Source organism: Arundinibacter roseus (genome assembly GCF_004348825.1).
Lineage (GTDB): Bacteria > Bacteroidota > Bacteroidia > Cytophagales > Spirosomataceae > Arundinibacter > Arundinibacter roseus.
Genome location: NZ_SMJU01000005.1, coordinates 115,343 through 173,013 on the forward strand (window position 1 = coordinate 115,343; position 57,671 = coordinate 173,013).

53 protein-coding genes (2 of these 53 running past the window's edge) are annotated in these 57,671 nt (G+C 46.4%); 31 read left to right on the forward strand and 22 right to left on the reverse strand.

The genetic code is table 11. The features are described 5' to 3' along the window. The 4 genes from EZE20_RS08850 to EZE20_RS08865 form a co-directional block, all read left to right on the forward strand. Positions 1-1,159 carry the 3' portion of a xanthine dehydrogenase family protein molybdopterin-binding subunit gene (locus EZE20_RS08850; protein ID WP_132116666.1) on the forward strand. The gene continues 1,223 nt to the left of window position 1, outside the view, so the window shows 1,159 of its 2,382 coding nt (coding positions 1,224-2,382); its start codon lies beyond the left edge, outside the window; it ends in the stop codon at positions 1,157-1,159. Positions 1,160-1,202: 43 nt separating this feature from the next. Continuing rightward, a complete protein-coding gene (locus tag EZE20_RS08855; RefSeq protein ID WP_132116668.1) occupies positions 1,203-2,030 on the forward strand; it encodes an FAD binding domain-containing protein in 828 nt (275 codons plus the stop codon). A gap of 93 nt (positions 2,031-2,123) precedes the next feature. Next, the gene (locus EZE20_RS08860) at positions 2,124-3,032 is read left to right on the forward strand and encodes an AAA family ATPase (protein ID WP_132116670.1); all 909 of its coding nucleotides are present in this window, start codon (positions 2,124-2,126) and stop codon (positions 3,030-3,032) included. 29 nt (positions 3,033-3,061) lie between these two features. Continuing rightward, entirely contained in the window at positions 3,062-4,183 is a 1,122-nt protein-coding gene (locus EZE20_RS08865; protein WP_132116672.1) for a vWA domain-containing protein, read from the forward strand. Between the two features lie 38 nt (positions 4,184-4,221). On the opposite strand, the gene EZE20_RS08870 is transcribed toward EZE20_RS08865, so the two are convergent. The 3 genes from EZE20_RS08870 to EZE20_RS08880 form a co-directional block, all read right to left on the reverse strand. Next, positions 4,222-5,856 carry a M1 family metallopeptidase gene (locus EZE20_RS08870; protein WP_132116674.1) on the reverse strand — a complete coding sequence of 545 codons (1,635 nt, stop codon included), beginning with the start codon at positions 5,854-5,856 and terminating at the stop codon, positions 4,222-4,224. Positions 5,857-5,919: 63 nt separating this feature from the next. Further along, complete coding sequence (locus EZE20_RS08875; protein WP_228713649.1) at positions 5,920-6,906, reverse strand: Kelch repeat-containing protein; 987 nt, start codon at positions 6,904-6,906, stop codon at positions 5,920-5,922. A gap of 144 nt (positions 6,907-7,050) precedes the next feature. Continuing rightward, positions 7,051-7,992 (reverse strand): class I SAM-dependent methyltransferase, encoded by a 942-nt coding sequence (locus EZE20_RS08880; protein WP_132116676.1) that lies wholly within the window; start codon positions 7,990-7,992, stop codon positions 7,051-7,053. Between the two features lie 172 nt (positions 7,993-8,164). Between EZE20_RS08880 and EZE20_RS08885 the strand changes: the two genes are divergently transcribed. Then, on the forward strand, positions 8,165-9,028 hold the full coding sequence (locus EZE20_RS08885; protein WP_132116678.1) for a 3-keto-disaccharide hydrolase: 864 nt from the start codon (positions 8,165-8,167) through the stop codon (positions 9,026-9,028). 11 nt (positions 9,029-9,039) lie between these two features. Here EZE20_RS08885 and EZE20_RS08890 read toward each other — a convergent pair whose 3' ends face one another. Then, entirely contained in the window at positions 9,040-9,951 is a 912-nt protein-coding gene (locus EZE20_RS08890; protein ID WP_132116680.1) for an NAD-dependent epimerase/dehydratase family protein, read from the reverse strand. 49 nt (positions 9,952-10,000) lie between these two features. Further along, on the reverse strand, positions 10,001-10,684 hold the full coding sequence (locus EZE20_RS08895; protein ID WP_132116682.1) for a DUF3267 domain-containing protein: 684 nt from the start codon (positions 10,682-10,684) through the stop codon (positions 10,001-10,003). A 215-nt stretch (positions 10,685-10,899) separates the two neighbouring features. On the opposite strand from EZE20_RS08895, the gene EZE20_RS08900 reads away from it, so the two are divergent. Then, positions 10,900-12,366, forward strand: coding sequence for a capsule assembly Wzi family protein (locus tag EZE20_RS08900; RefSeq protein ID WP_165933444.1), 1,467 nt, complete (start codon positions 10,900-10,902; stop codon positions 12,364-12,366). Between the two features lie 19 nt (positions 12,367-12,385). Here the strand turns inward: EZE20_RS08900 and murA are convergent, their stop codons facing one another. Together murA and EZE20_RS08910 are read right to left on the reverse strand one after the other, a co-directional pair. Next, positions 12,386-13,693, reverse strand: coding sequence for a UDP-N-acetylglucosamine 1-carboxyvinyltransferase (gene murA, locus EZE20_RS08905; RefSeq protein WP_132116686.1), 1,308 nt, complete (start codon positions 13,691-13,693; stop codon positions 12,386-12,388). Between the two features lie 30 nt (positions 13,694-13,723). After that, complete coding sequence (locus tag EZE20_RS08910; protein ID WP_132116688.1) at positions 13,724-14,449, reverse strand: DUF4290 domain-containing protein; 726 nt, start codon at positions 14,447-14,449, stop codon at positions 13,724-13,726. A 186-nt stretch (positions 14,450-14,635) separates the two neighbouring features. Between EZE20_RS08910 and EZE20_RS08915 the strand changes: the two genes are divergently transcribed. Next, positions 14,636-15,958: an MATE family efflux transporter gene (locus tag EZE20_RS08915; RefSeq protein WP_228713651.1), complete on the forward strand. Its 1,323-nt coding sequence runs from the start codon at positions 14,636-14,638 to the stop codon at positions 15,956-15,958. 51 nt (positions 15,959-16,009) lie between these two features. Here the strand turns inward: EZE20_RS08915 and EZE20_RS08920 are convergent, their stop codons facing one another. The 3 genes from EZE20_RS08920 to EZE20_RS08930 all read right to left on the reverse strand — a co-directional run bounded on the left by EZE20_RS08920 (position 16,010) and on the right by EZE20_RS08930 (position 19,720). Then, a complete protein-coding gene (locus EZE20_RS08920; protein WP_132116692.1) occupies positions 16,010-16,741 on the reverse strand; it encodes a CPBP family glutamic-type intramembrane protease in 732 nt (243 codons plus the stop codon). A gap of 139 nt (positions 16,742-16,880) precedes the next feature. Beyond that, on the reverse strand, positions 16,881-18,995 hold the full coding sequence (locus EZE20_RS08925) for a carboxy terminal-processing peptidase (RefSeq protein WP_132116694.1): 2,115 nt from the start codon (positions 18,993-18,995) through the stop codon (positions 16,881-16,883). An 8-nt stretch (positions 18,996-19,003) separates the two neighbouring features. Next, the gene (locus EZE20_RS08930) at positions 19,004-19,720 is read right to left on the reverse strand and encodes an FKBP-type peptidyl-prolyl cis-trans isomerase (protein ID WP_228713653.1); all 717 of its coding nucleotides are present in this window, start codon (positions 19,718-19,720) and stop codon (positions 19,004-19,006) included. Positions 19,721-20,018: 298 nt separating this feature from the next. Between EZE20_RS08930 and atpA the strand changes: the two genes are divergently transcribed. From atpA to EZE20_RS08950, 5 genes are all read left to right on the forward strand, one after another. Beyond that, on the forward strand, positions 20,019-21,596 hold the full coding sequence (gene atpA / locus EZE20_RS08935; protein WP_132116698.1) for a F0F1 ATP synthase subunit alpha: 1,578 nt from the start codon (positions 20,019-20,021) through the stop codon (positions 21,594-21,596). Between the two features lie 73 nt (positions 21,597-21,669). Beyond that, positions 21,670-22,548, forward strand: coding sequence for an ATP synthase F1 subunit gamma (atpG, locus tag EZE20_RS08940; RefSeq protein WP_132116700.1), 879 nt, complete (start codon positions 21,670-21,672; stop codon positions 22,546-22,548). 204 nt (positions 22,549-22,752) lie between these two features. After that, a complete protein-coding gene (locus EZE20_RS08945; RefSeq protein WP_132116702.1) occupies positions 22,753-23,487 on the forward strand; it encodes an outer membrane lipoprotein-sorting protein in 735 nt (244 codons plus the stop codon). A 195-nt stretch (positions 23,488-23,682) separates the two neighbouring features. After that, positions 23,683-23,844, forward strand: coding sequence for a hypothetical protein (locus tag EZE20_RS24010; protein ID WP_165933445.1), 162 nt, complete (start codon positions 23,683-23,685; stop codon positions 23,842-23,844). A gap of 142 nt (positions 23,845-23,986) precedes the next feature. Further along, positions 23,987-24,529: a YceI family protein gene (locus tag EZE20_RS08950; RefSeq protein ID WP_132116704.1), complete on the forward strand. Its 543-nt coding sequence runs from the start codon at positions 23,987-23,989 to the stop codon at positions 24,527-24,529. A gap of 77 nt (positions 24,530-24,606) precedes the next feature. Here the strand turns inward: EZE20_RS08950 and EZE20_RS08955 are convergent, their stop codons facing one another. Together EZE20_RS08955 and EZE20_RS08960 are read right to left on the reverse strand one after the other, a co-directional pair. After that, positions 24,607-25,335, reverse strand: coding sequence for a glycosyltransferase family 2 protein (locus EZE20_RS08955; protein WP_132116706.1), 729 nt, complete (start codon positions 25,333-25,335; stop codon positions 24,607-24,609). A 31-nt stretch (positions 25,336-25,366) separates the two neighbouring features. Beyond that, positions 25,367-26,518: a glycosyltransferase family 39 protein gene (locus EZE20_RS08960; RefSeq protein WP_132116708.1), complete on the reverse strand. Its 1,152-nt coding sequence runs from the start codon at positions 26,516-26,518 to the stop codon at positions 25,367-25,369. A 396-nt stretch (positions 26,519-26,914) separates the two neighbouring features. Here EZE20_RS08960 and EZE20_RS08965 point away from each other — a divergent pair, with 396 nt between their 5' ends. Further along, positions 26,915-27,910 (forward strand): mevalonate kinase family protein, encoded by a 996-nt coding sequence (locus EZE20_RS08965; RefSeq protein ID WP_132116710.1) that lies wholly within the window; start codon positions 26,915-26,917, stop codon positions 27,908-27,910. Between the two features lie 114 nt (positions 27,911-28,024). Next, positions 28,025-28,888 carry a UTP--glucose-1-phosphate uridylyltransferase GalU gene (gene galU / locus EZE20_RS08970; protein ID WP_132116712.1) on the forward strand — a complete coding sequence of 288 codons (864 nt, stop codon included), beginning with the start codon at positions 28,025-28,027 and terminating at the stop codon, positions 28,886-28,888. Between the two features lie 88 nt (positions 28,889-28,976). Here galU and EZE20_RS08975 read toward each other — a convergent pair whose 3' ends face one another. Next, positions 28,977-30,116: a DUF819 family protein gene (locus tag EZE20_RS08975; RefSeq protein WP_132116714.1), complete on the reverse strand. Its 1,140-nt coding sequence runs from the start codon at positions 30,114-30,116 to the stop codon at positions 28,977-28,979. Positions 30,117-30,329: 213 nt separating this feature from the next. Between EZE20_RS08975 and EZE20_RS08980 the strand changes: the two genes are divergently transcribed. From EZE20_RS08980 to EZE20_RS08995, 4 genes are all read left to right on the forward strand, one after another. Continuing rightward, positions 30,330-31,817 carry a S10 family peptidase gene (locus EZE20_RS08980; RefSeq protein WP_132116716.1) on the forward strand — a complete coding sequence of 496 codons (1,488 nt, stop codon included), beginning with the start codon at positions 30,330-30,332 and terminating at the stop codon, positions 31,815-31,817. A gap of 69 nt (positions 31,818-31,886) precedes the next feature. Then, positions 31,887-33,428: a S10 family peptidase gene (locus EZE20_RS08985; protein WP_132116718.1), complete on the forward strand. Its 1,542-nt coding sequence runs from the start codon at positions 31,887-31,889 to the stop codon at positions 33,426-33,428. Positions 33,429-33,734: 306 nt separating this feature from the next. Further along, entirely contained in the window at positions 33,735-35,774 is a 2,040-nt protein-coding gene (locus tag EZE20_RS08990; RefSeq protein ID WP_132116720.1) for a glycoside hydrolase family 3 protein, read from the forward strand. 157 nt (positions 35,775-35,931) lie between these two features. Next, positions 35,932-36,786: a polysaccharide deacetylase family protein gene (locus EZE20_RS08995; RefSeq protein ID WP_132116722.1), complete on the forward strand. Its 855-nt coding sequence runs from the start codon at positions 35,932-35,934 to the stop codon at positions 36,784-36,786. A gap of 241 nt (positions 36,787-37,027) precedes the next feature. On the opposite strand, the gene EZE20_RS09000 is transcribed toward EZE20_RS08995, so the two are convergent. Next, a complete protein-coding gene (locus tag EZE20_RS09000; RefSeq protein WP_132116724.1) occupies positions 37,028-37,495 on the reverse strand; it encodes a hypothetical protein in 468 nt (155 codons plus the stop codon). A 316-nt stretch (positions 37,496-37,811) separates the two neighbouring features. Between EZE20_RS09000 and EZE20_RS09005 the strand changes: the two genes are divergently transcribed. From EZE20_RS09005 to EZE20_RS09065, 13 genes are all read left to right on the forward strand, one after another. Then, a complete protein-coding gene (locus EZE20_RS09005; RefSeq protein WP_132116726.1) occupies positions 37,812-38,201 on the forward strand; it encodes a rhodanese-like domain-containing protein in 390 nt (129 codons plus the stop codon). Between the two features lie 18 nt (positions 38,202-38,219). Next, a complete protein-coding gene (locus EZE20_RS09010) occupies positions 38,220-39,107 on the forward strand; it encodes a sterol desaturase family protein (RefSeq protein ID WP_132116728.1) in 888 nt (295 codons plus the stop codon). Then, positions 39,088-39,309, forward strand: coding sequence for a hypothetical protein (locus EZE20_RS09015; RefSeq protein WP_132116730.1), 222 nt, complete (start codon positions 39,088-39,090; stop codon positions 39,307-39,309). Before EZE20_RS09010 ends, EZE20_RS09015 begins: the two co-directional genes overlap by 20 nt. Before the next feature lie 134 nt (positions 39,310-39,443). Continuing rightward, entirely contained in the window at positions 39,444-39,866 is a 423-nt protein-coding gene (locus tag EZE20_RS09020) for a DsrE family protein (protein ID WP_132116732.1), read from the forward strand. 15 nt (positions 39,867-39,881) lie between these two features. Continuing rightward, positions 39,882-41,549 (forward strand): bifunctional metallophosphatase/5'-nucleotidase, encoded by a 1,668-nt coding sequence (locus EZE20_RS09025; RefSeq protein ID WP_132116733.1) that lies wholly within the window; start codon positions 39,882-39,884, stop codon positions 41,547-41,549. Positions 41,550-41,671: 122 nt separating this feature from the next. After that, on the forward strand, positions 41,672-43,069 hold the full coding sequence (locus EZE20_RS09030) for an OprD family outer membrane porin (protein ID WP_132116735.1): 1,398 nt from the start codon (positions 41,672-41,674) through the stop codon (positions 43,067-43,069). A gap of 17 nt (positions 43,070-43,086) precedes the next feature. After that, positions 43,087-43,662: a YeeE/YedE family protein gene (locus EZE20_RS09035; protein ID WP_132116737.1), complete on the forward strand. Its 576-nt coding sequence runs from the start codon at positions 43,087-43,089 to the stop codon at positions 43,660-43,662. A gap of 33 nt (positions 43,663-43,695) precedes the next feature. After that, positions 43,696-44,211: a YeeE/YedE family protein gene (locus EZE20_RS09040; RefSeq protein ID WP_132116739.1), complete on the forward strand. Its 516-nt coding sequence runs from the start codon at positions 43,696-43,698 to the stop codon at positions 44,209-44,211. A gap of 235 nt (positions 44,212-44,446) precedes the next feature. Then, entirely contained in the window at positions 44,447-44,863 is a 417-nt protein-coding gene (locus tag EZE20_RS09045; protein WP_132116741.1) for a hypothetical protein, read from the forward strand. A gap of 81 nt (positions 44,864-44,944) precedes the next feature. Continuing rightward, on the forward strand, positions 44,945-45,343 hold the full coding sequence (locus EZE20_RS09050; RefSeq protein ID WP_132116743.1) for a hypothetical protein: 399 nt from the start codon (positions 44,945-44,947) through the stop codon (positions 45,341-45,343). A 280-nt stretch (positions 45,344-45,623) separates the two neighbouring features. Then, positions 45,624-46,052, forward strand: a complete 429-nt coding sequence (locus EZE20_RS09055) for a hypothetical protein (protein WP_132116745.1) — start codon at positions 45,624-45,626, stop codon at positions 46,050-46,052. Between the two features lie 132 nt (positions 46,053-46,184). After that, the gene (locus EZE20_RS09060; RefSeq protein WP_132116747.1) at positions 46,185-46,703 is read left to right on the forward strand and encodes a hypothetical protein; all 519 of its coding nucleotides are present in this window, start codon (positions 46,185-46,187) and stop codon (positions 46,701-46,703) included. Positions 46,704-47,065: 362 nt separating this feature from the next. Further along, positions 47,066-48,271, forward strand: coding sequence for an NAD(P)/FAD-dependent oxidoreductase (locus EZE20_RS09065; protein WP_132116749.1), 1,206 nt, complete (start codon positions 47,066-47,068; stop codon positions 48,269-48,271). A gap of 193 nt (positions 48,272-48,464) precedes the next feature. Here EZE20_RS09065 and EZE20_RS09070 read toward each other — a convergent pair whose 3' ends face one another. The 8 genes from EZE20_RS09070 to EZE20_RS09105 all read right to left on the reverse strand — a co-directional run. Then, complete coding sequence (locus EZE20_RS09070; RefSeq protein ID WP_132116751.1) at positions 48,465-48,986, reverse strand: hypothetical protein; 522 nt, start codon at positions 48,984-48,986, stop codon at positions 48,465-48,467. Between the two features lie 198 nt (positions 48,987-49,184). Next, positions 49,185-50,060, reverse strand: a complete 876-nt coding sequence (locus EZE20_RS09075) for a winged helix-turn-helix domain-containing protein (protein WP_132116753.1) — start codon at positions 50,058-50,060, stop codon at positions 49,185-49,187. A gap of 35 nt (positions 50,061-50,095) precedes the next feature. Then, complete coding sequence (locus tag EZE20_RS09080; protein WP_132116755.1) at positions 50,096-50,560, reverse strand: hypothetical protein; 465 nt, start codon at positions 50,558-50,560, stop codon at positions 50,096-50,098. Next, positions 50,557-50,967, reverse strand: coding sequence for a hypothetical protein (locus EZE20_RS09085; RefSeq protein WP_132116757.1), 411 nt, complete (start codon positions 50,965-50,967; stop codon positions 50,557-50,559). Before EZE20_RS09085 ends, EZE20_RS09080 begins: the two co-directional genes overlap by 4 nt. 150 nt (positions 50,968-51,117) lie before the next feature. Then, the gene (locus EZE20_RS09090) at positions 51,118-53,514 is read right to left on the reverse strand and encodes an ABC transporter permease (protein WP_132116759.1); all 2,397 of its coding nucleotides are present in this window, start codon (positions 53,512-53,514) and stop codon (positions 51,118-51,120) included. 125 nt (positions 53,515-53,639) lie between these two features. Further along, positions 53,640-53,930, reverse strand: coding sequence for a hypothetical protein (locus EZE20_RS09095; RefSeq protein WP_132116761.1), 291 nt, complete (start codon positions 53,928-53,930; stop codon positions 53,640-53,642). 94 nt (positions 53,931-54,024) lie between these two features. Beyond that, complete coding sequence (locus EZE20_RS09100) at positions 54,025-56,439, reverse strand: ABC transporter permease (RefSeq protein WP_132116763.1); 2,415 nt, start codon at positions 56,437-56,439, stop codon at positions 54,025-54,027. Between the two features lie 30 nt (positions 56,440-56,469). After that, on the reverse strand, positions 56,470-57,671 hold the 3' portion of the coding sequence (locus EZE20_RS09105) for an ABC transporter permease (protein ID WP_132116765.1). The gene runs 1,195 nt beyond the window's last position; 1,202 of the gene's 2,397 nt are visible here — the last part of the coding sequence; its start codon lies beyond the right edge, outside the window; it ends in the stop codon at positions 56,470-56,472.

The following is a 57,671-nucleotide window of genomic DNA, read 5'->3' on the forward strand; positions in this document are numbered from 1 at the left end:
TATTCCGGCATTTAATGGCGTAAGCGAGCCCGGCTACCAAACACAAGTGGCGCTGCAATACGACTCCGGGAACTATCAGGGAGTGCTGGATCGTGGTGTAGAAATGCTGGGCTACGAAAATTTCCGGCAGATGCAACGCGAAGCTGCCCAAAATGGCAAACTCCTGGGTGTCGGATTTTCGACCTACGTAGAAGCTTGCGGCATTGCTCCTTCCGCCGTTGTGGGCGCATTGGGTGCGCGCGCCGGACTTTATGAATCGGCGCAGGTACGCGTGCAGCCTACGGGCAAAGTAAGCGTGTACTCGGGCTCCCACTCGCACGGACAGGGTCACGAAACCACCTTTGCGCAGGTCGTGGCTGACAAGCTCGGAATTCCGATGGAAGATGTAGACATCATTCACGGCGACTCTGACGCAGTGGCCTTCGGTATGGGAACCTACGGCTCACGTAGCCTTGCGGTGGGTGGCTCGGCGATTGTCAAAAGTATTGAGAAAGTATTGGAAAAAGGTGCGAAAATTGCCGCACACAAGCTCGAATGCGCCGAAGGCGACCTCGAATATGCCGAAGGAAAATGGACAGTGAAAGGAACCGACCAATCGGTTAGTTTTGGCGACGTTGCCCTTACGGCTTACGTACCACACGTCTACCCGCAGGGCCTCGAACCCGGCCTGGATTTTTCGAGTTTCTACGATCCGGCCAATTTTACCTATCCATTTGGCTGTCATATTGCCGTTGTAGAAGTGGATACAGAAACCGGGAAAGTAACTCTCAAACGATTTATTGCCGTAGACGACGTTGGAAATGTGGTTAACCCCATGATTGTAGACGGCCAAATCCACGGAGGACTGGCGCAGGGAATCGGGCAGGCGCTGCTGGAAGGCGCTATTTACGATGAAAATGGACAGTTGATTAACGGTTCGTACATGGATTATGCCATGCCTCGTGCCGACGATTTGCCGATGTTTGAACTCGACCGTCAGGAAACTCCCTGCCCGCACAATCCGCTGGGTGTAAAGGGAGCCGGTGAGGCGGGCTGCATTGGTTCTACGCCTGCCGTGGTAAATGCGGTGATTGATGCACTTTGGAGTGGCGGACATCCTGTGAAGGATATTCGCATGCCACTCACCCCGGAACGCGTGTGGCGTGCTATGCAATCGTGAGGCAGATTTCTATTTTCTTTCATCCTAAACACAAAATCTACGTATGATTTCTTACGAATTTGACTATACAAGGCCCGATACGGTAGAAGCAGCACTCGACCTGCTGGACGACGACAGCAAGATTCTGGCCGGTGGGCATAGCCTGATTCCGGCGCTCAAACTGCGACTTTCGGCACCCGGAAAACTAATTGACATCGCCCGCATTCCGTCCCTGAAAGGAATAAAAATGGACGGGAATGAGCTGGTCATTGGTGCTGCCGCTACGCATAGCGACATTCTGGAATCGGATCTGATTAAGCAGCATTTACCGATGTTTGCCGAAGGTGCCGCTCTCATTGGCGACCCCATGATCCGGCACAAAGGAACTCTCGGGGGCAGCCTTGCCCACGCTGACCCCTCTGCCGACTGGCCCGCTATGGTACTTGCCGCTGAGGGAACCGTGGTGGTGCAGAGTAAAACGGGAACACGGTCCATTAGCTCGGATGATTTCTTTACCGGTTTTTATTCCACTGCCCTGGAAAGCGGAGAGATTATCACCGAAATCCGTTTTCCGATTCCGGCAGAAGGCACCAAAATGACGTACCAGAAATTTGTACAACCGGCTTCCCGTTTTGCGATTGTAGGGTGTGCTGCTTTGCGTCATCCTGACGGCACGGCGCGGGTTGCCTTTACGGGCGTAGCCGATGCGCCCTTTCGTGATACAGCCGTAGAAAATGCCGTGGGCGATTGGTCGGAAGAGGCCCTGGAAGCAGCCGTTGCATTAACTGCTCAGGGTATGGAGTTTAATGTAGACCACTATGCCTCCGAAACCTACCGGCATCATTTGGCGCGGGTCTATTGCAGAAAAGCTTTGAAAGCCCTTCTTTATTAATAATGTCTCGTGTTTTTTGAATGAAAGAATGACTACCCGTTTGTTTTCTGATAGTCTTCTTTCATTCAAAAACATGTTTCCTGAAACAATTGCATGCAAAATCCTGAATTAGAACGTATCGCCGAGCTTTTATTGACGCAGGGCTACATCACCGAGCCGTCCGTCACGATGGCTGTGTATTTATCGATGCAGCTTCAAAAACCATTGCTGATTGAAGGTCCGGCAGGAGTAGGCAAAACCGAAATTGCCAAAGTAATGGCACGGGCTATGGATACGGATCTGATTCGGCTGCAATGCTACGAAGGGCTTGATGCATCGCATGCTTTGTATGAATGGAATTATCAGCGGCAGTTGCTCCATCTAAAAATGCTGGAAGTGCTGTCCAAAACGTCCGATCAATCGCTCCCGGCAGAAGATGAATTGTTTAGTGAAAAATTCCTCCTGAAACGCCCACTGCTTCAAGCGATTACCCATCACAAATCTCCCGTTTTGCTGATTGACGAGGTAGATCGGGCGGATGAAGAATTTGAAAGCTATTTGCTGGAAGTACTATCAGACTGGCAAATTACAATTCCAGAAATCGGTACGATTCGAGCCACCCACATTCCGCAGGTGATCGTGACCGGAAACCGTGTGCGGGAGCTATCGGACGCGCTCCGCCGCCGCTGCCTGTACCTTTGGATTGATTATCCTGATTTTGAAAAAGAATTGGCGATTGTTAAAGGGAAAGTCCCTCAACTCAATGAAAAAATTGCCGAACAAATCTGCCGTTTTATGCAGGAATTGCGTCAACTGCGACTCGAAAAAACACCCGGTATTGCCGAAACGATCGACTGGGCTACGGCATTGGCAGCGCTGCATTTTGATTATTTGCCCAAAAAACTAATTGAACAAACGCTGGGCGTTATTCTGAAAGACTGGAAAGATACCCGAACTGCTCAACTTTCTCTGACAGAATTATACGCAAAAATGGGGGTTATTTCCAAGTTGGATGCTCTGTAAAAATCGATAACTTACTATCATTCCACACGATGATCTCACGCCACACGTCCCTTGTTGACAACATCGTGGCTTTCTGCCGCTATTTACGGGCCAATGGTTTTGCAATTGGTCCCGAAGAACAGGCTACGGCCCTGCGTGCAGCCGCGCTGCTTTCTCCCAACAACCGCGCTACTTTTGCCCTGGCTTTGCAGGTAAGTCTCACCCGCACGGTGCAGGAAGTTGAACAGTTTGGACAGCATTTTGAGGCTTACTGGCAGGAATTGGAACATGCCGTAGATAGTAAAATAAAGGAAGATGCGACTAAAAAATCCAAACAAAATGGTAGCTCGCAACCTTCCTTTGACACCTTAAAATCGTGGTTGAGCGGCAATAAAAATACGCAGGAAATCGAAACGGCGACCTACTCTACTGCCGAAACGCTGAGCCAACAGGATTTTTCACTTATCCCGTCGGATCAGCTGAAAGAGCTGGAACAACTCCTCCGCGAAATTGCCCAAACCCTGAGCCGACGACTAAGCCGCCGGCAGGAGCGGGCGTTTCATCGCCGTACGTTTGACCTCCGTCGTACGCTTCGTCACAACCTGCGCCGCGGGGGAGAAATGATGGAGCTTCACTACAAACGCCCTCGCCGCAACCGCACCAAACTGGTGATTTTGGCTGATGTCAGCAAATCCATGGATTTGTACAGCGCTTTTCTGATTCAGTTTATGTATGCTTTTCAGCGGGTATTCCGGCGCATGGAAACCTTCGTTTTTAGTACCGACCTGCACCGGATTACCTCGGATTTAAATCAGCAAAATTATCAGGAAGCCTTACAAAAACTATCTGCCAAACCCTCAGGCTGGTCGGGTGGTACGCGCATCGGGGCGAGCTTTCAAACGTTTGTGGCGGACTACGGTCGTCTGCTCACGAAAGACACCCTTGTGGTGATTCTCAGCGACGGCTGGGACACCGATCAGGGCGAAACTCTGGCCGATGCCATGCAGCAAATTCACCAAAAATCCCGCAAGGTAATTTGGTTAAATCCTTTGGCCGGACGCCCCGGCTATGAGCCGCGCACTGCTGCCATGCAGGCTGCACTACCCGCTATTGACGTATTTGCCTCGGCTCACAATGCCGCAAGCCTGCGCGCGCTGGGAAAGTGGCTGTAAGGGAAACCATAAAAATTTCACCAGAAAATCACAGCACTTTACCTGGAAACTATCCCGGCATCCACATAAAAATTTCGATCAACTTCCAGGGCCGTTGAACCTTTGGTTTTCAGTGCTTTCCAGGCCGTTTCGGGATAAATTATCTGTGGCTTTTTACCAGCCAAGGTAATTTTAACGGGCATATCAAAACCTTCCACGACATTAGCCCAGCGGTAGCGCAGGGTTTTTCCACTCATTGAATATTCCAGTCGGGGAATGCGCACATCGCGCAGGTATTGGTCAAATACCTTTGTGAAATTACGCCCGGCCTGCTGACTGATGTAGTTTTCAATTTCAGAACCCATCACAGTCTTGTGGTAGTACGTTTTGTTCATTCCCCGCAAAATAGACCGCCACTTTTCATCATCGTTCACGATTTGCCGAATGGTGTGCAGCATATTTCCGCCTTTGTAGTACATATCACCTGAGCCTTCCTGATTGACGCCATACACACCCACAATCGGGCTTTTGTTCTGAATCAGTTTACGGGTACCAATCACATAATCTGCTCCGGCTTCTTTGCCAAAATGATACTCGGTATAGAGATTTTCGGAATAGTTGGTAAAACTTTCGTGTACCCACATATCGGCTACATCTTTGTAAGTAATGTTATTGGCAAACCATTCATGCCCGCTTTCATGAATGATTATAAAGTCCCACTTTAAACCCCAGCCGGTATTGGATAAATCGCGCCCGAGATAGCCGTTTTTAAACCCATTGCCGTAGGTAACCGAACTTTGGTGTTCCATGCCGAGGTAAGGAACCTGCACGAGCTTGTAGCCATCTTCGTAAAAAGGATACGGCCCAAACCAGTGTTCAAATGCTTTGAGCATCAGCGGCACCTGCTTAAATTGTTCTTTGGCTTTTTCCAGATCGGCCGGCAGCACGTAGTAGCTCAGGTCAAGTTTGCCTTTTTCACCGTCAAAAGTTTCTTTCCAGCTTACGTAGTCGGCCACGTTCATATTGACCCCATAATTATTGATCGGATTGGCTACAAACCAATGAAACGTACGGCTTCCGTCAGCATGTTCTGTTACGTTACGCAACTGCCCGTTCGATACATTCATGAGGGGTTTTGGTACCCGGATGTTGATCTGCATGCTATCGGGCTCTTCGTACATGTGATCCTTGCAGGGCCACCACACGCTGCTGCCCAATCCCTGACACGATGTTGCAATGAACGGATTGCCTTTGCCGTCTTTTTCCCACTGCACGCCTCCTTCCCAGGGCGGGCGGGTTGCTACTTTGGGTTTTCCGGAATAAAATACCTGCACGAATTCCTGTTTTCCTTTTTCCTGAATTTTTGTCAGCGTGATAAAATACGCATTGCCATCCCGCTGAAATTGAAGCTCCTGTCCGTTTTGAACGACTTTGTCAATCGAGAGCGGTGGCTGCAAATCTATTTGCATTATCTGATGAGGTTTCAACACCGTGTAGTACACCGTGTTGCTTCCCCGCAGGCTACTATCCGCCGGATTTGCGCTGATGTCGAGCTTATACGATGAAAGCCGCCACCAATCCCGCCCCGGCCCTACGCTCCCGCGCAAGGTGTCTTGATGGGTAAAACCTAAATTCTGGCCAAAAGCGACGGCTGAAAAAAGCACAAAAAAAAGACTGAGGAAATACTTTGTCATGAAATTGTCAGGAAGATAAAAATAGCAAAAACGAATCGAATGAATTTTTATTTATTGGGAAAACTACTTTTCCAATACCTCCATAGAGGTTAATTCCGGTCCGCCGCCGCGGTTGGCCGAACCTGCCACTACGTACACTTTACCATTGACTACCACGGCTCCGGTGCCATGCCGACCCTGAAACAGCGATGGGAGTTTTTCCCAGGTTCCGGTTTTGGTATTAAAGCCTTCAACCTCGCTGTGCGCAGGCACTTGTTTGTCGCTTTCACCCCCAATAATGAGTACTTTCTGCCCATAAGCCACGGCCATATTTCCAGCGCGAAGCGTGGGTAAATTATTGGCAGCTTCAAGCGTTGTCCAGGAATTGGTTTTAAAATCATAGACATCAACTTCCGGAATAGTGAGGTTGAGCACCTGCTTGATTCGGGCCGTAGAAAGTCGACCGCCGGCTACATAGAGCTTACTGCCAACCATAGCCACCGACACGTGGTCGCGGGGGCGGGGGGCGTCGGGCAGAGTACGCCAGGTATTGGTTTTGGGGTCGTACTCATCAAACCAGGCCACGTGTCCATCCCAATGCCCATCCTGAATTCCGCAAATAATATAGATTTTATCATTGTACACAAAAGCCCCGGAAGCTCCCCGCAACCGATCTTTGGGAATGGCAGGACCTTCACGCCATTCGTCGCGCTCGGGGTTGTAAATGTACATCACTGGAATTGGGGTTTCGTGCGGATAACTGCCCGTAAATGCCCCAACCACATAGACTTCATCCCGAAACGTAATTGCCTGAAAATGGCTCATTTCCAGCGGCGCCATCGCTTTGGTTGTCCAGGTATCTTTTTTGGGATCGTAGCTATCAATTGGCTTAACACCGCGGCCACCGAGCAAATAAAGCTTGCCTTTGACGGCTGTCAGGGCACTTTCGTGCCGTGCCGTAGGCAGGCTCATGGGCTCAGCCGCCTTCCAGATTTGTGCATTGGCAACAGTAGCAAACGCTCCGGCAAACATCACGTAAGTCAGACACGTTTTGATTAAATATGGCTTCATAGTTCTGCGGTTTTGGGTCATGTATACGAAGTAAACCAAAAAGGAAAGATTTATCTACAATATACCGAATCTTGATCAAAGTCGAGACAATTCTACGGTCTTTGAGTTAGGTTAGTTGTCTCTTCTGTACAAATCGGTAAATAGCTAAACCGGAAACGGTTTTACTGCCGACACCACGTACATCATAGCCCCACCGCCGGAATGGTATTTTCGGGCATTGATAAAGCGTTCAGTTTTTTCACTCAGATGTGCATATTTCCGGACGTAGTACTCGTAAAAATCCAGAGATTCCTGACCCAGCGCTTTGAAATAGTCATATTCGCTAAACTCCTCAGAATTCCAGCGATCGCCCGATTTCCATTGCTGACGAGTCGCTACCTGCTCGGCAGTATCGTACGGCGGATACATGGCAATTGCTTTATCCGAAAGCCGTACGTCAATGGATTCCAGACCGGCCTGCGCCAGCAGCCCCGGCACGAGGTCGCCCAGAGAGTTGTCGCCTTGCCCCAGTTCCTTTTTTCCGCGTTCAAAAAGCAGAGCATATTTTACATGTTCCAGCACGTCATCAACGGGATCGTTGCTAGAAATCGAACTTCGGGTAAGGCTTTGCACAAGATTATTTGGCTCAGCGCACAAAATAATTCCACCCGGACGCAGCACCCGAACCATTTCCGCAATTACCTCCGTAGGCTGCGGCACGTGAATGAGCAGAGTTTGGCACGTAACCAGATCAAACCAATTGTCGGGATAAGGCAGCGTATCGGCGTTGGCTTTTTTTAACTCAAAATCAACCCCTTTTTCTTCAAAGTACGCTCGAAGAGCCGGACTCCCTTTTGCCCACTTGCGGTCGCTGTCTACCCCGCAAACCTGTATGGGAGTATCTTCTGTGGGAGTCAGATAATTGACCAGGAGTTTACTCCAATGGCACTGTCCGCAGCCTACATCAAGCATGCTGTGGCATTGATGCAGGTCGAGCCGCCGGGCCAGCAGGTTCAGGAAACTCTCATTCCACCAAAAATCTCTATAATCGCCAAAAAAATCCTCTGAATGTCCTTTCTTCCTGGTTGCTGCACGGGTTTCCTTCACTAGTTATTCTTTGTTTTTTAGGTTAAAAAATGACATTTGTCGCCGAATGTTTGTAGTTCAAAGATAGAAAAAACGACTTTGAATCCGGCATTGTAGTATATTTTGGTCAAATTTGGCTCTATTGCTTTGGGCAACGGACCCGCGTATTTTTAGACTTTAATTTATTTTTTTCATGAAAAATGTAACACTCAGTATTCTTTTCGTTTTGGTTAGTTTTGTGGCAATGGCACAAAAAAAGGCTGATAAAGAAGAATGGAGGCAATTGTTTAACGGAAAAGACCTTAGCGGCTGGGATCTCAAAATCAGAGGCTATGATCTTAATGAGAATTTTGGCAATACATTTCGGATCGAAGATGGAAAAATCGTGACGCGCTACGATCAGTACGACGAATTCAAACAGCGCTACGGGCACCTCTTCTACAAAGAAGATTTTTCGTACTACCGGGTTGCGGTTGAGTATCGGTTTGTTGGACAACAGCCCAAAGGCGGCGAGGGATGGGCGGAGCGCAATAGCGGAATCATGGTGCATGGCCAATCGGCGGCGTCAATGGGCAAAGATCAGGACTTTCCGATTTCGATTGAAGTGCAGCTTTTGGGCGGTCTTGGAAAAGGAAAACGCACGACCTGCAACCTTTGCACACCCGGCACCAATGTTGTCATGGATGGAAAACTCGTCACGCAGCACTGCATCAACTCTACTTCACAAACCTACGACGGCGATCAGTGGGTGCGAGCAGAAGTGCTGGTGCTTGGCGATTCGCTGATTCAGCATTTTATAAATGGCGACATGGTGCTTGACTACCAGAAGCCGCAGGTGGGCGGAGGTACGGTAAGTGGCTTTGACCCTGCTCAAAAACCCGATGGAAAACTACTGACGTCAGGTTCTATTTCGCTGCAAAGTGAAAGCCATCCGGTCGAATTCCGGAAAGTAGAATTACTGAACCTGAAAGGCTGCATGGACCCCAAAGCGACTAACTTCAAGTCGTATTTTGTGAAAGAAGATAACTCTTTGTGCACCTATAAGGGTAAGAAATAGTACGCTTCGGCTCAATCAACATCGCTCTCTTTATCCCATTTCACGTATTTCCGCCAGTTGTGCTGTTCTTTAAATCCCAGCACTTCACGAATTTTACGATTGGAAAACAGGGCTTCGTGTTCTTCCAATTCGCGCGAAACGGGTACATTAGGGAAGAACGTTTCAGCCAATTCTTTGCTCGGAATAATGGCCCCGTTGTGGTCATTTCCGGCATTGAAAACCTGATAGCCCAGCCCGTCTTTTTTCAAACATAAATCCACGATCTGCCCCAGATCGCGGGCATCAATATAGCAGAAGGCATTTCGGCGGCGCACTTCGGGATTTTTAAAATAATGTGGAAACAGTTCGGTATATTCGTGTGGTTCAATCACATTTCCGATCCGAAGGGCATACATATCAAATCCAGAACGGCGCTGAAAACTTTGCGCCGTTTTTTCATTAATCACCTTCGACAACCCGTAGCTATCCATCGGATCTACGTCATAATCCTCTTCCAGGGGTAAAACTTTGGGATCAGTTGCGCCATCCGAAAAACAGATGCCGTAGGTAGTTTCTGATGAAGCAATGATAATTTTCTTAATGCCAAGTTTGACCGCCGCTTCAATGACATTGTAGGTACCAATGGTATTGACCCGAAATGTTTCGTTATCAGGTTTAATTAAGATTCGGGGAACAGCCGCAAAATGTACCACTGCGTCAAATTTTGGCACACCATTTCCCGCTTCCAATTCATACAAACCCGTATAGGAACTCATGGCATTGAACATCTGTCCTGAATCCGTAATATCGGCAATCAGATTATCCACACCTGCCTGATGCAAAGGTGTAAGGTCAACATTGAGCACTTGATGTCCCTGATGGAGAAGGTATGGAATTACATGTTTGCCTGCTTTTCCTGAGCCACCTGTAAATAGAATTCGCATTTGAATAGTTTGTTATGAATGAATATCCCTGGAATTAGAGCGGCTTCATCTAGGAGTTTACTGATTTTAATTCTGTTTTCTCAAAAAAATAGGTACGTTTTTCTGTCATATCATCGTAGGTATACATGTCCCGGTGGCGGTTTTTCCAGGCATGTTTTATCAAAATAAAATCTCCGAAACAGCCCAGTGTATGCAGCAAAAGCGTAAATATCCAGGCAGTTTTTAGTTCGGGCACCAAAAAAATGAGCAGGATCAGCAGGCTCGTGATCACAACAAAGGGCATGGCAGCAACAAGGGAATTTTCGCGGAGCGTCATCACAAATCGCTGCGCATAGGCATACACCATCATTCCTTTGGTAGAGTAGCCAAAGCCAACTTTTGGCGCGCCAAGCATTTTAAAAACCAGGGCATGAATGCTTTCATGAAGCGGGAGCCAAATGATAAAAAAACACAAAAATGCGATCAGCATTTGCCAGCCGGCTGAAAGCCACACTTCATCTTCTGAGGACGTAAACAGCGCCGTGCCAATAACCCAGCCAAAGGCTGCGCCAGCAAGCGCAAGTACGGCGGTCAGGAGGATCATTCGGGCGGGCTTCTTTTGTTTAGGAACGTCCGATTTAGGTTGCATACCTGCTTCTCGGGCGAGAAACTGAGCCATTTCATCAATAGTAAATGATTCAATCAGACGGTAGGAACCAGATTCGTGCAGGGAGTTGGTCGTAGGGCGAGACATGGTAATAAATATTGGTAAAAATATTTGGACAATTCATTGATTCAGAAACATCTATTTGGAAAAAGTGGTCGTATATACAAGCTGATTTCTTACCTCAGAGATTGTCCATACGTATGCCAGATTTTTCCTACCCCCATACAAACCGTCCTTGCGATTATCTGGCACCGTGTAAACACTATTGCACGGTTTTTAATGCCCATCTATATACCTTTTTTTTGAGCTTTCTGTTATTCCATTCGGCTTATTCTCAGTCGCCTGCTTTTGGTACCACAGCCGAAATGGGCAGCTATCAAAGCAGCTCCAATCAGATTCCATTTTGGCTCCGTGCCAATCAGTGGGGACAAGTACCTATGCAGGCATCGTTTGGCACGGTTCGGCTAGGCATGTACCTGCATGCTGATTCTACCTGCGCTGAACATGAAGAAACGAAGAAAAAATCCACCTTTGGCTGGTCGGCGGGCGCTCAGGTAGTCACAACATTTGGCAGTCAAAATACCTATCTATTGCCCGAAGCCTACCTGAAAGTACGCTGGAAACACCTGCAAATTACTGCCGGTCGCCAAAAGGAAGCGATCGGAATTATGGATACGACCCTGACTTCCGGCTCCTATTCGTGGTCGGGCAATGCGCTGCCGGTTCCAAAAATAAATGTAGGTTTTGCTGACTATGTTCCCATTCATTTTCTACGTGATTTCCTTTCTGTAAAAGGCAATTACGCGCACGGCTGGTTTAAAGAAAACTATATAAAGGGCGTATTTCTCCATCAAAAAACACTACATGCCCGATTTGGAAAACCATCGTCCCGTGTACATGTGCAAGTCGGCATCAATCACCACGTTACCTGGGGCGGGCAGGCCGAGTACCTGGACAACAGCCCGTTGGCAGTTGATGGGAAGCTTACCCGAAATTTTAAAGATTATCTGTGGGGTGTGGTGTTAGCCAATATTCCCCGCGAAAGCCGAACCTCACGCTTCACCCAATTTGACGGCACCAATCGTGTAGGCAATCACGTGGGGCACTATGATTTGGCGATAGACTGGACGACGAAACGAACAAAATTTCTGGTGTATCGGCAGCATCCTTTCGAAGATGGATCGGGCCTTCAAATTCAAAATCTGCCCGATGGGCTGTATGGTTTCAGCGTTCGGCCCCTGCAATCTTCGGGCAAAGTAGTGGCGTGGAAAGGGCTGGTGCTGGAATATCTGCATACCCGAAATCAGTCAGGAAATGATTTTGACCTGACCGGAACACGATTTAAAGGTCTGGACAATTATTTTAATCATGCCCAATATGCACAGGGTTGGTCCTACCGAGACAAAGGTTTGGGTACGCCTTTTCTTCCAACGCGGCTGGAAGTAAGTGATTCCATTCGTACAACGGGGGAGTTTTTTCCTTCCAATAGCGTAATTCTATACCACATTGGCCTGGAAGCACTCTTACTAAACAAAGTACATGTACTGGCAAAAGCCTCGTACAGTCTGCATTTTGGGACAATAAATATTCCTTTTGAACGCAGGATCAGTCAATTCTCTTCGCTTCTTGCGCTTGACATGCCCTTGTCTGCCTTGGGGCACATCAAGCTTAACGGACAGCTTGCCTGGGATAAAGGCGGGCTTTACCCTTCTTCACTGGGTTCGTATTTGGGAATTAGGGCAGAACTTGCTAAAATGAAAAATCGCTAAAAAAATTACTAAAAATACTCTACAACCGAATAATCTCAGCACCAATGGCATTTAGCCGGGTATCGATGTGCTGATAGCCGCGGTCAATCTGTTCAATATTATCAATAATACTCACACCCCGTGCCGACATAGCCGCAATCAGCAGCGCCACACCCGCCCGGATGTCAGGGGAGGTCATGCGAATACCCCGCAACGGTGTATCACGGTTCAGGCCGATGACGGTAGCGCGATGCGGATCACAAAGAATAATCTGTGCGCCCATTTCAATCAGCTTATCCACAAAAAACAAGCGGCTTTCAAACATCTTTTGGTGAATCAGCACCGTTCCCTGCGCCTGAATCGCAGTTACGAGCACAATACTCAGCAAGTCCGGGGTAAAGCCCGGCCAAGGGGCATCGGCTACGGTAAGCGTGGAACCGTCGAGGTAGCTATCAATCCGGTAGTGCTCCTGTGCAGGCACAAAAATATCATCACCCCGTATTTCCAGCTGAATTCCAAGCCGTTTGAATACATCCGGGATAACCCCCAACATCGGCACCTGACAATTCTTGATGGTAATTTCGGACTTAGTCATTGCGGCCAAACCGATAAAACTACCAATTTCGATCATGTCCGGCAGCATTGTATGCTCTGTTCCGCCCAGTTTTTCTACTCCTTCAATCGTAAGCAGGTTGGAGCCTACACCCGAGATTTTGGCACCCATGCGATTAAGCATCAGGCACAGCTGCTGAAGGTAGGGTTCACAGGCGGCATTATAGATCGTGGTAGTGCCTTCGGCCATGACGGCAGCCATAAGCACATTGGCTGTGCCCGTTACGGATGCTTCGTCGAGCAGCATGTAGGTACCTTTCAGATTCTTGGCATCTACGCGGTAAAATCCACCGTCTTCCTGATCATAGCTAAATTCAGCTCCGAGTTTTTCAAAGCCCAAAAAGTGTGTATCGAGCCTGCGGCGACCGATTTTATCGCCTCCTGGACGTGGAATCCGCCCTTTTCTGAACCGTGCCAGCATGGGTCCGAGCAGCATTACGGAGCCCCGAAGCGCAGCGGCCTTTTGCCGGAAGGAATCCGACTCCATGTAGTCAGTATTGACATCGTTGGCTTCAAACCGGATCGACGAATCGTTGAGCATTGTTCGGCGAACGCCCAAATCACCCAAAAGGTCAATCAGCTGATTGACATCCCGAATAGAAGGAATATTATGTATAGTAACCGGCTCGGGGGTCAACAGCACTGCGCAAAGAATCTGCAGCGCTTCGTTTTTTGCACCCTGAGGCACGATTTCTCCTTTGAGGTGGCGACCACCTGTTATTTTAAATGAAGCCATAATTGGAAGCAGTGGCGGAGAGTAATAAACTTACTTTCTACGATTACGATTATTGGGATTATTTGTATTGGAAGAACCGCTGTTTCGGTTCGCATATTTATTGGAATGGCGGGGCCGGTTACTACCGCCCGAGTTACTTACATTTTTGGCTCTTTCGTTATTAAAATTAGTCTGAGCTTTGTAGCCACCTGAAGTATTTCCCCTACTCCTATCCACGTTACTATTCCGGTCTTTGGGCGATGACTCCACGGCTCCGTTTTTACGGATGTAGTCAATTTCTGCTTTCAGTTGTCCCTCCGAAAGCTCTTCGAGATGTTCCAGCAGCAGTACATCCTCGGGGTTGTCGCGATTCCATGCGTTATAAAACGAGCGCATGAGGCGATAGAGGTACGAAACGAACGCAAGACGATCGTCGGGGTCTTCGGTTTCGATGGCTTTTTCAACCAGCAGTTCAATGTTTCGACCGTAGTGGTGATAGTTGAGCTTGTGCTGATTATAGCCCACTTTAAGGGGCTTTTTTCCTAATAACTCTTTGGACGGCGGCGGATATGGACTTTCTACATCCATTTCAAAATCTGACATAATGTACAGATCATCCCACAGTTTGTTGTAGTAGTCCTGATTATCCCGCATGTTTGGGTGAATCTGACGCATCAGTTCCACCAGGATGTGCGCGTAGAGTGTGCGCTTGGCCGGATCTTCCATCGTAGCGATGTGATCGGCCAGTTTTTGTACGTTACTACCGTATTCTTTCAAAGCGTGAAGATTTATTGGATTGACAAAATTAAGAAGTTTTTACCAGAAAAAGATCATGCCGACCGCGGGCATCTTTTCCCAAAGGGTTTTCGTATTTTTGCGGGCTTTTTACAAGAGTAGTACATTTTATTTTTCTCAAAATTCCTGATGCATCCGGTTATCCGATTATATAAAAATGATTTATCAATGACCCTTCGCCTGAGCATTCCGATTGTGATTGCTCAGTTGGGTGTAGTACTCATGGGTGTTACCGACAACCTCATGATTGGTCGGATTTTGGGGGCTATTCCGCTGGGGGCTGCCGGTGTGGCCAACTCACTGACCTTTCTGATCGGGAGTATTGGCATCGGTGGGTTAAGCATTGTCTCGGCCTTTGTTTCGCAGGCCAAAGGCAAAAATGACTATGAAGAAATCAACCGTCTTTATCGGGCCGGGATTCGGGTAGCCTGGTATTTGGGCCTGGGGCTGGGGCTCGTGTGCCTTGTAGCTGTCTGGCAGTTTGACGTTTTTGGTCAAACCGCCGAAGTTACCCGCCTTGCAAAGCCATTTATGTTAATTCTAACGCTTTCAAACATTCCTTTGTTGCTTTTCATTGCCATTCGTCAGCTGTGCGATGGACTTTCACATCCAAAAGTGGCGATGTTTATTACCATGTCTGCATTGCTGCTGAATGCGTTCCTGAACTATTTCCTGATTCACGCAATGGGGCTGACGGGCGCAGCACTAGGTACGTTATTGGCCCGGTGTTTCATGGCCCTGGCCATTTGGATGTACGTACGCAACGACTCCTTTTTCCACCCCTACCTAACCCGCATCAGTCAGGTTTCCCTGAATGATCTGATCGTAAAAATTTTGCGAATAGGGATTCCGGGAGGGTTTCAGTTTTTCTTCGAAATAGCCGCTTTCTCGCTCGCTGTTATTGTGATTGGCTGGCTGGGCGAGCCGCAGTTGGCGGCGCACCAAATCGCCATTAATCTGGCCTCCACTACTTACATGATGGCTACGGGTATTGCAGCTGCGGGAAGTATTCGGGTCGGAATGGCCGTTGGAAAAAGAAGCCTGCCAGCCGTTCAACGGGCAGGAACAGCCGCCTTTCTGCTCGTGACAGCGTTTATGGTGGTATGCTGCATCCTATTTCTTGGTGCCAACGAATGGCTCGTTAGCCTGTATATTCGGGACAATGCCGAGGTGGCTACAATTGCCAGTACGCTCGTTATTGTCGCTGGGTTTTTCCAGCTTTCTGATGGCATTCAGGTCGTAGCACTAGGGGTTTTGCGCGGCATAGCCGATGTCAATGTTCCAACATTCCTTACGCTCATTTCCTATTGGGTGGTAGCACTACCCATTGGTTATGTGCTGGCGTTTCCGTTGGGAATGGATGCCATGGGCGTTTGGGTTGGATTGTTAGCTGGTCTGACCGTGTCGGCAGTTTTACTTACGTACCGTTTTTATACAAAATACCATCGCATTCGGCTGGAAGAAATCGATCCTGAGCAAATTCTACATTGATACTATAAATTTAAAAGAACCTCAAAGGCTTTAAAGAAATAGAGTTTGTACTCAGCTCCAAAAACGAATGAGCACGGGCAAAAGGTTAAATAAAGCATGCTGAATGACGGCCTGTATAAATCCGTAGCGCATGCGTACGTAGCCATTGAACAACCCAAATACCAGCTGCTGAAACGTAATTACGGGCGCAAGAACTACCACTGCCCAGGTGATTTCGCGGACGTTAAATACGTGCATCAATCCAAATAATAGACTGGAAATGTAAAAAATCCATCCAAACTGCTGATTCCATTTTCCGGCGATTTGAGAACCTACATACGGAATTTTGAACAAGGCGTAGGCCGTAAGGCCAACCACTGACGATACAAAAACCATGAGGTAAAAGCCTGGCAGTTGGGCAACTGATAGCAGGCTTGTGTAGGAATAGGTCCCTCCAAACGGAAGCCAGTAAAATGCGACCAACCCCAGAGAAATAGCCGTCTGTACGGGATGAAATCTGAGTCCTAAACGATAAGCGGCTTCTTCCACAAGCGGGGCTATGAGCAGTGCACTTACTACAAAATCGACGGCATCAAAAGAATGATATTGCCGGGCTACTTCGCTTCCGGTAAGATGCCGAATCAGAGGCCGAAACGCATTGATTTCCAGCACAAGACTAATCAGGCGGATAACAAATAACGCAAGAAACAGGTGAAGCGTTTTCTTAAAGGTACTTACCTCAGGTAATTGGGACGAATGAGGTTTTTTTAAGAAATTCCAAAAATCACGCAGAATGATTCTCATGAAGGAGAGCTAAGAACACAGAAAAAAATAACAACGTATTGTATGCAAAAAGCGGTCGCCTGAAAAATTAGCGACCGCTTTTTGAGAAGCATATAATTAAAGCCGTGAAAAATCTTTTGTGATTCCCCCGGCTTTATACTTAATTTTTCTTCTTGGCACCTGCCACGCTTGTCTCTTTGGAAATAGCTACCAAATCAGCCAAAATGCGGCTTGTTTCCGTAATGTAAACATCCTTCTTCTTTTTTGCCGGAGTTACTTCTCCTTCCTCTGCTTCTTCATCTTCCATATCAAGGCTACTCACAGCCGAGCGTTTTTTCTCGGCTTCTTCGCGTTCCTTTTTACGTTTGTCAATTTGCAAAGAAACCGATTTGTCCTCGCGTGCCTTACGGAACGATTCCAGATCTTTGGCCAGTTTTTTCAATTCTTCATCCGACTGCAACCGCTGCGCATATTTATCCCGCAGACGGGCAATAGTTTTATCAGAAATTGCATGGGTAACTTCGTAGCGGGATGACGCAATCTGATCCCAGGGCAGGGCACTTGGCTGTGAACCTTCTCCGTATTCGTTTGCCGCAAAAGCAGTGGGCAATTCCAGATCCGGCATAACTCCGCGCAACTGAGTGCTGCTGCCATTGACACGGTAGAACTTCGCGACGGTCATTTTTACCTGTCCCAGCTCTTCGCTTTCTTTAGGCATCCATTGGTTCAGATCAATGACCGTTTGTACGGTACCTTTGCCATACGACTGTTCGCCTACAATTACGCCACGCTTATAATCCTGAATTGCTGCGGCAAAAATTTCGGAAGCCGAGGCACTAAACCGATTGACCATTACCGCCAAGGGACCGTCATAGGCAATCATCGGGTCAGTATCTGACTGAATTTCAATATCACCCATCGATTCCTTTACCTGCACCACGGGACCTTTCTGAATGAAAAGTCCGGTCAGTGAAATAGCCTCGGTCAAGGAGCCTCCACCGTTGTTGCGCAAGTCAATTACGATACCTTCTACGCCATCTTTTTGGAGCTGCTCCATGAGCGCCTGTACGTCACGCGTAGTGCTGGAAAATTCCTTTTCCCGTTTTTGCGCTCCTTCAAAATCGCGGTAAAACATAGGAATATCTATTACTCCAATTTTCATCTGACGTCCCCCCTGCTCTACCGAAACAATCTCACTTTTGGCACGCGATTCTTCCAGTTTTACTTTTTCCCGAACAATCCGGATTTCACGGGGCGGTGTATTGGGCAGTGCATTGGCAGCAAGTACCTGCAGACGCACCACCGTTCCTTTGGAACCTTTAATAAGCTTTACAGCATCGTCAACAAACCAGCCAACAATGTCTACAAACTTCCCTTCATCACCCTGAGCAACGCCCATGATCCGATCTTCTTTTTTCAGTTGTTTTCCTTTGAAGGCCGGTCCACCGGGAATCACATCCACAATTTTGATGTAATTATCTTCTTCCCGAAGCATAGCTCCAATGCCTTCCAGCGACTGACTCATGTCCTGCTTAAAGCGGTCAGCGGTAGTTGGTCCCATGTAGTTGGTATGTGGATCCAATGATTCGGCAAAGGCATTCATGTACATTTGGAATACCTGCTCAGTACGAATCCGGGCCAGAGCTCGGTCACGATTCTTATAGCGGTCGCGCAACGTGCTGACAATAGCGGTATCGGCTTTTCCGGCCAATTTTAGATCCAGTGCTTCGCTTTTGATGTACTTACGCCAAATGTCATTCAGCTCTTCGCCGCTTTTTGCCCAAGGGGCTTTTTCCCGATCTGTATTCAGGCTTTCGTCCACTGTAAAATCAAAGGGGGCGGGTTTTTGCAGGAGATTTTGGATAAATGCGCTGCGTTCCTGATAGCGTTTTCTGAACACATTGTACATTTCGTACGGCACGTCCAGTTCGCCTTTTGTCAAAAACTCATCAAACGATTCCTTATGTATTTCAAATCGCTCCACATCAGATGCGAGATAATACAGCTTGTTATGATCAATGTCATCAAGGTACTTTTTATAAATCACCACTGACAACGAATCCGTAAGCTTAGTTTTGCGGTAATGATAATTGGACAGGATGCGGGTAACGAGCGCTTCGGCCCGAAACTGCGCCTCCGTGGGCGACAAATCTTCGGACAGACGTCCTTCTTCCACCTCAATACCGGCGGGAAGAACTGCGTCTTTCTGGGGCTCGGGACCTCGCTGCCAACCCAACAAAATGACGGGTATCAGGGTGATCAAGTACTTCTTCATAACTGTTTCTAGTTTAAGATTTCTAACAACTCTACTTCAAAAACAAGCGCAGAGTTTGGGCCGATTGCCGGGCCCGCTGCCCGCTCACCATACGCTAAATTGGAAGGGATATATAATTTCCATTTGGATCCTACGGGCATTAACTGCAAAGCTTCCTGCCAGCCTTTAATAACACCATTTACCGGGAATTCGACCGGTTGGCCACGATCCACAGAACTGTCAAATACCGTTCCGTCAATAAGTGTGCCATGGTAATGTGTCTTTACTTTGGACGAATCGGCAGGTTTTGCACCTTCACCCATTTTTACTACTTCATATTGCAGGCCACTTGCGGTAGTAACAACCCCGGGACGTTTCTTGTTTTCTTCCAAAAACTTCTCCCCCTTTTTTTGATTTTCGGAGGCTTTGGCGGTTGTCTGCTTTTGAAAATACTCGCCAATAGTCTGATTGGCCTGCTCGGGGGTGAGGGGTGTCGGGTTGCCTTTGAGCAGGTCGTTAATTCCCTGCATCAGCAAATTAGTGTTAATATCCGTCAGCCCCTGCGATTTCAGCGAACCTCCTACACTCAGACCAATCGAATAGGCAACCGAGTCGATAGCCGTTTTTAACTGAGGGTTTGAAGGTGAGGAGGTTTGCGTAGAAACCGGAGCTTTCGCGGGCGTTTTGGAGGTTTGTGCTACTACGGAGGTGGTAGTCAGTGCCACGGTTGTTATGGCCGCAGCCATCAATTTTAGGTTACAATACATTCGGTTAAAAAAGAACAGGTAAAGATAAAATTTTGATAAGATGGAGAAAAAACGAAAGTAATCTACTTAAAAACACATTTGATAGGTAAAAAAGTTTGAATTTATGCTATTCCTATAAAAATACGCCCCTGTGGCCCTCCAAGGGGTACCCTTAGAAAAATCTAATTTTAGCCATATAGTTTTTTTTAAATCTCTATCTAATATAAGGAAATAAAACCCTAAATTTGCGGCAGTTTTTAAAAAACTATACTACTACATTCAAATAAGTAACTATATTATGGTATCTGTAAGACCGGACGAGGTTTCAGCCATTCTGCGCGAACAATTGGCGGGCGCAAAAACAGAGGCGGAACTCGAAGAAGTGGGTACGGTGCTTCAGGTCGGTGACGGCGTGGCACGTATTTATGGGCTTTCCAAAGTACAAGCCGGAGAGCTGCTTGTATTCGAAAATGGCCTGAAAGCTCTTGCTCTCAATCTTGAAGAAGACAATGTGGGCGCAGTTTTGCTCGGCGATTTCAGCGAAATCAAAGAGGGAGACACCGTAAAACGCACCAACGAGATTGCATCCATTCAGGTGGGCGATCAAATCGTAGGCCGCGTAGTAAACACATTGGCTGAACCAATCGACGGCTTAGGTCCCATTTTGGGCGAGCTTTTTGAAATGCCCCTCGAACGCAAAGCGCCCGGAGTAATCTTCCGTCAGCCCGTTACGGAGCCCCTTCAAACTGGTATTAAGGCAATCGACGCTATGATTCCGATTGGCCGTGGCCAACGGGAGCTCGTGATTGGTGACCGTCAAACCGGCAAAACTGCGGTTTGTATTGATACCATTATCAACCAAAAAGAATTTTACGATCGCGGCGAGCCCGTGTATTGTATCTATGTAGCCTGCGGACAAAAAGCCTCTACCATTAAGCAGGTAGAAGCCACCCTGCGTCGCTACGGTGCCATGGACTATACCGTAATTGTAGCAGCCGGTGCTTCGGATCCATCCCCGATGCAGTTTTTCTCGCCTTTTACAGGGGCTGCTATTGGTGAATATTTCCGTGATACAGGACGTCCTGCCTTGGTTATTTATGACGACCTTTCCAAGCAAGCCGTTTCGTACCGTGAGGTTTCGCTGCTGTTGCGTCGCCCTCCGGGACGCGAAGCTTATCCGGGAGACGTATTTTATTTGCACAGCCGCTTGCTCGAGCGGGCTGCAAAAATCGTAAATGATGACTCTATTGCCCAAAATATGAACGACCTTCCCCCTTCCCTGAAACACAAGGTAAAAGGTGGCGGATCGCTCACGGCTCTTCCCATTATTGAAACTCAGGCAGGCGACGTTTCGGCTTATATCCCAACCAACGTAATTTCGATTACGGACGGACAAATCTTCCTCGAAACCAACCTGTTTAACTCCGGTATTCGTCCGGCGATCAACGTGGGTATTTCGGTATCCCGCGTGGGTGGTAACGCTCAGATCAAGTCCATGAAGAAAGTGGCCGGTACGCTCAAACTCGATCAGGCGCAGTTCCGCGAATTGGAGGCTTTTGCCAAGTTCGGATCTGACCTTGATGCCGCCACGCAGCTTGCCATTGACCGGGGCCGTCGCAATCAGGAAGTACTTAAGCAGCCACAGTATTCACCTGTATCGGTGGAGCATCAGGTGGCGTTGATTTATGCTTCTACAAAAGGGTTGATTGATAAAGTTCCGGTTGATCGCGTGAAGGAGTTTTCAAACGACTATCTGACTATTCTTTCGGCGCAGTACGGTGATACCCTGAAAGCGCTGCAGGCTGGAAAACTTGATGACAGCGCCACGGGCGTTCTGGAAAAAGTAGCCAAAGAGGTTTCAGCTAAATTCGCATAATCCTATTCATACAACCGGGTGGCCCTGAGGATTTATTCCACTTGTGCCACGCGGTTGTTCATTCAGTCAGTATATGGCAAGCTTAAAAGAAGTACGTAACCGCATCGTATCGGTAAGTTCTACCCAACAAATTACCAAGGCCATGAAAATGGTAGCAGCTGCCAAGCTGCGTCGTGCACAGGACAATATCATTCAGATGCGCCCTTACGCTCAGAAACTTGGTGAAATGTTGGCCACAGTGTCGGCAGGAAGCGAATCCGGCGCTGATAGTCCTTTCAGTAAAGTTCGTCCGGTAGAACGTGTGCTGATGGTTCTTATCACATCCGATCGCGGACTTTGCGGTGCATTCAATACCAACGTGATTAAGGCCGCCGTACAGCATATCGAAACAAACTATCCTGTTTTGGCAAGTCGCGGACAGGTTGAGGTGCTTGCCATTGGCAAGCGCGGGGCCGAGGGCATGGCACGCCGGGGATATAAAGTGAACAGTACGTATCAGGATATTTTTACCCGTCTAAGTTTTGTGGGTGTAAAAGAAGCCGCTGAGATGATCATGAACGCTTATGAAGCCGGGCAGTACGACCGGGTTGATCTTGTGTTTAATGAATTCAAAAATGTAGCGACGCAGATTATCCGCACGGAACAATTTTTACCCATCTCGTCAGAACCCGCCGTTGGGCAGGCCGTTGTGAATACTTCGTATACCTACGAACCAACCGAGGCTGAAATCATAAACGAGTTAATTCCGAAATCGCTTAAAATTAAGCTCTACCGGGGTGTCCTCGAATCGAATGCTTCTGAACACGGTGCCCGTATGACCGCAATGGATAAGGCTACTGAAAACGCTCAGGAGCTTTTGAAAGAACTTAAATTGGTGTACAACCGTACGCGGCAGGCAGCTATCACTAAGGAAATCCTTGAAATTGTGGGTGGCGCAGAAGCGTTGGTGTAAAGAACATTTATTGCAATACTACTAACAAATAAGGCGGGCATATGCCCGCCTTATTTGTTAGTAGCTCTAAAAATATTTCTGTTTTTACGCAAATTGATACCACAATACTACCACTCATACTATATTTGGTCGGTAGTATGGGTATTCAACTCTATCTTTCATTTTATTTTAACCCTCTTTATTCATTCATTAACTTACAATCGTATGCGTATTCAACTAAAAAACAGCCTGTTGAGTGTTCTGGTCCTGGGGCTGATTCTACATGTTTTATCTGCCAAAGCACAAAATGTAGATGAAATTTTCAGCAAGCATATTTCCGCTATGGGAGGCGAAAAATACACAGGCCTCAAAAGCGTAAAAATCGAAGCGACGGCTCAGGTTATGGGAATGGATCTTCCATCAACCACCACAATTATGCAGGGCCGTGGTCTTCGTAGCGAAACTACCGTTCAGGGCATGGCAATTGTGCAGGGAATCGACGGTAATTCAGGCTGGATGATCAACCCAATGACCGGCCAAACCGGCGCCGTAGCGCTTCCCGAAGAACAAGTGAAGATGTCGGCAGGGCAGCTTGATCTCACCGGGCTTTATCAATACAAAGAAAAAGGACATACGGCTGAGTACGTAGGGGAAGAAACCCTCGAAGGAGCAGCTGTTTACGTTGTTAAAGTTACTATGGCAAACGGTGGTATCGCCACGCACTATATCTCAAAGGATACCTATTACATCCTGAAATCTGCGGTAAAGGTATCTGTGCAAGGTCAGGACGTAGAAGTAAAATCCAGTTTCTCGGACTTCAAGCAGGTAGATGGCGTAACGTTTCCATTTTCTTCCGAAATTGAATCTCCTGCCATGCCCGGCGTCATGACGATGCTCGTTAAGTCTGTACAAGTGAATCCCTCCATTGACGAAAGTATTTTTGCAATGCCTAAAAACTAAGAGACATCCATATTATCTATTTTACCGGAAGCCGCTTCATTCAGGAGCGGCTTTTTTGGGTGCCTTCGGCATAGAAGAATTTCCTCACCAACGGTACTATCTCCCCCTAAATCCAGTGAAAATCTATTTGGAACAGTTCTTTACCCACTAGTTATAGAATTATAGAAAATGATGTTTCACTAAACTATAAATACTATGGCACGTAAAAGAGGAGAACCCGCAATACCCGGTTTAGGAAAAGAGCTATTGGAAGCACCCGTATATACATCCTATCCTACGAATACACCCAATTCCACTCCACCCGCCGAAGATCCGGATCTTGTTCGTAAAGAAAAAAAAGAGGAAAAGAAAAAGTAGTTAACTACTTGTAAATCATATCGAAGGATCCGATACTTCTCTGTATTGGATCCTTTCTTTTGAGTTCAGAAAACTTTTTTATCTTAATATCTGTATATACATTAAATGTATTAACACATAAAAACAAACATACAAACATCTCATGGAAGCAACAACAAAAACAACCTGGAACATTGATCCCACTCACTCAGAAATCCAATTCAAAATAAAACACCTGGTTATTTCAACGGTAACGGGCCACTTCCGTCAGTTTGAAGGAACCGTAGAAACCGAAGGCGATGATTTCGCCACGGCTGCCATACGTTTTTCAGCAGACACCGCAAGCGTAGATACCAATCAGGCACAGCGCGATGAGCACTTGCGCTCAGCCGAATTTTTTGATGCTGAAAAATTCCCAAAACTGACGTTTGAATCTACAAGTATCGAAAAAACGGGCGATGATGTTTATACGATTACTGGCGATCTTACGATTAAGGATATTACCAAATCGGTGGTATTGAAAGCTGAGTATGGCGGAAGCATGACAGACTTCTATGGCAATTACAAGTCAGGCTTCGAAGTTTCGGGTAAAATAAACCGGAAAGAATTTGGTTTAACGTGGCATGCAGTGACAGAAGCTGGCGGTATTGTTGCAGGAGATGAAGTAAAGCTTGCTTTGAATGTGCAGATCGCTCGTCCTGCCTAAGCAAATGATTTACCTACGAAAAGAGGTCAATCCGAATGGTTCGGATTGACCTCTTTTCGTACAGACTAGCCGGCAGTCTATTGTTTCAGCATTCCGTATTTGGCAATACAGTATAAAGCCCGGAAACCATCTTTCCAGTTGATTTTTTTACCTTCTTCATAGGTCCGGCCATAATACGAAATTCCGATTTCGTAGATTCGGATGCGGGGAATACGCGATACTTTGGCGGTAACTTCCGGCTCAAAGCCGAAGCGGTTTTCTTTCAGATCCAGGCTTTGTAAAATCCTGGTATCAAACATTTTATAGCACGTTTCCATATCGGTCAAATTCAAATTCGTGCACATATTTGACACAAAGGTCAGAAATTTGTTACCGATCGTATGCCAGAAAAACAAAATGCGATGCGGCTTTCCCCCCATAAACCGGGAACCGTAAACGATGTCTGCAAATCCGTCCAAAATCGGTTTTAGTAAAAGATTAAATTCATTGGGATCATATTCCAAATCAGCATCCTGTACGATACAAACTTCTCCTGTGGCGTGCTGAAAACCCGTGCGCAGGGCAGCACCTTTGCCTCGGTTTACTTCATGTTTAAGATACTTGATTGATAGGCTCCCCTGATGTTTTTGCTGATAAGCCAAAACCTGCGCTTCGGTATCGTCCACGGAGCAATCATTCACTATAATCAACTCTTTTTCAATGGATTGAACTAACTCCACCGCACTAACTTTATCGAGTACGGTAGCAATCGTTCTTCCTTCGTTGTAGGCCGGAATGACGATGGATAATTTGGTAATTCTAGTCATAAAAATGTATAACAAACGAAACGACTCAGGATCAGTAGAGAACAAAAATCCCTTCGGTCAAATAATAGATCAGGTACAACAACGATACCAGAAGTATGGAGCCCACGCCCGTTGCCAGTAAGAAGCCGGATTTTTTTTGAATGGTTTCCAAACCAACGTATAGCAACCAAAGGATCGGGAAAAAAGCCTGCAAAAGCAAGCGTGATTGAAAACACACCCATACGTCGTATTTCAGCCCGGCCATCAGTACCAAAATCAGACTAAGTACAAGCATGGAAATCCAGGCAGCTTCTTCTAATCTCTTGGCAAATAAAGCAGAATTAAGATTTTTAAAGGTAAATAGAAAAGAAAACGAGGAAATCGTTTTCCTGGCAAACCCAAGTAAAATCAAAAGTGTAGGCACCAACCCGGCCATATAAATCAGGCTTCCCATGTACTTGAAGGAGGTTTGGGAACCCAGTTCGAACCCATTGAAAGGCTCCATGTATTTATACCAAAAGGTTGCATAAAACAAAATTGAATATAAATGTTCCAGATAAAAATCCCCTTCAAAAAAAGTAGGATTTAAAAGCAATCGTTTAAAATCAAACAAAAGGAAGCTTTTAATACCAATGTAACTACCAGCAGGCATATATTGAAAGAACTCAATATTGTGCACGATGAATCGTCCTTCGGCCAGATAATTTTCAAAAAATTTGTAAGAACCAACGCTGCAAAAAAGCAGGCAAAAAACAAAAACACGAAAAAATATTCGTCCGAAAGTCAATTCTTTTTTCCATAGTGAAAGCCCAACAACCGCAACCAACGGCGGTGCAAAAGCAAGAAAAGTACCCTTCGTAAGTAACCCTAAGCCTAATAAAATAGCAAGTAGTATCTCCTTTGACTGCGACGGCTTACGGATGTACTGATGCAAATACAGAAAAAGCAGGCTCCCCAAAAAGAACGCCAATGTATCGTTTGAAACGTACAAAGAAAAAGTAACCAACGAATGCAAAAATACAGCAAGCAGAAAAGAAACATTTCTTAAAGCATTGTTTTTAAACAACTTAATACACAATAAATACAATACATAGAGGTTACCTATGGAAAGGATTAAAGAAAAAAGCTGAGTTACTTTTTGGGATGAAAACTCATCCATTAAAAAAAATGGCGCAGCTAACAAATAGTATAAAGGAGGATGCATGGCGCAAAACGCTTCCCGAGAGAGAGGAAGACGTCCTTTTGTAACCAAAAAATTAATAATTTCACCATGTGCATCAACTCCAAATGGAGGTAATGTAACGAATAGGAAAATTCTTAATGCTATTCCCAGCAAGAGGAAATAGTACAGCGTAGAATTTTCCTTGAAAAAGCCAATCAAAAGAAGATAAATTAAATATTCAAATGAAAATGTTATACAATTGGCAAAGTTATAGAATAAATTTCAGAACCGGATTACCGAAAATGTGAAAACACACGCAAGGAAAAAATTAACATACTCCAAAATCCTAAAAAATTTATGTAATTCAAGTTTACATAAAACCAAAAACAAAGTTTCGATTTTTCTTAGTAATATTGAAAGAAAAAAACGCTTACATCATTGATCACTGAAACGCGAGCCTACGCCCGAGCCGGGCTTTTGGGCAATCCCTCGGACGGATTTTATGGAAAAACGATTTCCATTTCGGTCCGGAATTTTGGCACTTCCATCTCGCTGTACGAATCGCCGGAACTTCATATTGAGCCTCAGCCTCAGGACAGTAGTACGTTCAAGAGCATCTATCACCTGCGAGACTCTGTTACGATGCTGGGTTACAACGGCGGGATTCCACTGATTAAAGCCGGGATCAAGAAGTTTACCGACTTTTGTGAAAAGAACAGCATCCGTCTTCCCAATCGAAACTTCACGGTACGGTACCGTTCGTCCATTCCGCGACAGGTCGGAATGTCCGGGTCAAGTGCCATTGTGGTAGCGCTGTTTCGGGCGCTCATGCAGTTTTATAAGGTAGAGATTCCCCTGGAAATTCTGCCGCAACTCGTCATGACTTCCGAAACCGAAGAACTTGGTATCACGGCGGGTTTGCAGGACCGTGTCATTCAATGTTACGAAGGATGCGTTTTTATGGATTTTGACCAAAAATTGATTGAAAATCAGGGACATGGCTACTACGAACGTATACCACCGCACACACTGCCAAAACTTTACGTAGCCTACAATACCAACCTGAGCAAAGTATCAGGGAAGGTACATAGTGATGTACGTGCGCGCTTTGACCGGGGCGAACCCGAAGTAATCCAAACGCTGGGACAAATTGCCAACTGCGCCGCCGAAGGTCATAAAGCGTTGCTTGAAGGAAGAACGGAAGATTTGCATGAGTTAATGAATCAAAACTTTGATCTTCGTTGTCAAATCTATACAGTATCTGAATCCAATAAAGAGCTTGTACAGGCGGCCCGCGACTGCGGTGCGTCAGCCAAATTTGCCGGCTCCGGCGGTACCATCATCGGAACCTACCGCGACGATGATATGCTGAATAAACTCTTTGTAAAATTAAGACAATACAATGCCCGCGTGATCAAGCCATTCGTGGTTTGATTACGGCATATCATGCAAGATTGTTGGGTTATTATACAATTATTTAAACTTCTACGGCATCGGAATTGACGTAATTTATGATTCGATGCCCGCAACTAATGTACCGATATACTTATGATTCGTAAAGCCGTAATACCCGCCGCCGGACTTGGAACGCGCTTTTTGCCAGCCACCAAATCAATGCCCAAAGAAATGCTGCCGATTATCGACATCCCCACCATACAGTACGTGGTGCAGGAAGCTGTCGATTCGGGCATTGAGGATATTTTGATTATTTCGGGCAAAGGCAAGCGTGCCATTGAGGACCATTTTGACCGGAATTTTGAACTCGAAGCTCGTCTCGAAGAAAAGGAAGATCAGGCATGGCATACCGAAATGCGCCGATTGGCCGATATGGCAAACATCCATTTTGTGAGACAAAAAGAGGCCAACGGCCTGGGTGATGCCATTTATTACGCCCGACACCACGTGGGCAACGAGCCCTTTGCGGTTTTGCTTGGCGATACCATCATGGATTCGGTCATCCCCGTGACGCAGCAGCTTATGGATACGTACGAGCAATACGGCGGCTCGGTGATTGCGGTAGAAGAAGTCCCTACCGACAAAGTAGACCGTTACGGAATAGTAGGCGGAACGGCGCTGAGTGACAGCATCCTGGAACTCAGTACACTCATCGAAAAACCAGCTATTGGCTCTGCACCGTCCAATTTGGCCATTGCCGGACGATACATTCTTTCACCCGAAATTTTCCAGGCAATTGAGCAAACACCGAAAGGGAAAGGCGGTGAGATTCAGCTGACCGACTCTATGTTGCTGCTGCTTCGCCGGGAAAATATCTATGCCCACCGCATCGAAGGCAAGCGTCATGATATTGGCAATAAGCTCGACTTCCTGAAAACAACCGTAGAATTTGCTTTGAAGAGAAAAGAATTTGCCGCGCCGTTTCGTAAATTTTTAGAAGAAATTTTGCAGAAATAACCGTCAGCTGTTCCTGAAAACCTTATCCTTTTTCATAGAGAGGCTTGTCGCCCGAGTAATTATGAAAAGAGGATAAGGTTTTTTTGTACTACCTCAGCCACTCCGCCAGCAAAAGCCCTGCGTAGGTACCGATGCCATTGCCAAGCGTACCCACCAAAATAGCCGGAAGCTGAAGATCCGGTCGGCCCAGGCTGCGAGCGAGGGCAAGCGCCGAGCTGGACCCCCCAATATTTGCCTGCGAAGCAACCGCCACGGCGTCCCAATCTTGACGAAAAAGTCGGGCAAAACCAAAAAGTACCAGCGCATGAATGCCCACAATCAGCCCGATGATTCCGAGTAACCAAAGCGCCAAAGTACCGTTTTGCCAAAGTGCAGCCAAATCACAATAGGCACCGATGACCGACAAAAACAGGTAGATCATAAAAAGGCCAAGTACCCGACTCCCGCGCAGCCGACCAATCGCAGGAACCTGTGCCAAAATCAGGGCCAGCGTGGTGAGCACCATAATGGGTGAAATAACCGGGAAAGCTTCGTTAATCACATTCGCACAAGTGAATGCTCCGAAGGCCAATGCCATCAACAGTGAAATATCGAGTGGATGAATCGTTTCAGTTTCGTCAAATGAATTGTTTGGCACTGCCTCTTCTCCCAGGTTCTCTAAGGGCACATTCTTCTTTTTTCCCATAATGGCGGGCAACGCCAGCGTTACAATCATCCAAAGCGCGGTGATGATATTATCAGCAGCAGTTACAGCCGCAAAAAGTACGCCTTCGCGGGCAACGTTGTATTGAATGGCCAGCGCATTGAAATTAATGCTGCCGCCAATGTAGGTGCCCGTAAGCATGCCGGCAATAGCGAAATGGCTTTCGCCGAGATGTGAAGCCGCATCCAATCCCTTCATAGCTACCAGCACTCCCACCACTGTTCCGAATCCTCCCAGCAAAAAAAGTCCGATCATAACCGGACCTGCACGCCGGATACTTTTGAGATTTACACTCAACATTAGAAAAAAAATGGACAAAGGCGCTACATACGAAAAGATGGCGTCGTAGGCAGGCTCGGACTGTGAGCCCGTGGGAATAAGCCCAATATTAGCTACAAAAGCTGTTAGCAAAATAACCAGTAGAGCCGTGCCGATGGGACGGAAAAATGGTTTTCGGGATAACCATTCGCAAAAGGCCACTGTGAGGCATAAAATGGTAATGACAAAGAGTGTGTGCGTGTTCATGCGTTCAAAAAAAAGCGGGTTTTGAGGACGTAACCAATATATGAAAAAAATAAAGCAGCTCTACTTAATTGATGTAAAAACATCTTTTTAAAAATTCCCCGCAGAATCTGTCTTGGGAATGTAGGACCAAATTTCTACCTTGATAAAAAGTTTTAAAAAATCATTTTAACCTACTTAATCGAGTTTGTACCTACCCATTCTTACCAAAAAATCATGAATAAAAAGCTCTGCCTATCTTTTATCTGGCTCTTGATCTGGGTCGGGGCGCATGCCCAAAACCGCCTGCCTCAGGTAGACACCGACGTTGTTACCAAAGATCAGGTTACGATCAAAGGAAAAAGAATTCCGTACTCGGCTACGGCCGGTACACAGCCCGTCTGGAACGAAGCCGGGCAAGCCATCGCCAGTTTGTTTTATGTGTATTATGAGCGTACCGACGTTACTGATCGCGCCTCACGGCCGTTGGTCATTTCGTTTAATGGCGGCCCCGGCGCTGCTTCCTGTTGGATGCATATCGGCTACACCGGTCCCAAACGGCTGCTGATCGACGACGAAGGTTATCCCGTGCAGCCCTACGGAATTCAGGAAAACCCACATTCTATTCTGGATGTGGCCGATATTGTGTACGTGGAGCCGGTCAATACCGGGTTTTCGCGGATGCTTTCTGACACGATTTCCAAGGCTACTTTTTTTGGGGTAAATGCCGATATAAAATACCTTGCCGAATGGCTCAACACCTTCGTAAGCCGTAAAAACCGCTGGCCTTCCCCCAAGTATTTGGTGGGCGAAAGCTACGGAACCAACCGCGTGTCGGGCCTGTCGCTGGAACTGCAAAACTCACATTGGATGTACCTCAATGGCGTGGTGCTGGTGTCGCCTACGGGGCTGGGCATTGAGCGCGGCGTACCCGTCGAAGCGGCCAATTTTCTACCTTACTATGCCGCCACGGCCTGGTACCACAAAGCGCTGCCGGCAGATCTGCAACAGAAAGATCTCGTCGATATTTTACCTGAAATAGAGAAGTTTACCATCAATGAGTTGATTCCGGCAATCACCAAAGGCGGCTACTTAGACCCCGCCGCCCGAAAGCAGATGGCGGCACGGATGGCGCGCTATTCAGGACTTTCTGAGAAAGTAATTCTGGAACATAACCTGATGGTTCCACCAGCCTTTTTCTGGAAAGAACTCCTGCGCGACAAAGGCTTTACCGTTGGCAGGCTCGACTCCCGCTACCTCGGCATCGACCGGGCAGGGGCCGGCATGGGACCCGACTACTCGCCTGAGTATACGTCCTGGCAACATTCGTTTACGCCTGCCATCAACTACTATTTGCGCGAAGTGCTGAATTATAAAACAGACCTCGATTATTTTATTGCCGGACAAACCCGGCCGTGGAGCCGCGAAGGTGCCAACACCGACCGTACCGGCGAAAACCTCCGACAGGCAATGGCGCAGAATCCCTATCTGCATGTGCTCATTCAGTCGGGCTACTACGATGGAGCCTGTGACTATTTCAATGCCAAGTACGACATGTGGCACATTGATCCGAGCGGAAAAATGAAGGATCGTTTTGAATGGAAAGGCTACCGAAGCGGGCACATGATGTACCTGCGGCAGGAAGATGTGATTACGTCCAATGAAGACATTCGGGCGTTTATTCTAAAAACTTTGCCCAAGCCCGATCAACCTGCCCGATACTGAGGCATTTTCCTGATTACTGGTTAAACACTCATTTTAACTCCTGGTTTGATTTCTTTTCCTGAAAAATATATGAAAAAAATTCTCTTACTGCTTTTTATTTTTTTGATAAAAACAGCGAACACCAACGCGCAAAAACCGGCCACTCCGCCCGCCCCAAAGACTGCACCATCTAGTACAAATTCTGTAAAGCTGGAAATGGATTCCACGCTCTCGACGAGCCACGTGGTCACGATCAAGGGCGTGAAAGTGCCTTATACCGCCAAGGTAGGAACCCAACCCGTGTGGGACGAAAACGGCAAGGTCATAGCCGGTGTTTTTTATACGTATTATGAGCGTACGGACGTAAAAGATCGTGTCAATCGCCCATTGGTTATTTCGTTTAATGGCGGGCCGGGCACTGCTTCGGTTTGGATGCATTTGGCCTATACTGGCCCCAAGCTTCTCAACATCGACAGCGAAGGCTACCCGCTGCAACCCTATACCGTGAAGGACAACCCGAATTCGATTCTGGACGTTGCCGATATTATTTTCATTGATCCTGTCAATACCGGCTACTCGCGCATGGCTGATCCCAAAGGCCCTAAATCAAAGTTTTTTGGGGTAAATGTAGATATTAAGTACCTCGCCGACTGGATCAGCACGTTTGTGAGCCGTCAGAACCGCTGGCTTTCGCCTAAGTTTATTATTGGGGAAAGCTACGGCACCAACCGCGTGTCCGGGCTGGCACTGGAACTGCAAAATGCCAAATGGATGTACCTCAACGGCGTGATTCTGGTGTCGCCGACCAACCTCGGCATTGATCGCAACGGCCCCGTGGGAGCCGCCAACATGCTTCCCTACTACGCCGCTACGGCCTGGTTTCATAAAGTTTTACCGACTGAACTTCAACAGAAAGATCTGGTAGATATGCTGCCCGAGGTAGAAAACTTTACGACCAATGAGCTGATTCCGGCGCTGGCGATGGGTGGATTTCTGGAACCCCAAAAGAAGAAAGAAATAGCCGCACGCATTGCCCGCTATTCGGGGCTTTCAGAAAAAGTGGTGCTGGAACATAATCTGCAAATTCCCGTCAATTTTTTCTGGAAAGAACTCCTCCGCGACAAAGGCTTTACCATCGGGCGGCTCGACTCGCGCTATCTTGGCATCGACCGGCAGGATGCCGGCGAGCGGCCCGACTATTCTCCCGAACTTACTTCCTGGCTGCATTCGTTTACGCCCCCGATCAACTACTACTTCCGGGAAGTGCTGGGGTACAAAACAGACCTGAAATATTTCATGTTCGGGCCGGTATATCCGTGGTCACGGTCGGGAGAAAACACAGACCGAACCGGTGAGAACCTGCGGCAGGCTATGGCACAAAATCCGTCGCTGCATTTGCTGGTGCAGTCGGGCTACTACGACGGAGCCTGTGATTATTTCAATGCCCAAAACAACATGTGGCAAATGGACCCGGCCGGCCGGCTCAAAGATCGTATGGACTGGAAGGGCTACCGAAGCGGGCACATGATGTACCTGCGGCAGGAAGACCTGATTTCGGCCAATGAGGATATTCGGAAGTTTGTGCAAAAAGCACTACCCAAACCCGGACAGCCGATTAAGTATAACAGGTAATTTAACCTTTCTTTAAATAAGACAATTTTTGAGCGGTGCTGTATCTCAACATTGGGATGCAGCACCGCTCTTTTTTTGATTGTTTATTGGGCAAAAAAATTATTTTTAATAAAAAAATAAAAAAACGCAACCGATTCCGGGAACGTTTGCGTCAAAAAATCACTGCAAAATCTAATAAAAAGTTTTTTTATTTCAATTATTCCTCTTAAAATCAATCTAGCTAAGTCGTCTAAAATCCAGAAAGAATTAAGCTTAATTCTCAAATAAATACAACCTCTTTCGACTATCTTAACCCTAAAACCTCCCATGCAATTTATCTCAATACGATCGGCTTTTCTAACTATGCTTTTGAGCTTTGGGACAGGAACTGCCACTATTTGCGTTCAGGCTCAAACAGCCACGCCGCCGCAGCTGGGCCGCCGAAGTGCGCCACTTCTTGTCCAAAATGGTCAGACATTTAAAGACCTGAACAAAAATGGAAAAGTGGATCCCTACGAAAACTGGACGCTACCCACCGACCAACGGGTACAGGACCTGCTCAAACAAATGACGCTGGAAGAGAAAGTAGGTTTTATGCTCATCAGCACCACCCGGCTTGCGGGTGACTTTTCTTTTCAGGCGGGGGCTCCAAAGGCAACTATTTCCAGCGGCTTCAATGAGGAAGACTTGGTACAAACCACCAACATGTTTTCACGCAAACCGCTCCCCGTCCCGATCATGTCGGCATCAGGAACGACTAAGGCTGTTCGTGAAAAGCAACTGCGGCACTTTATCCTCCGGGCCAATACATCCGCCCGCATCCTGGCCGAATGGAGCAACAACTTGCAGGAACTATGCGAAAATACCCGTCTGGGCATTCCGGCAATTGTAGCTTCCAATCCACGCAACCACATCACCATCGATGCATCTATCGGATTGAGTGTGGGCGAAACGACATTTAGCAAATGGCCGGGCGAACTAGGCCTTGCCGCTATGCGCGATCTGAAACTTACCCGTGAATTTGCCGAAATCGCCGCCAAAGAATGGTCGGCAGTGGGCATCCGTAAAGGGTATCAATACATGGCCGATTTGGCCACCGAGCCACGCTGGCAACGAATCGAGGGCACTTTTGGCGAAGATGCCGACCTGGCAGCCGATATGATGCGCGAAATTGTCCTGGGTTTTCAGGGTAAAAAACTCGGTACGGGCTCCATCGCTCTCACCACCAAGCACTTCCCCGGCGGAGGGCCACAGGTGGCTGGACAGGACCCGCATTTTGAGTGGGGAAAAGATCAGCATTACCCCGGCGGAATGCTGGACTATCACCTGAAACCGTTTCAGGCGGCTATTGATGCAGGCACGTCAGCCATTATGCCGTATTATGCCAAACCTATTGGGACTGAATATGAGGAAATTGCCTTTGCTTACAACAAAACCATTCTCAAAGATTTATTACGTGGGAAAATGGGCTTTAAAGGCATCATAAACTCTGACACAGGCCCTATCGAAATGATGCCGTGGGGTGTAGAAAATCTGTCTATTCTGGAACGCTATCAAAAAGCGATTGAATGCGGAGTCGATCTATTTTCGGGTACAGCCGATCCGACGCTTTTGCTTGAAACGGTAAAAAAGGGACTTGTGACCGAGGCACGAATTGACGAGTCGGTGACCCGACTTTTGTGGGAAAAGTTTGAGTTGGGACTATTTGAAAATCCTTTTGTGGATGTTGACGCCGCTGAAAAAATAGTCGGGAATCCGCAGTTTCAGGAGCGCGCAAATGTTGCGTTGCGCAAATCGATTGTGCTGCTTCGCAATCAATCCAATTTGCTTCCGCTTGCACCAAAAACTAAGGTTTACTTTGAAAAATATTACAATTCTGGAAGAACCGACAAGCCCGCTGTCGTTCTGCAACCTGAAACGAACCGGTGGAATCTTGAATTTGTATCAACTGCGCAGGAGGCCGATGTTGTTGTGCTATGGCTTGTACCTTCTGCGGGGAGTTTGTTTGCCTCTGCCGGCGGACCAATTGAACTTGACCTTTCTAAAAATAAAATAGATATAGCGCATGTAAATGCCCTCACCAGCCAAAAACCGACCGTGGTGCTTATCAATTATACAAGCCCATGGATAATCGAAGAAATAGATTCTACGCCGCTACCGACCGTATTGGCAACGTTTAGTACTACGGCTGATGCCGTGTTGGATGTCGTCAGCGGCAATTATAATCCTACGGGAAAAATGCCTTTTTCTACACCCATTTCACGGCAAGCCGTGCTGGAAAACAAATCGGACGTACCCGGCCATTTGAAAACCAATGGATACGCTCTGTTTTCCTTTGGAGATGGGCTCAGCTACCCAGGAAAGTAGCATTATTTAGAGTAGAAAACTACTTCACTTTGAGCAGGAAAAACGTTTCAGAAACATGTTTTCCTGCTCATTTTTTTTATTTCAACCTTTATGTAGTAGCAAGCAGCATCCCATACTCTTTTATGTATAATTGACCGCTGATTTTTACCTGTTTCCAATGAAAAAAAGTATCATTTTTCTCCTATTCATTCTGATTGCTGATCTGTCAAAAGCGCAAAAACCTGCACCTGCCCGGCTGATTGTGCGTGGCGACGACATGGGCTTTTCTCATTCGGGCAATCTTGCACTGATGAAATCACATCAGCAGGGCATTCAAACATCGATTGAAGTAATCGTACCATCGCCCTGGTTTCCGGAGGCGGTTCAACTGTTAAAGGAAATTCCGGATGCAGACGTCGGCATTCACCTCGCGCTTACGAGCGAGTGGGATCTTGTAAAATGGCGACCGCTCACCGACGCACCAAGTCTACGCGACTCAAACGGCTATTTTTACCCCATGGTATTTCCCAATAAAAATTATCCCGGCCAATCCATCAAAGAAAACAACAGCACATTACAGGATATTGAGAAGGAATTCCGGGCCCAAATTGAGCTGGCCCTGCGTCATATTCCGCAAATCAGCCATGTATCGGCGCACATGGGCTGCGCCAATATTTCGGAGGAAGTAAAGGCTATGACCAGGCGACTGACGAAGGAATACAAAATTGATATTGATCCGGTCGACTATAACGTACTGCCGTTTCGCCTGGAAGGACCGCACAAAACATCCGCCGAAAAATGGGAAAGTTTTAAAGCTGCGGTCAGGAAAATGGAACCCGGAAAAACCTACCTATTTGTGGAGCATCCCGGCCTCGATAACACCGAGTTACAGGCCATTCACCACATAGGCTACGAAGATGTAGCCACGGATCGGCAGGGCGTAACGGAGCTATTCACGAATCCGGAAGCAAAAGATTTTCTTCAAAAACAGGGAGTTCAATTGATCAGTTACAAGGATTTACCAGTGCGGTAGATTTTTTGGAAGGATCAAATGAGCAACTCTTTTTTTACAAAAATTTCTCAAAAAATAGGCAAGTGGAACAATAGAGCAAAAGATGGAACATTTGGGTTAAAGGCAGCAAGCCCTGACGCTCTATATTTGAGAAGAAATGTAGGAATACATGATACGATAAAAAACGTTATTGGAAAACTTCTGAACGGGGTCTGTACTTAAAAAGTAAGACCCCGTTTTGTTTGTCCGGGAATACGGGAAATTATCGCTTTTTAAATTCGAGATAGTCCGTAGAAGTAGAGGAAGATGCGCCCGGTTCAGTAAATTTCAGAGTAATTCCAATTACAACGGTGCCATCTGCTTTGGTTGACTTCACCCCTTCGCCTTCTACCCGGCGGGTTTTCAGATTTCCGTCTTCATTTACTGCGGCATCCTGGGCAATTTTAAAGGAAACCGGATTCAGTACCTGAATATCCTTTAAGGTATAGACTTCCTTACTTCTTAGCTCTTTTCCCTGATTACGAAACGTGTAATCAATTGTGTACGTGATGTTTAGCAAATTGTTACTTTCAGTAATTACCCACGTTTGGGCCGTAGAGTTGCCTCCATCTGCGGTGTTTGTCCAGTATTCACCCACAAAATCTGCGGCATAGTTTGGCTCCGGTTCTGGTTCTTTGTCTTTACAGCCCGCCGCAAACACAATCAGAAAGAGTACGAGTAATTTTTTCATAAGTACGATTGGTGATCAATTCCTTTAATGTGACATGTCCTAAATTGACTAAACTGCCTTTATAACGAGAAAAGGTTGGTTCGCTATATTTAGTTGTTCAGTTTTTGATGGCAAAGATGGCATTCTCAGGTGATATTTTTTAGGAAATAAGGGATCTTTTTGTGAGAAAAAAAACTGATATGCTGCCGGATTTTCTTTCCTGAACCTTCTTCCCCATTCTGTCGGCAGGCTCCACCTTGTGTGATAATCATCACTGACTACGCCGTTTGAGCTGGCTAATTTTGATCTATTATTCAAAATAATACGACAACTGCCCATGAAAACATACGGTTTCTTTTTATTCATTTTAGTAGCTTTTTCGAGTTGCTCCGAGGCGCAGCAAATCAAAAATTTGCCCGTGGCTGAATTCAAACAACTGCTTGACAAAACTCCCGCCAAAAATCTGATTGACGTCCGAACCGATGGCGAAGTAGCCGGCGGGGTTATTCCCGGCGCCCGGCAAATCGACTTATACAGCAGCGATTTTGAGCAAAAAATAGCCAGTCTCGACAAATCCAAACCCGTGTTTTTGTACTGTGCCGTGGGCGCTCGCAGCAGCAGCGTGGCCCAGCTACTTTCCAAAAAAGGATTTAAACAAATCTACAATGCCAACGGTGGCATCAGCGCCTGGCGCGCCGCCGGGTTTAAGGTGGTTCCCAAAAAATAACCTTCCTGAAAAAATCTTATGGAAAAATACATAGATGCCTTCGTCAATGGCTACGGAGGCTATTTTAACTACCTGCGCGAAGAAATTCTGCGCCCCGACTGGCACAACTATTTTTACTGGCTTCTGGGCTTGTCATTAGTTGTCTGGACCCTCGAAATCGTATTTCCCTGGCGCAAAGAACAGGGCATCATCCGGCACGATTTCTGGCTGGATGCCTTTTATATGTTCTTTAATTTTTTCCTGTTTTCACTCATTGCCTACAACGCCCTTTCCAACGTAGCCGTCGTGGCGTTCACTGATTTTCTGGCGCTGTTTGGCATCCGAAATCTGGTCGCCATCAACGTCGCAAACTTGCCGGTTTGGGCGCAATTAGGATTACTTTTTGTGCTGCGCGACTTCATTCAATGGAACGTGCACCGGCTGCTGCACCGCGTACCGTGGCTGTGGGAATTTCATAAAGTACACCACAGCATTGAGCAAATGGGCTTTGCCGGACACCTGCGCTACCACTGGATGGAAACCATTGTATACCGGACGTTTGAGTACCTGCCCCTGGCTATGATCGGTTTTGGCATTGATGACTTTTTTCTGGTACATATTTTTGCATTGGCCGTTGGCCACCTCAACCACGCCAATATTTATCTGCCGCTGGGACCGTTTAAGTACCTGTTCAACAGCCCTCAAATGCACCTGTGGCATCATGCCGAAGAACTGCCTGCACATGCGCCGTATGGAGTTAATTTTGGGATTACGCTGAGTTTGTGGGATTACCTTTTTGGTGAAGCCTACCTTCCACGGGCCGAAAAAAACATCAAACTTGGTTTTGAAGGCATGAAAAAATTTCCGAAAACATTTTGGTCACAACTCATTTATCCCTGGAAATCTGATGAAAACCCTGCTCAATAACTGGAAAACCTGGCTTTTTGCAAGCCTTACGCTTGGCCTTGCCCCTTTTGTACCCGAGCCTCACATTGTAGGTAAAATTCAGTGGATTCTGGGCGGGGCTAACGGCATGAATGCCATCGACTGGTTTGATACCGTGCAGCATGGCACACCCTGGCTTCTGCTGATTCGGGCATTGGTGATGAAGTTTATAAAACCAGCCTGATTCTTATTTTTTATTCGATATATCCAGTTCTTTCCGGTCAATGTAACAAAAGTCACATTGGCCGGAAAGAACTTGGTTTATATTTGAAACCATACAAGCTATTTCTGAACACTATTTCCAGACAAAATTTGACCATGAAAAAAGTATTTTTTCTTCTCGTTTGCTCCCTCCTTTTGGTTGCGCAAACGTCTTTTGCGCAAAGCAACGCTACGGAGCATCGGGTGGTTTTTCATCTTTCAACGAGCGATACCCTGGCGCACAAAGCGCTGATCAAGCAGCTTTCCAACGTATTGGCCTATTGGAATACCGCCAAAATGGAGGTGGTTATACACAACAACGGCATTGGTTTTATGCAAACCTCAGAAAGTGGTTTTGCCAAAGAAATTGCCGAGCTGCAGCAGCGCGGCGTCACGTTTGCGGTCTGCGAAAATACCCTGCGCCAACGCAAAATTGACAAAGCGAACGTACTGCCCAATGCCGTTTTTGTACCCGTCGGCATTGCCGAACTCGTGCTCAAACAGGAAGCAGGCTGGGCCTATATCAAAGCTGGATTTTAACTTTTAGGTATTCAAATGACTTCACGCAGAAAATTCTTACAGTCGGGCCTGTTGGCAACCGCTGCCGTTGGAAGCCCATCGCTTCTTTCGGCTCAGCCACAGGCAGTTGAAACTTCGGAAAAACCCAAACAATCCGGAGTAATTTCTTTTCTCCAAACCACCGATGTGCATTGTCAGCTACATGCACATGACGAGTTATTTTGGGAAAACAATCAGTTGACCTTCCGCAAGGCAGGCGGCTACGCACATGTGGCAACCGCTTTGGACGTGCTTCGGGCGCAAAATCCTGAGAATACGCTTACGATGGATACCGGTGATATGTTTCAGGGAAGCATGCTTTCGGTCAAAACCTCCGGCGAGGCTTTTGTGCCGCTGCTCAATGCGCTCAATTATGACTTTTATTTACCCGGAAACTGGGAAGTCGTCTACTATAAATCTCAAATGCAAAAGCTGATGGGTGGCTTGCTGGCGCCCAAAATCTGCACCAATATGTTTCACGATATGGGCGACGGCAAACCCGGTGAACCCATTTTTCAACCGTACCAAATTGTGAATCGGCTGGGTGTTAAAATTGGGTTTCTGGGCTATACTGATCCGCTTGTGCCGATCCGGCAGTCGCCGCTGTACAGCAAAGGTATTGTGTATGTAAAACCCGAAGACAACCTAAAAGCCTACGTTACCTTGCTAAAAGAGCAGGAACAATGCGATTTTATCATCATTTTGTCGCATCTCGGCCTTTCCCAACAAATTGCTTTGGGCAATCATCCGTCCTGTCAGGGCGTGGATTACATTTTCGGGGCTGATACCCACGAGCGCGTCCGAAAACCGATTCAGGCTGAGTACACCAAAATAGTAGAACCCGGCGCTTTCGGGTCGTTTATTGGTAAACTTGATTTACGGGTTGAACATGGTAAAATCATAAGTGAAAGCTACGAACTAATTGAAGTAGACCCACAAAAATTCCCGGCAAAAAAAGAAGTTGTAGCGCTGGTAAACGATATTGAGAAGCCATTCAAGACCGAAATAAACCGGGTGCTCGGATACAGCACGTTACCTCTCTACCGCAATTTTGTGGTAGAAAATACCATCGACACGCTCATCGTGGATGCGCTGAAATGGAAGGTAAACTCAGACATTGTGCTTTCCAATGGCTTCCGATTTTGTCCGCCCCGCACGCCCGACAAAGATGGCAAGGTGGCTATCACCGAAGGGTATCTGTACGACATGCTTCCCGTAGATGCTACAATCCGAACGGCCAATGCATCGGGAGCGCAGATAAAAGCCTGGCTCGAAAAAGAACTGCAAAATGTATTTGCGCAGGATGCTTCCAAACGTTTTGGCGGCTGGTTTATTCGCTTTAAAGGTATGCAGGTAGAATTCAAAGCTTTTGAAAGGCTTGGGCATCGGGTACAGAAAGTTACCGTAGGCGGACAGCCGCTCGACGAAACCCGCATCTATTCGCTCTGCGCCTGCGAACGCGAAGGCGATCCCGACGACATGCTCTGCCGCATGAAAGGCGTTCAGCAAGCGGCCAATACAGCCTTTACGCTGCACAGCATGATGAAGGATTATTTGCAGAAATTTTCGCCCGTAACACCTTCCCTCCGGCAGGACGCCCGCGTATTGGATGCTCCGCAGTCGCTGCTGAGTCAGGTAACGGGCGTTGATTATCAGTTTGTGTAGGCCCTCTTTATGAGCTAAATCATAAATTTTTGGAGACAGTTTCAGTAGTGTAACAATTGTCACGAATTTCGGCTGATCTGTCTCCTACTTTTGCAATAGAGTTTTAGGAATCTATTGCAAAAATGAAATATACTATACACATTCTTTTTCTGCTTGTGACGATTTCCCTGCCCGCTTCCGGGCAGGGGATCCACTCGCATCAGGAAAGTGAAAAGGACACCAATACTCTCAATCATTTTTTTGAAAAAGGCCGATTTTACGGTCATGCCCGTTCGTACTTTTCGGCAACGGTCAATCAAAAAGAATTAATGGATTCGTACGCTTTGGGTGTTGGGGCAGGCATAGGCTACGAAACGCCCATTTTTCTCAGGCATTTTCAACTGGGTATCAGTGGTTTTTTTATGTTCAATGTATTGTCCTCTGATCTTGCCAAAAGAGATCCGGCTACCGCACAGGGCAATCGCTACGAAGTGGGACTTTTTGACATTGAGCAACCGGATGATCACGAAGACCTTGATCGCCTTGAAGAATTGTTTGCCAAGGTACATTTGACCAAAAAAACTTTTATAACGGTTGGCCGGCAAATTCCGGCTTCACCCTTTATCAACCCGCAGGATGGCCGCATGCGGCCTACGCTCACAGAAGCCGCTGTATTGGAGGTAAAGGAAGGTAAACATTGGAGTTTTCAGGGACAGTACATCTGGCGAATTTCGCCCCGCTCTACCGTACGCTGGTTCAAAATCGGCGAGAGCATGGGGATCTATCCGGTGGGCGTACATCTGGACGGTTCGCCTTCTGCTTACAAAGAACATGTAGAATCGAATGGAATAATTCTGGGAGGATTTACTTTTCAGAAAAATCATTGGAACGTTCAGATTTGGGATACGCACGTAGACAATGTACTGAATACCGGTATGCTTAAAGTGGAATGGAAGTCGGCGCCGGGCACAGAACGAACCTGGATGAGTGGCCTGCAACTGATTTGTCAGCAGGCCGCAGGCAACGGAGGCAATGAAGACCCGGCCCGTGCCTACACGCAGCCCGGCAGCAAATCCACGGTAATTTCAGGACGCATCGGGCAACAGTCTACCCGCTTTGACTGGTACCTCAACGCAACTCGAATCACTGCCGAAGGACGATTTTTGATGCCGCGCGAATGGGGACGCGAACCTTTCTATACCTTTATGCCCCGCGAGCGCAACGAAGGAGCGGGCGATGTGTCGGCAGCAACGCTGAACATGTATTTCAAACCCGAAAAACACATTAAACTGGAAGTCAGCGGGGGCATGTATCGAATGCCTGATGTGCGCAACGCAGCCCTGAACAAATACGGCCTGCCGTCGTATGCACAGGTAAACCTGGGCCTAACGTATCAGTTTGATCATTACCTCAAAGGCTTGAACGCTTTGCTGTTGGTAGTTCGGAAAGATCAGTTGGGAGAAACTTATCAAAACGATCGCTTTGTTTTCAATAAAGTAAACATGACCCACTTCAATTTTATACTTAATTATCACTATTAAAAATCACCTGTTACAACATGGAACAACTGTTTGAGATTATCCGTAAACCCTGGCCGTGGTACGTAGCCGGCCCGCTCATTGGACTTACGGTACCTACTTTATTACTCATTGGAAATAAATCTTTTGGAATTTCCTCCTCGCTGCGGCACGTTTGTGCGGCCTGTTTGCCGGCTAATATTCCTTTCTTTAAGTACAACTGGAAAAATGAAATCTGGAATCTGGTGTTTGTCCTTGGGGTCTTTTTTGGCGGTATGATCGCCACTTTGTTCCTGGCAAATCCTGATACGTTTCAACTTTCCGAAAGTACAATCGCTGATTTGAGCGCATTTGGCATTACCGATTTTTCAGGATTAATGCCCGCTGATTTGTTCTCTACGGAGGTTTTGTTTTCGGCCAAAGGCTTCATTTTCTTTGTCCTGGGTGGATTTATGGTTGGTTTTGGCACACGCTATGCTGGCGGCTGTACCTCCGGGCACGCGATCATGGGGTTATCTACGCTGCAACTTCCCTCGCTGATTGCTACCTGCTGTTTTATGGTGGGAGGTTTCGCAATGACGCACCTGATTTTGCCTTATATTTTCAAATTATTTTAAAGAAATTTTAATTTTTCAAACGACCTGATGACGATGAAAAATAGTCAAAATACAGCTGTTCTGGACCCTGCCCTGGCAAACGACGAGCAGCCTTTTGTGTGCGAAGCACCAAACGACATGAAGAAGTCCGAAAGTTGGGCTGACAATATCAAATACCTCATTGTAGGTGTGCTTTTTGGAATTGTGTTTGTGAAAGCAGAGATTATTTCCTGGTTCAGGATTCAGGAGATGTTCCGGCTGCAAAGTTTCCATATGTACGGCGTCATTGGCAGCGCCGTTGTAGTGGGCCTGATTTCGGTACAACTCATCAAGCGCTTCAATATCAAAACACTAGCCGGTGAAACCGTGGAGTTTCACCCTAAAAAATTCCAGAAAGGACAAGTGTACGGCGGGCTGATTTTTGGACTTGGCTGGGCAATTACCGGCGCCTGCCCCGGCCCGCTGTTTGCCCAAATCGGTAGCGGCTACATGGTCGTGATCGTTACCTTGCTCAGTGCGATTGCCGGCACCTGGACCTACGGGTATTTTAGAGACAGACTCCCAAACTAATCGGGAGTTTAGTTCGAGGGCTGAGACATTTGCCCCGTCTTATATTTAGCGTTTCCGGAAATTTCATTTCCGGAAACGCTTTTTTTATGCACTATTTTATTATTTTTTTAGGAAATTCTGTGAATTTTATAATATTGAATTATAGATAAGTGAACCAACTGATAAAGTATCTGGATTACATGATTACTAATTCAATTTACCCATAAAAAATAAAGTTAAAAACTTAACTATGAACATGAAAGAGTTCCTTCTGAACGTATACGAGGGTATTTACTTTATTGCCAAGAAGTATGAAACGCAACCCAGTAAATTAACCATCAATGGACGTTTTTTTGCCACGTTCCTTTCCTATCATTTTTCTCTGGTTACGATCTTAATTGGAATTTTCGTCTTAATCTACGGCCCCTTCAAACTCTCTCTTCCTGTGGCCTTATTCTTGTTATTTGGACTCTTTGGGCTTATTTATTGGTACTTGCTTTACCCTCATAGAAATACGGGTGAGATAGATGAAAATATGGAAGAAGCCTTAGTAAAAAAGAAAAAACGAATAGCTCTTTATGTACAGGTAGGTGGTATTATTAGCATAGCTTTGGCAGTTACCATTATATATTTTCTGTATAAGATTTTCGACCCTAAATCTATGGCTCGATGATTATATCTTAAACAAGAAGTACACTCTATAAAGTTGATAGATAAATAGTTGCAAAACCAATCTAATAATTTACGTATAAACATGAAAGAGTTTTTTCGGGATGTGTATGAAGGTATTTACTTTCGGGACAGCGATAGACAAAAAGCAAACCAACGTTTTTTTTTGACTTTTTATATGTACCACCTATCCCTAATAATGCTCTTAACCGGAATACGCGTCGTAATCTACGGCCCTTTCAAACCCTATATTCCGGGCATTTTACTCTTGTTATTTGGGGTGTACGGGCTTATCTATTGGTACTTTATTCGCCCTCATAGAAACTTGGGCGAGATAGATGAAAACATGGATGAAGCCCTCATGGAGAAGAAGAAACGAAGATCCATATACGCTCAGGCAGGCGGGGTACTATGTTTTGTCATCGTTTTTGGCATAGTGTATGTCCTGTATGAGATTTTCGATCCCAAATCTATGATTCGATGATTTGATTCTTGCGAAAGGGCTAAGGCGTTTCTGGAAATTACATTTCCGGAAACGCTTTTCCTTTAAACTTCCTGGATTTATGTTTGTAATGCAGAGAATACAATACATCATCCGTCAGTCACATTACTGGGCAAGCCTTAATGAATCTGGTAAATACATCAACATGTCCTAAATGACCAATATAGGTATGAATATGAAGATTTTTTTTACATTCATTTTGCTTTGCTTTTGGAGTGCAGTACACGCTCAAACGTTCGACACATCTTTTACAGAATCAAAGATGAAGTCCAAAAATCAAGTGTATAAAGTCAAAAAGTATTCAACCGGTGGTAGTTTTCTAGAAAATGAGAAAAATCAACTGAATAAACAAAACTATCGGCCGGACACTTTAAACCTTTCAGGAATGAAATGGAGAGAGTCTATGGTCGTAGCCATGAATGAAATTATGGTCTATTTATTCGAAAACCGAAAACTTTCCCCTGATAAATTACCAAATATGGGCGCACATTGGAAAATCCTAAAAAATGGTCAGGTAAAAGAGGTAGTTTTTGTGGTTCGGAATAATACGTCGTTAACACCAGATGATATTGAACAAATTGAGAAAATTATGACTAAACAAAAGGTAAAGATTACTCAACCCCAATTTTATAGCCAAATGAATTTTGCCTATATCCATATGCCACTAATTTGGAAAAATCCCTTGCGCTGAAAGACATATTTTTGGCATATTCCTTCGTGGGCCGTGTCTCCCAGCTCTACTAGTAAGGTTTGGTAACTTTGGTTTTATGCGCTACAAAGCCAACGGGAAACGGTCAACATGTCCTAAATGACCAATATAGGTATGAATACGAACATCTTTTTTACATTCATTTTGCTTTGCTTTTGGAGTGCAGTACACGCTCAAACGTTCGACACATCTTTTACAGAAGCTAAGATGAAGTCCAAAAATCAAGTGTATAAAGTCAAAAAATATTCAACCAGTAGTTTCCTGGAAAATGAAAAAAACCAACTCCATAAACAAAACTATCGGCCAGACACTTTGAATCTTTCGGGGATGAAGTGGAGAGAATCTATGGTGATAGCAACAAAAGAAATTTTAGTTTATGTTAGCGAAAAACGAAAAATTTCACTGGACAACTTACCTAACATATTTGTAACGTGGAAAATCCTAAAAAATGGTCAGGTAAAAGAGGTTAGGTTTGCAATACCAAATGATAATTTGTTAACTGCCGATGATTTTGAAGAAATAGAGAGAATCATAACCAAACAAAAAGTTAAAATTACGCATCCTCACTATTATAAAAACATAAATTATATTTCAATATTAATGCCATTACGTTGGAAAGACCCCTTGCGCTGAAAGACATATTTTGGGCATATTTATCTGTGGGCTTTGTCTCCCAGCTCTACTGGTAAGGGGTGTTTGGTAACTTTGGCTCTTAGGGATATGTGACACAGCCCGCGGAAACACCAATAATCGTATGGGCGTTTCTGGAAGTAAAATTTCCGGAAACGCTTTTTTTATGCACTATTAACAAAATTTTCAATAAATACATATTTTTAAAACTTTAAAAATCAATTAGTTATATAATAAATAAGTCGCTTTATAACTAAAAATCAACTTCCCTTAGAATTGACTTGCGTGAGTGTGACAATTATCACTGATAAAGCGCTGATAATGGTACATTTTTGAGATAAAATTTAACAAAAACTCATTCTCTCATGGCCAGGCATTTCACCGTACTGATTATTGGGGGAGGAAACGCCGGACTTTCGGCGGCCTCTCAATTACTTATAAAAAAGCCTTCGTTGCAGATCGGCATCATGGAGCCTTCTGAAAAACACTACTACCAACCCGCCTGGACACTCGTGGGCGCGGGCGTTTTTGATATTGAAAAAACCGTTAAGTCCGAAGGAGATTTTATTCCCAAAGGTGCCGAGTGGATTCGGGACGCTGCCGCAACTTTTGAACCCGAGATGTCGCAGGTAACGGGCCGTAGCGGCGAAACGTACACCTATGATTCGTTGATTGTAGCCCCGGGCATTCAGCTCGACTGGGACAAGATCAAAGGGTTTCGGGAAACGTTGGGCAAAAATTCTGTGTCGAGCAATTATTCGTACGACATGGCGCCCTATACCTGGGAACTCATCAAGAATTTTAAAGGCGGTACCGCCGTTTTTACCAACCCGTCCTCCCCCATCAAATGCGGCGGCGCGCCCCACAAAATCATGTACCTGGCCTGTGACTACTGGCGTAAGCAAGGCATTCTGGACAAATGCGATGTGCACTATATTTCGGGAGCAGGTGCCATTTTTGCCGTGAAAGAATACGCTGCCACGCTCTCCAAAGTCGTTGCTGATAATAACATTACCACGCACTTTTTAAGTAATACCGTAGAAATTGACGGGTCCAACAAAAAGGTGTACTACGAAACCAAAGATGCTTCCGGCACAAAGGTTCGGAAAGAACTGGCCTTTGATTTGTTACATGCCGTCCCACCCCAATCCGCACCGGATTTTATCAAAAACAGCAAACTCGCCGATTCGGCCAACGCCTTTGGCTACGTGGAAGTAAACAAACACAGCATGCAGCACAGCCGCTACCCCAACGTGTTTGCCTGCGGCGACTGCACCAATGCGCCATGCAGCAAAACGGGCGCGGCTATACGCAAGCAGGTACCGGTGGTGGTTCAAAATGTGCTGGCGTTTCTGGCCAAAACTCCGCTGACGGCATCGTATGACGGGTACAGCGCCTGCCCAATTCCGACGCAGTATGGCAAACTGATGCTTGCGGAGTTTGATTATTCCAATACGCCCAAAATGACGTTTCCGTTTGATCAGGCCGTGCCCCGCTGGACGATGTGGGTGCTCAAAAAAAATGTCCTGCCCTGGCTCTACTGGAATAAGATTCTGAAAGGAACGGCCTAAATGAAGGCAATTTAACAAGCAAACGGGAAGGAGATTTTCTCCTTCCCGTTTGCTTGTTTTTCTAACTTAATAATATCTTTCTACGTACTTAAAATATTTAGTACTCATATAATGGATAATCAAATAATTTCATAAGTAATTGATTATCAAAACAATAAAAAAACTAATGACCTAAAAGCTAACAGCTGCTTACCTACATTTTAATTGGGTGTAAAATTTCCTGTTCCGTTTCTTCGATCAGGCGCTCAATTTCTTCTTCCGAACGGTTTTGAGTATTGATTGTCCGCTCGTAGCTATTTTCGATTCCATCAATCTGATAGATATACGATACTTTCAAACGACCGGTCAGGGTATCTTTTTCGATTGATTTTTGAAAAGGTTGCTGAGATAATCTTTCGCTCAAACTTGCGTGGCTCATAGCCACAACGGGCCCGGCGGGTTGTTGTTCGTAGGCCACATGCAGACTTATCCGTTGCTGAATCAGTTCGCTTTTCAGGGAATCTACCAACCGATCTACTAATTCCTTTTTGAGCGCATTGCTCATTCCACGGACCACAAACGTATGGCAATACTGAATTTTATGACCTTTTTCTTCCAGTTCAACCCGAAGAGAAAGGTGCTTTCCGTTGTCATCAATTTCCTGACGAAAGGATGTTTTCTGACCGAGCACCGTCAGGCTCAGGAGCAGGAAGGCAAGTAAGGGTACTGTTTTCATATTTTTGGATTTTATGGCTAATACGATGTCGTCAGGATGATAAATGCCTGTGCAAATAAAAAAGCTATGCCACTATCTTTTGTATACTGATTATCAACACTTTATAAAAAATTAAAAACAATAAATGTCCGCAAACGAACGTTTTGTGCCCATTTGCGGACAAGCCGTACCAGTTCATTTTTGGAAAATATCAATCACTCAGGCAGCAACTTCCAGCCGATAGCCGACACCGTGTACCGAGGCAATGCGGAGCGTTGAATCGTGTTGCAATAACTTGCGCAAACGCGACACAAACACATCGACACTGCGCCCAACGCTGATGCCTTCGTCTTCCCAAACCGATTTCAGAATGAAGTCCCGTTCCAGCAATTGATTGGGATGCAGCGCAAACAACCGCAAGAGTTTTGCCTCCCGATACGTGAGGGCATGCGGCATGCCTGCAACCACCAACGTTTGTTCTGCGGGATTAAACGTAGTTTGTCCAAAACTAATCAGATGCTTGTCAGATTCGGGTTGTTCAGGAGTTTTTTGGCGGCCCCGGTACCACACCAACGCCCCTGCACCAGCCAGCAAAATCCCCAACGCTCCTGCCCAAACCGCCCCGGTATCGGCTTTGGTTGGCGTTGCTTTTTGAAAGCTGATTTGCAACACATAGCATCCGCTTTCCTGAATACGTCCATTGCAGGGCACACCTTCGGGCTCTGCCAAGTCCAGAAAAGTGTAGCCCAGCGCAATTTCTTTGGTGTTGCAGTTCAAAACAGCCACGTCGTAGGCTTCGCTGATGTGATGCAGCGTCAGCGATTCCTGCAACAGTTGCGGAATGCGGTCGTACTCGAAGGCTTTTTCGAGTTGAATGGTAAAAACTCCCTCCTGCGGATTTTGTACAGGAGCGATGGCAGAAGTAGAATCGCCCTGTGCCAGCAACAGACCATGCGCCGTGCGACGAAGGGCCAGATTGACATGTTGGGCAAATGCTTCCGGTGCCAGTTCCTTTTCAGAAGCAGCCAACAAAAAATTTCCCGTACAAAACATCAGCAGCCACAGGCTACCAAAGACGATTCTTTTTTTTACCATAAAAAATCTAAACTACCAACTTTCACAATTCGGACTTAGCAGCCATCCTGCCGGATACCGGTCGGAAACCACTGAATCCCTTTGTAAAGGACAATGCGCAATACCCGACGACTTTTTTGATGAATCTCCTGAGCAGGCTCAACAACGAGTTGGTCACCCTCCATCGCTACCTTTAATAGTTCGCCAAGATCGGCCTGATTGACTACCTGCTCGCTTGTTTCTGTAACTGTTTTCTCTCCCCGGCGAAGGTATACTCTGAACGAAATCTGTTCGGCTTCGGGAGACGCAGGGTTGGCCGACATGACGGTCAGGGTACCTTTCATGCCGGGTTTGAGTGTTCCAAAATCCATTGGTTTTCCATCCACCAGCAGCGGATTAAAATGAAAACTATCTTCTCCGTTCTCTCTAAGGGTACTTCCGATGCCGGCTTTGGCCAAAAACAGAGCACTTACTACAAACAGCGCAATGATCAGGATTTGATCTTTTCGATTATTCTTCATTGGATTAAGATTTCATTATGAGGGAGTGAGTACCGAATGTCGAGTGTCAGAAGCACTAATTTGTCACCGATATTGCATTTAGCCAGCAAAGACTCAACGTCTACGGCAGTTTGAGGCGCTTCGTTAAACAGCAGCAATGTACCAGTTTTTGCATCTTTTATGGCAACCCGAAAGGCAATTTCCTGCAAAGGTTTAGCGGTTTCGGACGTCAGTTCCAGCGTCTGAACCCGAAGTTCGCCAACGGCTGATTTAGAAAGAATACATTTTCCTTTGGGGCTATACTCATCTACCACAAGTTTGGAATCAAGAAACGCGGCGCTGCATTCCTGAAAAACCTCCTGTGCCCATCCGGGGCCTGCTGACAGGCAACCGAGGAAGAGCAAAAGAAATCCGGTTTGTTTTTTCATTGGATCAAAAAGTTTAGTTGAACGAATGATCCAAAGCTATCAGGTTCTCTTTGGTGAGAAAAAACTTTGCGGTAAAAGAATGTAAAGGAAATGTAAAAGTTTAAAATTACCGCCAACGACGCAGAAAACGCGGTTGGCGGCAGTTGATTTCTATTCGCTTCGCAAACTTTCTACGGGGTTCATCAGCGCGGCTTTGATGGCCTGAAAACTGACGGTCAGCAGGGTAATGGCAATGGCACCCGCGCCCGCCACCACAAAAACCCACCACGACACCTCGATATGGTAGGTGTATTTTTGAAGCCACTGATGCATGCCGTACCACGACACCGGAACCGCCAATAGCAGCGAAATAAGTACCAACTGCACAAAATCTTTTGACAACAATCCCCACAAACTCATCACACTTGCACCCAATACTTTACGAACCCCTACTTCTTTGGTGCGCTGCTCGGCCATAAACGATGCCAGTCCGAACAGTCCCAAACAACTGATCAAAACCGCCAGCCCCGTAAACACACCTGCAAGCTTGCCGATACGCTCTTCTGCCGCAAACTTGGCGGCGTATTCCTGATCCACAAACTGAAATTGAAAAGGAAGATCCGGAAAATGCTTTTTGTAGACATCTTCCACCACCTTCATACTTTCGCTACTGTTTTGGGCCGGATTGAGGCGCAGGTTGTAGTAGCTCGCATTATTGAATTTATCAAACACATACATCGACTGCTTCACCGGCTCGTAGGGCGACTGCATAATCATATCGTCAATAACTCCAATGACGGTCATCGGCGGGTTGGGATCTTCCTCGTCGTCATCTTTGATAATCGTCCCTACCGGATTGGTCAGTCCCATGTATTTTACGGCCGTTTTATTCAGGATTACGGCATTGGAATCGGTGGCAAATTCGCGGGAAAAATCCCGTCCGGCAATGATCTTCAACCCGAGTGATTTAACAAAATCGACCGATACCGCCGTGTAGGCCAAATCTTCCTGAAAACCTTCGGGCTTGCCTTCCCAGATAAATCCCGAACGGTTGGAGTATACGTCCGTGGTAGGACTGCTTGATGAAGACATTTCGATAACAGAGCCGGATTTTATAAACTCGCTCCGCATTAAGTCATATTTTCCCTCAAAGTCATGCTCCGTAAGCGGGATTTGCACGAGTCCGTTTCGATCATAACCCACCGGGCGATTTTTGGAATATTGAATCTGACGAAATACCAGAATAGTACCGATGATAAGCGCAACCGATACCGTAAACTGCATCACTACCAGCACTTTGCGGGGCAAGGCTGCAAAACGCCCCGCTTTAAACGTTCCTTTCAGAACCTTTACCGGCTGAAATGAAGACAGGTACAAGGCCGGATAGCTTCCTGACAACAAGGCTGTCACGAACACAAACGCCAAAATACTTACCCAAAACCACAGGCTCGTCCAGGGAAACTCGATGGATTTATCAGAAAGCGTATTGAAAGGCGACAGAAATACCAGCACCATAGCTAGTGCCAGCACGAAGGCCAACGAAACGACCAGAAACGATTCGCTCAGAAACTGAAAAATCAACTGCCGTTTTTGCGAACCGACCGATTTGCGTATGCCTACTTCACGCGCTCGTTTTTCGGAGCGGGCCGTACTCAGATTCATGAAATTGATGCAGGCCAACAGCAGCACGAACCCGCCAATTGTACCAAACAACCATACGTACTGAATGCGGCCACCAATCGAAACCCCGTTTTCAAAGCGTGATTGCAGATACCAATCGTCCATCGGGTGCAGAAAAAGTTCGGGCTTGTAGGGAGCGGTGTCTTTAATTCGTTTTTTAATATCCTTAATTTTTGCCGTTACACCTCCCATCGTCGCATTTTCGGAAAGCTGCACAAAGAGCTGAAAAGAGTTATTACCCCAGGAATCCACGGAGTTTTTGATCCACTCGGTATTGGTGGTCAGGTGGGACCACGGCGCCAGAAAATCAAGCGTACCAAAACTAGAATTGGACGGAACATCGGCGTATACGCCCGTCACTTTCATGTTGTACAGGTTGTTGAGTTTTACCACTTGTCCCACCGGATTTTCCTTCCCGAAAAGGGCCTTTGCCGTAGAAGCATTCAACAGAATCGAGTTTGGGTCCTGCACGCCATGTGCCTGCCCATTCAGGATTTCAAGGCTGAGCATATCGGCAGCGCCATCCTGCATAAAATTCCCGTTTTTTACCAGTTTTGTATCTCCTTTCGTCAAAATGCCCCGGTAATTCCAGCTACTCATGATGATATGTTTGAAATTATCCGCAAACTCGTTGCGAAGCGTCATTTCCAGCGGCCTCGGAATAGCCGAACCCGTTCCAATGACTCCGTTGAATGTCTGACTTTGGTATACCTGCGCAATTTTCTGATGGTTTTTGTGGAACTGATTGTACGTCAGCTCGTCCTGCATCCACAGGCCAATCATGATAGCAACGGCCATTCCGGTGGCTAGTCCGACAATGTTGATGAAGGAATACACTTTATTCCGCACGAGATTTCGGTACGCAATTTTGAAATAATTTTTAATCATGGCTAAGGCACAGGATTAGTTAAATCCCTGATTTTTAAATAATTATTAATGAGAATGTTGAGCTATTTTATATAAATAAAAGTAAATCCAAGACGCATAACAGCGCTATGGATTTACTATTTATCCTAATTGCCAACGGCCTGATGCAGCAATCGGCGGCTTTCTTTCTTCACAAACGTAATCGGCACAAACTCATCCGTAGGCGCGCCAATGTAGTAGACCGTCCACTCGGGATCATGGTGAGCGAGCATTTCGCTGATGCAGTCGGCGCGGTGAGCTTGCGGATTGCGACAGTCGTCCCAGTAAAACAGCTCAACCCGGTAGTGCAGCTGCTGCTTTAATCCATTAATCGTAACCTCAACTTCAATCTCCTGCTTGCCCGGAAGCGGAGGAATCGGAATAGCTATGTGGCTCATAAGGAAAAGTTTTATTAGGGGTTTAAAAAATCGCTGTAAGCAATTGGCTTTTAGTCAGATAGTTACATAAAGTTTCTAGCTGGAAACAGCGCCATTACTCCGACCGCAAACTTTTTACGGGGTTCATCAAAGCGGCTTTGATGGATTGAAAACTGACGGTTCCTACGGCCACAAGCAAAGCGGCAGCAGCAACTCCTGCAAAAATCCAGGGGTTAATTTCGATGCGATACGGATAACTCGACAGCCACTCGCGCATGAAATACCACGCCAACGGAGTAGCGATCAGGCTTGCCAGCAAAACGAGCTTTACAAAATCCCGGGACAACGAAAAAACCAGACTTCCGATACTCGCACCCAGCACTTTTCGGATTCCAATTTCTTTGGTGCGCTGCTCAATCACGATGAGGGCAATGGCAAAAAGGCCCAAACAGGAAAGCAGAATAGCAATACCGGATGCGAGGCTAAAAATCTGCGCAAATCGCTCTTCACTACGGTACCAGGCATCCGTATTTTCGTCCACAAACGAGCCTTTAAATTCTGCCTGCGGAGCCACTTCCTTCCACACATTTCTAAACTTATCCATGACGCCCGACAAACTTTGGGGCGTAACCCGAATGAAGATATAACTCACCGGATTTTGGGAAAGGAACATGGTAATCGGTTTCTTTTCATTTTTGGAAGAATACAAATTAAAATCCGGCACCAGGCCAATAATCTGATACTTGGTGCCTGCCGTATCCGTCTGAAAAAACTTACCGACGGGGTCGTCCTCCCCGATCATTTTTGCCATGCTTTCGGTAATAATGACGCGGTCGAGGGTATCGGAAGGGTACGTGGCATTAAACTCTCTACCCGCCAACAGCTTGATATTAAGCGTTTTCATGAAATCGTAGTCAATTTGCAGCCAATCCGTAGTAACCTCTTTTCCTTTATAGGAAAAACCAATCACACTCCGCGACGTGCTGCGGTCGAGCCCAACGCCCAGGTTGACGCCACTTCCCGAAATGCCTTCCACGGACGGATCGTTGGCCAGCAGATTACGCATGCGCTGCAACGCCTGATTTCCGTTTACTTTATTGCCAACCGGAATGCTGATGACCTGTTCTTTTTGAAAACCCAGCGGCTGTTCACGCAGGTGATTGACCTGCTGAATGGCGATAATGGTGCAGCAAACCAGCAAACTAGACAGCGAAAACTGTATCACCATCAGAGAGTTACGCAGGAGTCCGGGTTTTTTCAAACTTACTTTTCCTTTCAAAACCTCTACCGTATTGAATCGCGACATGAGCCAGGCCGGATAGCCTCCGGCGAGCAGCGTTACAAACAAAAGTACGCCGAGCATCAGCGCTACCTTGTCAGGTTGCAGCATGTAATCCAGCGTAAGTTTGCCCTGAAACGTAGCGTTAAATTGGGGTAAAAACACCGCCGTGAGCACCAACCCTACCACAAAACCAAGCACACAAACCATAGCGGCCTCGCCCCAAATCTGCGTAAACAGCTGTCCACGAACGGCTCCTAATGACTTACGTACGCCTACTTCACGCGCCCGGATGAACGACCGGGCCACGTTGAGATTGATGAAATTGATGCAGGCAATCAGGAGAATAAACAGCGCAATTCCAATCAGGGCAAAAATTAACGTTTGAGGAGCACTGCTACCCGAAATATCCGTGTTGAAATGAACGTTCGCCAGCTTTTGCAGTCGCATAGCAAAAATATCCCCTTGCTCGTCGGGCTTGGCACCTTGCTTAATTAAACTACTCTGATTTTCAGAAAAGTACTTTTTGACAAAAGGTTTCAGTCGTTTTTCAAAAGCTTCCTGATTCGTTTTTGGTGATAATTTTAAAAATACCTGGTGCGAATGAGCATCCCACTGATCTTTTTCGCTGGCAAACCCTCCATAGTTTTCGGCCCTCAAAAAGGCATCAAATTGCAGGGAGGAATTTTCTGGAAAATCAGCCAGGACTCCTGTGATTACGTACTGCTTTCGGCCTTCGTCCAGGCCCACACTCACCTGCTTACCCATGGGATTTTGATTTCCAAACAAATCTTTGGCCATGTTTTCGGTAATAATCATGCTGCTCAAATCCCTCAACGCTACGTCTTTATCTCCTTGTAGTAGCGGAAAAGAAAAGATATTCAGGAAATCAGGGTCTGTATACTTTATCTGTTTTTCCAGAATAACATCCTGAAATTCAACCACATTGCTTCCATGCACAAACCGGGCAACGCCTTCAATCTCAGGAAACTCGGTTTTCAGTGCGGGCGTCAGCGGAAATGGCATTGACGATGACCGCTCGGGTTTTTCGGGCGCATTGGAAAAAAAATACATCTGAAAAATCCGGTCGCCATCCGCATGAAACGAATCAAAGGACAACTGAAAGTATGCCGTTAGAAACAGAAAAGCGCTGATACAAAACGCTACCGACAGCCCCAGAATATTGATAAAAGTATACCCCTTATTTTTCCAGAGCGTACGAAAGGTGATTTTGAAATAGTTCTTAATCATGGCTTTGTTTTTTTAGATAAAAAAAGAAACTCACTCCGACCGCAAACTCTTCACGGGATTCATCAGGGCAGCTTTAATGGATTGGTAGCTGACGGTTAGAAAGGCAATGAAAAGCGCCAGCAAGCCGGTTAGGGGAAAGACCCAAATGGGCATATCAATATGGTAGGCGTAGTTTTTGAGCCAGCCGTCGAGCATGTACCACGCTACTGGTGCCGCCAACAGCAACGCCACGAAAACCAGTTTCAGAAAGTCGCCCGAGAGCAGCCCCACAAGGCCCGGGATGCCTGCACCCAGTACTTTGCGAACGCCGATTTCTTTGGTCCGCTGCTCGGTAGTAAACGCCGCCAGGCCAAACAATCCCAAACAGGCAATGAGAATGGCAACGATGGAAAAGAAAAGCACCAAATTTGCCGTTCGCTGTTCTGATTCGTAGAGCTTGGCTACTACGTCGTCCAGAAATACATAGTCGAAGGCTGAGTCGGGAATATGTTGTTTAAATCCTTTTTCCAAAGTGGCGATATTTTCCGAAAGCTTTCCTCCCTGAAAACGAACCAACAGATTAGGCCGGCCTTCGGTGGGACTGTTATGAAAAGCATATGCGCCAATAGGACGATGAAAGGAGTCGAAATGGAAGTCTTCCATCACGCCCACAATGGTCGCCTGATTGTACCCAAAAAGATTATAAGCTGTTTTTCCAATCGCTTCTTCGGGCGAAACGCCTAAAAAATCGACGGCAGTTTTGTTCAGTACCACCTGCACGGTAGTGTCGGTTTCCGAAGTTTTTTCGGGAAACGTTTTTCCAGCCAAAAGCTTAATGTTAAGCGTTTTCAGAATTTCAGGAGTTGCCCGACTTGTCTGAATCGCCAGGCCTGTTTCCGAATTTTCGCCAGCCTTGGACAACGTGCGGCCGCTTGCGCCAATGCCGGGATAGGCCTGTGCCCGCGAAATTTCCTGTACAAAACTCAGCCCTTTGCAGTAGTCGATCAGGCTCGTAATCTGCTCCACTTTTTGGGCTCCCTGCGTCGAAATAGAAATAACCTGTTCGGGACTGTACCCCAGATTCTTTTCCTGCACGTACTGTAACTGACGATAAAAAACGAAAGTACTGATGAGCAGAACAATAGAGGCGGCAAACTGAATGACTACCAATCCTTTCCGGATTCGGGCAGCCGACAAATCGCTTCGGCCACCACGCCCAAACAGACTTAGTGCCGAAAAAGAAGACAGCATTA

Bases quoted from the DNA above. Each gene is read 5' to 3' on its own strand.
- EZE20_RS08870 (WP_132116674.1), bottom strand. From the start codon at position 5,856: ATGACAAAGTATTTCCTCAGTCTTTTTTTTGTGCTTTTTTCAGCCGTC.
- EZE20_RS09050 (WP_132116743.1), top strand. From the start codon at position 44,945: ATGAAAGAGTTTTTTCGGGATGTGTATGAAGGTATTTACTTTCGGGAC.
- EZE20_RS08890 (WP_132116680.1), bottom strand. From the start codon at position 9,951: ATGCGAATTCTATTTACAGGTGGCTCAGGAAAAGCAGGCAAACATGTA.
- murA (WP_132116686.1), bottom strand. From the start codon at position 13,693: ATGGCTTCATTTAAAATAACAGGTGGTCGCCACCTCAAAGGAGAAATC.
- EZE20_RS08895 (WP_132116682.1), bottom strand. From the start codon at position 10,684: ATGTCTCGCCCTACGACCAACTCCCTGCACGAATCTGGTTCCTACCGT.
- EZE20_RS09015 (WP_132116730.1), top strand. From the start codon at position 39,088: ATGAAAACCCTGCTCAATAACTGGAAAACCTGGCTTTTTGCAAGCCTT.
- EZE20_RS09025 (WP_132116733.1), top strand. From the start codon at position 39,882: ATGACTTCACGCAGAAAATTCTTACAGTCGGGCCTGTTGGCAACCGCT.
- EZE20_RS08975 (WP_132116714.1), bottom strand. From the start codon at position 30,116: ATGAACACGCACACACTCTTTGTCATTACCATTTTATGCCTCACAGTG.
- EZE20_RS09085 (WP_132116757.1), bottom strand. From the start codon at position 50,967: ATGAAAAAACAAACCGGATTTCTTTTGCTCTTCCTCGGTTGCCTGTCA.
- EZE20_RS08995 (WP_132116722.1), top strand. From the start codon at position 35,932: ATGAAAAAAAGTATCATTTTTCTCCTATTCATTCTGATTGCTGATCTG.
- EZE20_RS08960 (WP_132116708.1), bottom strand. From the start codon at position 26,518: ATGCATCCTCCTTTATACTATTTGTTAGCTGCGCCATTTTTTTTAATG.
- EZE20_RS24010 (WP_165933445.1), top strand. From the start codon at position 23,683: ATGGCACGTAAAAGAGGAGAACCCGCAATACCCGGTTTAGGAAAAGAG.
- EZE20_RS08865 (WP_132116672.1), top strand. From the start codon at position 3,062: ATGATCTCACGCCACACGTCCCTTGTTGACAACATCGTGGCTTTCTGC.
- EZE20_RS08925 (WP_132116694.1), bottom strand. From the start codon at position 18,995: ATGAAGAAGTACTTGATCACCCTGATACCCGTCATTTTGTTGGGTTGG.
- EZE20_RS08860 (WP_132116670.1), top strand. From the start codon at position 2,124: ATGCAAAATCCTGAATTAGAACGTATCGCCGAGCTTTTATTGACGCAG.
- EZE20_RS09070 (WP_132116751.1), bottom strand. From the start codon at position 48,986: ATGAAAACAGTACCCTTACTTGCCTTCCTGCTCCTGAGCCTGACGGTG.
- EZE20_RS08980 (WP_132116716.1), top strand. From the start codon at position 30,330: ATGAATAAAAAGCTCTGCCTATCTTTTATCTGGCTCTTGATCTGGGTC.
- EZE20_RS08985 (WP_132116718.1), top strand. From the start codon at position 31,887: ATGAAAAAAATTCTCTTACTGCTTTTTATTTTTTTGATAAAAACAGCG.
- EZE20_RS09060 (WP_132116747.1), top strand. From the start codon at position 46,185: ATGAATACGAACATCTTTTTTACATTCATTTTGCTTTGCTTTTGGAGT.
- EZE20_RS09000 (WP_132116724.1), bottom strand. From the start codon at position 37,495: ATGAAAAAATTACTCGTACTCTTTCTGATTGTGTTTGCGGCGGGCTGT.
- EZE20_RS08950 (WP_132116704.1), top strand. From the start codon at position 23,987: ATGGAAGCAACAACAAAAACAACCTGGAACATTGATCCCACTCACTCA.
- EZE20_RS09080 (WP_132116755.1), bottom strand. From the start codon at position 50,560: ATGAAGAATAATCGAAAAGATCAAATCCTGATCATTGCGCTGTTTGTA.
- EZE20_RS09055 (WP_132116745.1), top strand. From the start codon at position 45,624: ATGAAGTCCAAAAATCAAGTGTATAAAGTCAAAAAGTATTCAACCGGT.
- EZE20_RS09030 (WP_132116735.1), top strand. From the start codon at position 41,672: ATGAAATATACTATACACATTCTTTTTCTGCTTGTGACGATTTCCCTG.
- EZE20_RS09090 (WP_132116759.1), bottom strand. From the start codon at position 53,514: ATGATTAAAAATTATTTCAAAATTGCGTACCGAAATCTCGTGCGGAAT.
- EZE20_RS09075 (WP_132116753.1), bottom strand. From the start codon at position 50,060: ATGGTAAAAAAAAGAATCGTCTTTGGTAGCCTGTGGCTGCTGATGTTT.
- EZE20_RS09020 (WP_132116732.1), top strand. From the start codon at position 39,444: ATGAAAAAAGTATTTTTTCTTCTCGTTTGCTCCCTCCTTTTGGTTGCG.
- EZE20_RS08920 (WP_132116692.1), bottom strand. From the start codon at position 16,741: ATGAGAATCATTCTGCGTGATTTTTGGAATTTCTTAAAAAAACCTCAT.
- EZE20_RS09010 (WP_132116728.1), top strand. From the start codon at position 38,220: ATGGAAAAATACATAGATGCCTTCGTCAATGGCTACGGAGGCTATTTT.
- EZE20_RS09065 (WP_132116749.1), top strand. From the start codon at position 47,066: ATGGCCAGGCATTTCACCGTACTGATTATTGGGGGAGGAAACGCCGGA.
- EZE20_RS08915 (WP_228713651.1), top strand. From the start codon at position 14,636: ATGACCCTTCGCCTGAGCATTCCGATTGTGATTGCTCAGTTGGGTGTA.
- EZE20_RS08875 (WP_228713649.1), bottom strand. From the start codon at position 6,906: ATGAAGCCATATTTAATCAAAACGTGTCTGACTTACGTGATGTTTGCC.
- EZE20_RS08885 (WP_132116678.1), top strand. From the start codon at position 8,165: ATGAAAAATGTAACACTCAGTATTCTTTTCGTTTTGGTTAGTTTTGTG.
- EZE20_RS08955 (WP_132116706.1), bottom strand. From the start codon at position 25,335: ATGACTAGAATTACCAAATTATCCATCGTCATTCCGGCCTACAACGAA.
- galU (WP_132116712.1), top strand. From the start codon at position 28,025: ATGATTCGTAAAGCCGTAATACCCGCCGCCGGACTTGGAACGCGCTTT.
- EZE20_RS09035 (WP_132116737.1), top strand. From the start codon at position 43,087: ATGGAACAACTGTTTGAGATTATCCGTAAACCCTGGCCGTGGTACGTA.
- EZE20_RS09095 (WP_132116761.1), bottom strand. From the start codon at position 53,930: ATGAGCCACATAGCTATTCCGATTCCTCCGCTTCCGGGCAAGCAGGAG.
- EZE20_RS08945 (WP_132116702.1), top strand. From the start codon at position 22,753: ATGCGTATTCAACTAAAAAACAGCCTGTTGAGTGTTCTGGTCCTGGGG.
- EZE20_RS08855 (WP_132116668.1), top strand. From the start codon at position 1,203: ATGATTTCTTACGAATTTGACTATACAAGGCCCGATACGGTAGAAGCA.
- atpG (WP_132116700.1), top strand. From the start codon at position 21,670: ATGGCAAGCTTAAAAGAAGTACGTAACCGCATCGTATCGGTAAGTTCT.
- atpA (WP_132116698.1), top strand. From the start codon at position 20,019: ATGGTATCTGTAAGACCGGACGAGGTTTCAGCCATTCTGCGCGAACAA.
- EZE20_RS09040 (WP_132116739.1), top strand. From the start codon at position 43,696: ATGAAAAATAGTCAAAATACAGCTGTTCTGGACCCTGCCCTGGCAAAC.
- EZE20_RS08990 (WP_132116720.1), top strand. From the start codon at position 33,735: ATGCAATTTATCTCAATACGATCGGCTTTTCTAACTATGCTTTTGAGC.
- EZE20_RS09005 (WP_132116726.1), top strand. From the start codon at position 37,812: ATGAAAACATACGGTTTCTTTTTATTCATTTTAGTAGCTTTTTCGAGT.
- EZE20_RS09100 (WP_132116763.1), bottom strand. From the start codon at position 56,439: ATGATTAAGAACTATTTCAAAATCACCTTTCGTACGCTCTGGAAAAAT.
- EZE20_RS09045 (WP_132116741.1), top strand. From the start codon at position 44,447: ATGAAAGAGTTCCTTCTGAACGTATACGAGGGTATTTACTTTATTGCC.
- EZE20_RS08930 (WP_228713653.1), bottom strand. From the start codon at position 19,720: ATGGCTGCGGCCATAACAACCGTGGCACTGACTACCACCTCCGTAGTA.